The following is a 57,671-nucleotide window of genomic DNA, read 5'->3' on the forward strand; positions in this document are numbered from 1 at the left end:
GCGGGAGGGCGGCCGGGATGTTTTCCGGGGATTGCTGAGCGCGATGAATATTGCGCTCAGCAATCCCCGGGAACCGGGAAGCGTCCCCTCCGGGGAGGAAGGGGCTGCCCGGGTGGCAGCGGCCCGGGGCGGAGGCCTCACAGCCGTCCGTTGCGTTCCCGGACCGATAGGTACCGGACGTGGCGGGATCGAGAGGGCTTCACGCGCCGCGGTCCCGTCCCCTGAGGAGGGGACGGGACCGCGGCGGGGCCCGGAGCGCAGGGCGGATTCAGGGGTTCAGGGAGTGATGAACAGCGCGTCGCCGACGGTCCGCTCCCGGCCGTCGGAGGGGCGGTTGATGACCTTGTGGCCGACGACCATCGCGCTCGAACCGCCGCCGTCGAAGTTGATGGCCTGCTTGGCCCCGAGCCAGCGCATGATCTGCGCGGCCTCCACCATGGAGGCGCCGACGCTGACCCCCGGGTTGCGTCCGTCGACCGTCACCAGGATCAGCCCGCCGGACTTGCTGACGCCGACCATCGTGCGGGGGTGGCGGCGGAGCATCATGTTGACGGAGGCGTGCCCGTCGGCCGCCGCGGTGATCCGCACCCGGCCGTTCCTGACCAGCCCGACGCCTCCTCCCATCACGTACGTCTCCGGGGTCAGCGGTACGGCCTTGCGGGTCCGCAGGTCGATGACCTTGGTGTCGAGCTTCATGGTCCAGGTCGCCCAGGCGTGCTCGTGCAGCCAGTCGGCCATGGTGCCGGTGGCGTGGAGTACGTAGTGGCCGCGGGGGACGGCGCCGCCCGCGGCACGGGCCTTGACGATCTTCCCCTGGGCGTCGACCACGACCTCGGCCCCGCCGTCCGCGGCGGTCTTGGCACCGAACTCCTCGGTGTAGAGCACGATCTCCTCGGCTCCCGCAGCCCGGTTGACGCCATTGACCTCGATCTTCGCGCCGTCCGAGGAGATCGCGGTGACCGTGGTCTTCAACTCGGTGATCCGGGCCTTCCGGCCGGTGATGACGAGCCCGCTCCGACCGGGGACCGCCTCGCTGAGCAGTTTCCCGCCCACCACCGAGATGCCCACAGGGTCGCCCTGCAGGGCCCTGGCGGTGTGGATGTTGAAGAACCCGCCGTTGACGCCGGCGATGGCGTTGACCCGCTTGGACATGGAACCGGTGGTCTCGCGCTTGGCCACGCTGGATCCGACGCTGGTCTTGTAGGAGCCGCGGAAGACCTTCGGATCCACCATCACCACGCGCATGTCCCACGGACCGGTGGTCTGGTCGCCGTCGTCACCGAGGTAGTCGGTCTTGGCCCGGATGTCGAACTCCTTGAGCTCCTTGACCACCTTGTCCGCCTTGGCGCGCTGCTTGAACGTCCACAGCCCCACCCGGACCATGTAGCGCTCGACGGCGGGGGCGTCCGCCGCGGCGGGCTGCACGATCTTCAACACGCTGGGGGTGAAGCCCGCCGCCTCGACCGCCTCGGCCTTCGCCTGGGCGGTGGCCAGAGTGCCGCTGTCGTGGCCGTTGGGCATCAGCACCGAGACGGTCCAGCCCTGGGTGGACTTGCCGTGCATCACGCTGAAAAGGTCGACGCCCGGGGCGACCGTACGCTGGTTCTTGGTCGGAGCCACACGCTCGCCGAGCGGGAACGCAGACCCCGGAAAGGGCAGGCTCGCCCGCTGGGCCTCCGCTGGAATCGCCGTGACCGTGAGCGCCACGGCCGAAAGCCCGACGATGAGACGTCGTGACATGTCTATCTCTCCCCGTTGGTGACCAAACTTTCGGTGCACCATCGTCCCGGGATTCACCGGCGAATGTGGCGGAATAAGCTAAATGGCGACGAAAGTGGTATTTCCCATAGTGGGGAGGGCCGGGGCGCCGGCGGGGATCCCGTCAGCCCCGGGGGACGTCCCGCCGGAACGACTCCAGCGCCAGCAGGGCGACGTGCAGGGAGAGGCAGGACTCGACATCGTCGAGGTCGGTGTCGAGGATGCGTTCCAGTCTGCGGAGGCGGTCGTAGAACGCGGGCCTGGACAGGTGGGCCTTCTGCGCGGCCACGGCCTTGTTCCGCCCGGCGTCCAGGTAGACGCGGAGGATCCGGGTCAGGTCGCCGCCGCGCTGGGCGTCGTGGGCCAGCAGCGGGCCGAGCTCCCGCTCGGCGAAGGTCTGCAGCCGGGCATCGTCGCGCAGCAGGTGGAGCAGACCGCGCAGGCGCAGGTCGGGCAGGCGGTAGAAGGCCCGGCCGTCGGGCTGCCGGACGGCGACGTCGGCCACCTGCTCGGCCTCCAGGAAGCTGCGCCGTACGTCGCGCAGCGACTCGACCACGGAACCGGTGGCCAGCACGAACGGAGCGGGGAACAGGGCGCGCAGGCGCTCTGAGAGGGCCGAGAGCGCGGGCTCGGCGAAGACGCGCGGGGGCAGCGGGAGCAGCACGCCGACGCGGTTCTGGTCCAGTGCGCCGACCAGGGCGGGCAGGCGGGCCTCCCGGCAGGCGGCGGCGGTGGCGTCGGCCAGCTCGCCGAGCCTGGCGAGCTGCTCCTGGCCGTCCGGCTCGACCGGTTCGGCCAGGCGCAGCACCGCGCTGATCAGTTTGCGTCCCGTGAGCGGCACGCCGACCGCGCGGGCACGGGCGGCGGCCTCGTCGGGGTCGGCGTAGGCGTGGGTGAGGATGCCGGTGATGATCGTGCCGTGGGCCTGCCGCTCCAGCGATTCCTGGTGCCGCTCCAGCAGGCGGCCGAGGGCCAGCGTGGTCGCGGCCCGCTCGGCGAGCACGATGTCGCGGGGACCGGGCTCGCCGTCGCACAGCAGGATCAGCCGGCCCCAGTCCTGGCCGCGGGCGCCGACCATGGTGACCAGCCAGCCCGCGGAGGCGTCGTAGGCGGTGCGCTGCTGGGGCGCCACCGCACGGGAACGGGTCTCCCAGCTGGCGAGCAGGGTGCCGGTGTCCCGCCCGGCGGTCTCACAGGCGAGCACCTGGTGGGCCAGGTTCTCCAGCAGCACGGGGTGGCCGGACAGGCGTGCGACCTGGCTGAGCACCTCCGCCGGGGAGGCGCCCTCGACCGAGAGCTCGGTGAAGACCTCGTGGAGCTGCTCCGAGGCGCGCAGCTCCTCAAGCTGGCGGTCGATGATCCGGGCGTGCACGGACTCGGTGATCTGTACGAACGGGGTCTCGCGGGCGAGTGTGATCAGTGGCAGGCCGTGCTCCTCGGCGGCGCTGACCACGCACCGGGGGAGCTCCCTGACGAACTTGCGCCCCAGCTCCACGATGAGCCCGGAAGCGCCGACGGAGGCCAGCTCGGCGACGTAGCCGGCGAGCTTGTCGGGGTCGTCGGGAAGGGCGATGCCGGTGGTCAGCACCAGCTCGCCGCCGCGGAGCAGGTGGGCGATGTCGGTGACCTCTCCCACATGGACCCAGCGCACCCGGCTGTCCAGCCGGTCGGAGCCCGCGACGACGCGCGGATTTCCCCGGCGGACGGTGTCCAGGGCGAGAACGTCGGCGATGGTGGGCAACACTCACCGAGAATAGCCGAGGATAGTCATGCAGAGTGTAAACAAGGCTGCGTGCTGCCTTACATCATGTTTTTGGCTGATTCGTCATTCTCTGCCGTGGACGGCGGAGCCGTGAAGCGCCGGTTGTCGTCCTGGCCCGCCGCCAGCCGTGTCCGCAGTCCGTCGAGGATGCAGGTCAGACCGAAGTCGAAGGCGAGCGCCTGGACGATCTCGGGGTCCTGAACCGGGTGCTCGTCGTAGCGCTTGACGACCTCGGGGTAGTCGCGGGCGGCCCGGTGCACCGTCTCCCGCATGGCCGCGTCCATTTCCTCGCCGGTCAGTCCCGAGCGTTCACGGGTCGCCCGCCAGGCGATCTCCGGCCCTGTCCAGCCGAGGACGAAGGCCAGCACGACGGAGAGCGTGTAGTCCAGCATCGGGCCCGCGAAACCCGCCCGCTCGAAGGCCTTCTGCATCCGGTAGGACAGGTCCATCGCCCGGGGGCCGAGGGACGGCCTGGTCCCGATGAGGGGGATCACCCACGGGTGCTCGGAGAGCGTCGTGCGCAGGCCGTACGCGAGGATCGAGACCATGTCCTCCCAGCCGGTCACCTCGGGATCGGGCAGCGGGACCTTGCCGTAGACCTCGTCCATGACGAGCTCCATCAGCTCGTCCTTGTGCGCGATGTGCCAGTAGATGCTGGTGGCGCCGGAACCCAGCTTCGCGCCCAGACGGCGCATGCTCAGCGCGTCCACGCCCTCGGCGTCCAGGATCTCCATGGCTGCGCGCACGATCTGGTCGCGGCTCAGGCCGGGGCTCTTGGCGGGCCGGCTCTCACGGGTCCACACCGAGGTGAAGGGCTTTTCCACGCTCCCAGCATAAATCCCCTCGCACACTGTTCGATTACTGTCGTACGCTGTGCGAGTGAAATCGAACGATGTACGACCTGAATCGAACGATGTGCGAGACGAGCCGAACCCCAGGCGCTGGTGGATCCTCGGAGTCCTCTGCTTGAGCCTCCTCGTCCTGGTCGTGGACAACACCGTCCTGAACCTGGCCATCCCGTCCCTGATGACCGACCTCGGCGCCGGCCCGGCGGACATCCAGTGGATCCTCGACGCCTACATCCTGGTCTTCGCCGGTCTGCTGCTCACCGCGGGCAGCCTCTCCGACCGGTACGGCCGCCGCCGCTTCCTGATCATCGGCCTGGTGCTGTTCGGCGGGGCCTCCGTGCTGGCCCTGGTGGTCACCGAGCCCTGGCACCTGATCGCGGTGCGCGCGCTGATGGGCGTGGGCGGCTCGATCCTCATGCCGAGCACCCTGTCCATCCTGATCAACGTCTTCGACGAGAGCGAGCGCCGCAAGGCCATCGCGGCCTGGAGCGCCGTGGCCATGGTCGGTGTGATCGCCGGTCCCACGGTCGGCGGTTTCCTGCTGGAGCACTACTGGTGGGGATCGGTCTTCCTGCTCAACGTGCCGGTGGCCGTCGTGGCGATCGCGGCCGCGGTCCTGCTGATGCCCGAGTCGCGCGGCCCGGCCCGGCGGATCGACCCGCTCGGCGTGGTGCTGTCCGTCACCGGCATGAGCGCCCTGGTCTTCGTGGTCATCTCCGTCCCCGCCGCGGGCTGGACCTCGGCCCGGGTCCTGACGGCCGCGGTGCTGGCGGTGCTCGCCCTGGGCCTGTTCGTGCTCTGGGAGCGCCGCTCCGACCACCCGATGCTCCCGCTGGAGCTCTTCCGCGACCGCAACTTCAGCGGGGCGAGCTTCTCGATCGTGCTGATGTCGTTCGGCACCGGCGCGCTGCTGCTGATGCTCACCCAGTACCTGCAGTTCGTCCTCGGCTACAGCCCGATCGAGGCCGGGCTGGCGCTGCTGCCGTACGCGGTGGCCGCCGCGCTGTTCAACGCGGTCGGCGCCGGTCTGGGCCAGAAGGCGAGCAACCGCACGCTGATCGCGGTGGGACTGGCCGTCATGGCCCTCGGGTTCGGCCTGCTGGCCTTCGTCACGGCCGACAGCGGGTACGGCGCGCTGATCGCCAGCCTCCTGGTCATGGGCGTCGGCGGCGGCCTCGCGGGGCCCGCGGTCTACACGACGCTGATGGGCGCGGTGCCGCCCGCGCACGCCGGTGTCGGCTCGGCGCTGAACGACACCGTCCAGCAGGTGGGCATGGCGCTGAGCGTCGCCGTGCTCGGCAGCGTCCTCGCCGGGGTCTACACCTCGTCGATGCCCGCCGGCGCGCCCGCCGCCGCCCGCGACTCGATCGGCGGAGCGTGGCGGCTCAAGGACCCGGCGGTGATGGAGAGCGCCGGAGAGGCCTTCGTCTCGGCGATGTCGTTCGGCTCATGGGTGGGCGCCGCCTTCTGCCTCGGCGCCGCCGCCCTGGCCCTGGCGGTGATCCGCCCCACGCCGAAGGCCCCCGCCGGCTCTCCGGACGCGGAGCTGGTCGGCGCCGAGGGCTGAGCAGGCCGGCGCGGCCCGCGCCACCCGCCGCGGGGGCGCGGGCCGCGCGCGGCCCAGGGCCGGACACGATTGACACTATGACGGCTTCGGAGGCAATCTCCCGACAGGTTGGCGGTAGGAGTGTCGGCTCCGAACCGACATACTCAATGCATGTCGGACCTTCTTGCGCGCCACCGGGCGGTCATGCCCAACTGGGTGGCCCTGTACTACAACGAGCCCATCGAGATCGTCGGCGGCAAGGGCAACCGGGTCGTCGACGCCTCGGGCAAGAGCTACCTCGACTTCTTCGCGGGCATCCTGACCAACATGATCGGGTACGACGTGCCCGAGGTGCGCGAGGCCGTCGAGCGCCAGCTGGCCACCGGTGTCGTGCACACCTCAACCGTCTACCTCCTGCGCGGGCAGATCGAGCTCGCCGAGAAGATCGCCAAGCTCTCCGGAATCAAGGACGCCAAGGTCTTCTTCACCAACTCCGGCACCGAGGCCAACGAGACGGCCCTGCTGCTGGCGACCTACGCGCGCAAGTCCGACCAGGTGCTGGCGATGCGGCAGAGCTACCACGGCCGCAGCTTCGGCGCGATCAGCGTGACCAGCAACCGCGCCTGGAAGAACAACTCGCTCTCGCCGCTGAACGTGCACTTCCTGCACGGCGCCGACCGGCACCTCACCCAGTTCCGCGGCCTCTCGGACGCCGACTACATCAAGGCCTGCGTCGACGACCTGCGCCACGTGCTCGCCACCTCCGTCGGGGGCGACGTCGCCGCGCTGATCGCCGAGCCGATCCAGGGCGTGGGCGGGTTCACCATGGCCCCCGACGGCCTGTTCGCCGCCTACAAGGAGGTCCTCGACGAGCAGGGGATCCTGTTCGTCTCGGACGAGGTGCAGACCGGCTGGGGCCGTACCGGCTCGGCCTTCTTCGGCATCCAGAACCACGGCGTCACGCCGGACATGATGACCTTCGCCAAGGGACTCGGAAACGGCTTCGCGGTCGGCGGCGTCGTGGCCCGCGGCGACCTGATGGACGGGCTGCACGCCACCGGCCTGGCCACCTTCGGCGGCAACCCGATCTCCATGGCCGCCGCCAACGCCACCCTCGACTACGTGCTCGATCACGACCTGCAGGCGAACGCGGCCCGGACCGGCACGCTGATCACCGACGGGCTCCGCGAGGCGGCCGGGCGCCTGCCGGTCGTCGGTGACGTGCGCGGCAAGGGCCTCATGTTCGCCGTCGAACTGGTCGACCCCGCCACCGGCGCGCCCTCCCCGGCGCTCGCCGCCCGGTTCATGGAGGAGACGAAGAAGGCCGGCCTGCTGGCGGGCAAGGGCGGCCTGCACGGCAACGTGCTGCGCATGGCCCCGCCGCTCACGCTGACGGCGGAGGAGGCCGCCGAGGGCCTCGGCATCATCGTCAACGCGCTCGAAGTCATCAACGCAGAGGCCGCCGCGCAGTAGGCGCGCCGGACACCTCCTAGGAGCACAGAACCGTGAAGAACGTCACCCACTGGATCAACGGGGCCCCCACCGAGGGCGCGGGCCGAACCTCCGAGATCTTCGACCCGGCGACGGGCGGGGTCGCCGGGAGGGTCCACCTGGCCTCGGCCGCCGAGGTGGACGCGGCCGTGGCCGCCGCCGCGGCCGCCTGGCCCGCCTGGCGGGACGCCTCGCTGGTCAAGCGGGCGCAGGTGCTGTTCCGCTTCCGCGAGCTGATGTACGCCCACCGCGACGAGCTCGCCGCGCTGATCAGCTCCGAGCACGGCAAGGTCCACTCCGACGCGCTCGGCGAGGTCGCCCGCGGCCTGGAGGTGGTGGAGTTCGCCTGCGGCATCCCGCACCTGCTCAAGGGCGGCTTCTCCGAGGGCGTCTCCACCCGGGTGGACTCCTACTCGATCCGCCAGCCGCTGGGCGTGGTCGCCGGGATCACCCCGTTCAACTTCCCGGCCATGGTGCCGATGTGGATGTACCCGGTCGCGATCGCCTGCGGCAACGCCTTCGTGCTCAAGCCGTCCGAGCGGGACCCGTCGGCCTCGCTGCTGATGGCCCGGCTCTGGAAGGAGGCGGGGCTCCCCGACGGGATCTTCAGCGTCGTCCAGGGCGACAAGGAGGCCGTGGACCGGCTGCTGGAGCACCCGGACGTCAAGGCGGTCTCGTTCGTCGGCTCCACTCCGATCGCCAGGTACGTCTACGAGACCGGGAGCTCCCACGGCAAGCGGGTCCAGGCGCTCGGCGGCGCCAAGAACCACATGCTGGTGCTGCCCGACGCCGACCTCGACCTGGTCGCCGACTCCGCCGTCTCGGCGGGCTTCGGCTCGGCGGGGGAGCGCTGCATGGCGATCTCCGTCGTGCTGGCGGTGGACCCGGTCGGCGACGAGCTCGTCGAGAAGATCGTCTCCCGGGTGGAGAACCTGGTCGTCGGCCCCGGCGACGACCCCAAGTCCGAGATGGGCCCGCTGGTCACCGGGGCCCATCGGGACAAGGTCGTCTCCTACCTCGACCTGGGCGTCGCCGAGGGGGCGGAGCTCGTGGTGGACGGCCGCCGGACGCAGGTCCTCGGCGGCGGCACCGCGGCCGAGACCCCCGGGTTCTGGCTCGGCCCCACCGTGCTGGACCACGTCCGGCCGGGCTCCCGGGTGCACACCGAGGAGATCTTCGGCCCGGTCCTGTCGATCGTGCGCGTCTCCTCCTACGAGGAGGGCCTGGCGCTGATCAACGGCGGCGAGTTCGGCAACGGCACCGCGATCTTCACCAACGACGGCGGCGCCGCCCGGCGCTTCCAGAACGAGGTGGAGGTCGGCATGGTCGGCATCAACGTGCCGATCCCGGTGCCGATGGCGTTCTACAGCTTCGGCGGCTGGAAGGCGTCCCTCTTCGGGGACACCCACGTCCACGGGACCGAGGGCGTGCACTTCTACACCCGGGGCAAGGTCGTCACCTCCCGCTGGCTCGACCCCAGCCACGGCGGGGTCAACCTCGGGTTCCCGACGAACGGGTAGCCTCGCGCCCGGCCGCCGGGTCATGGAACGGTCATCCGGCGGCCATCCGCGGGCCGCGCGGGCCGGTAGGCTCCGGGGAGCGGATCGGCACCGACGTCGGGAGGGGCTCGTGGGCAGGGACAGGCTCCGCGGCACGCGGCTGGGGGCGATGGCGGGAGCGGGCCTCCTGGCGCTCTCGGTCTGCACCGCGGCCGGGGCCGCGAACGCGAGCCCCGGCCCGGCCGCGGGTCCGGGCGCGAGCCCGCGCCCGGCCGCGGGTCCGGGCGCGAGCCCGCGCCCGGCGTCGAGCGCCACCGCGACCCCTGCCGCGACCTCTTCCGCGACTCCCACGGCGACCCCTACGGCGAGTCCCGCCGCCCCGGCCTCCATCGGCGCCTCCGAGGGCACGCTGCGGGTGCTCACGTTCCAGGGCCACGTCGAGTACGGCGGGACGTTCCCCGGAGCCAACTGGGTCACACCGTTCGAGAAGGCGACCGGGTGCCGGGTCGCGGTGCTCGACCGGGTCCGCTCGGCCGAGGAGATGGCGGCCAAGCTCGACGGCGGCGCCTACGACGTCGTCTCGCCCCCGCCGGAGCTGGCCGGGCTGCTGATGGCGGAGGGCGCCGTGGCCCCGGTCGACACCTCCCTCGTCGAGTCCTACGAGGACATCCCCGAGCGGCTCCGGGAACTGCCCGCCCTGCGCCGGGGGGAGACGGTCTACGGCATCCCCTACCTGTGGGGGGTCAACCGGGTCCTGTACCGCGAGGGCCGCCCCGACGGCCCCGGGGCGCTCTACGCGACCGGCCCCGCGGCGATCAGGAACACCCCGCTGAGCATCGCCGACGCGGCGCTCGTGCTCAAGGGGACCGAGCCCGGCCTGGGCGTCGAGGACCCGTTCCAGCTCACCCCGGCCCAGCTCGACGCCGCGGAGAGACTGCTCGCCGAGGGCGACGGAGCCGAGCGGGTCTACTGGGACGACTCGCTCGAGGTGATCCGGGCACTCGCGAGCGGGTCGGTGCGCCTGGCCCAGGCGTGGCCGTACCACGCCGACCTGTTCGAACGCGCGGGCAGGCCGGTGCGGGCGCTCGGCGGGGCGCCGGTGACCGGGTGGGCCGACTCCTGGATGCTCACGGCGGAACCGGCCAGCCCCAACTGCGCGTACCGGTGGCTCGACTGGGTCACCTCGGCCGACGTCCAGCGCTCGGCCGCGGCCTGGACCGGACTGGCGCCCGCCAACACCGAGGCCTGCACCGGGCAGGCCCGGCCCGTCTGCGACCTGTACCGCGCGCAGGACGGCGAGGGTCTCCGGGAGGTCTTCTTCGCCGCCCGGCCGGCGCGGGATTGCGGCGGCGGGGACGGGGAATGCACTGACTACGCCGACTGGGTGAACCGCTGGAAGAAGCTGGTGGGCTAGCCGGAGGCCTCCCGGGCTCCCGGCCGGCTCCGGCCCTCGACCGAGGCTGCGGGCGCGTCCGTTCCCCGCTGGACGCGGCCTGCCAGGGGCGCTCCGGGGCTCCCCCGACCCCGGGGCGCCCCGCCTTTTCTCCGGGATGTGCCCGGATCACGATGGTTTCCGGGGCATAGTTCCCTCACCACGATGGATTCCGTGGAAAATCATGCTCCCGCTATTGGCTGGTCAGTCAGTCAGTGGATAGAGTCCCGCCATGAGAATCCTTCTTGTGGGAGCCGGCGGCGTCGGCTCCGCCGTCGTTCCGATCGCCGCCCGCCGAGATTTCTTCGAACACATCGTGGTGGCGGACTCTAGACAGAGCCGCGCCGCCGAGGTGGTGGCCACGATCGGAGACCCGCGCTTCAGCGCCATCGCGCTGGACGCCTCCGACCAGGGGGCGGTCGAGGCCGCCCTCACCGAGCACCGCTGCGACGTGCTCTTCAACGCGGTCGATCCGCGCTTCACCATGCCGCTGTTCCGGGCCGCCCTGAACACCGGCGCGCACTACCTGGACATGGCGATGTCCCTGTCGCGGCCCCATCCCCGCAGGCCGTACGAGCTGACCGGGGTCAAGCTGGGCGACGAGCAGTTCGCCATGGACGGCGCGTGGCGCGACTCCGGCCGGCTGGCGCTGGTGGGCATGGGCGTGGAGCCCGGCCTGGCCGACGTGTTCGCCCGCTACGCCGCCGACCACCTCTTCTCCGGGATCGAGGAGGTCGGCATCCGCGACGGCTCGAACCTGGTGGTGGACGGCTACGACTTCGCGCCGACCTTCTCCATCTGGACGACCATCGAGGAGTGCCTCAACCCCCCGGTGGTCTGGGAGGACGGGGCCTGGCACACCACCGAGCCGTTCAGCGAGCCGGAGGTGTTCGACTTCCCCGAGGGCATCGGCCCGGTCGAGTGCGTCAACGTCGAGCACGAGGAGGTCCTGCTCGTGCCGCGCTGGATCGACGCCAAGCGGGTGACGTTCAAGTACGGCCTCGGCGAGGAGTTCATCGGCGTCCTGAAGACCCTGCGCAAGCTCGGCCTGGACAGCGCGGACAAGATCCGGGTCGGCGGCGTCGAGGCCTCGCCGCGTGACGTGGTCGCGGCCCGGCTGCCCGACCCGGCCACGCTCGGCGACCGGATGCGCGGCAAGACCTGCGCCGGTACCTGGGTGAAGGGCACCGGCAAGGACGGTGAGCCGCGCGAGGTCTACCTCTACCACGTGGTCGACAACGAGTGGTCCATGCGCGAGTACGGCTGCCAGGCCGTGGTCTGGCAGACCGCGGTGCACCCGGTCGTCGCGCTGGAACTGCTGGCCACCGGCGTCTGGTCGGGCACCGGCGTGCTGGGTCCCGAGGCGTTCGACGCGGTGCCGTTCCTCGACCTGCTGAACGCCTACGGCTCGCCGTGGGGCATGCGCGAGGAGACCCCGGCGGAGGCGCACGAGGAGATCCTCCTGTCCGCCTGACCCCGCCGGCCCCTTCCCGGCGGGTGGCCCGGCTCCGTCAGGAGAAGGCCACCCGGCGGGGGAAGGGGTAGACGTTCTCCACCGCGGGCTCGGGGACCAGCGCGTCCGCGCACTCCGGGCAGGCGAACAGCACGGCCTCGTTGGGCAGGCGGCCGATCCTGATCCTGGGCCGGGGCCACTTCTTGTGGCAGGCCACGCAGGCGTCGCCGTCGCACTGGGCGCGGGTAAGGCCTTCGGGGTCGAACGTCATCATGGTCCGTACCGTTCTGGTCGGCCTCCAGTTCACCACGCCTCCGGTCCTGATCACTCCGACACCTGTCGGAACCGTTATAACGCCACTACCCCCGGTGATCGCTTTGCTGGATGCCAAGTGCGGGTTAAATCGGTTCCAGGGCGTGACCCGCCTAACGACAAAAGGGGCACTCGACATCAAGCCGGGTGCCCCTTGCCGTGCTATCCAAACCGTCAGATCTCGGTGATGATCTTCTCGAGAATCGCCAGGCCCTCTTCCAGGAGGTGGTCGGGCATGACCAGCGGCGGCAGGAACCTCAGGACGTTGCCGTAGGTGCCCGCGGTCAGCACCAGCAGACCCTCGGTGTGGCACTTCTTCGCGATCTCGCCCGCGGCCGTGGGGTGCGGCTCCTTGGTCCCGGGGACGACCAGCTCGATGGCGATCATCGCGCCCCGGCCGCGCACGTCGCCGACGACCGGCGACCTCTCCGCGATGGCGCGCAGCCGCGGCAGCATGACCTCGCCGATACGGCGGGCCCTGCCGACCAGGTCGTCGGCCTCGATGGTCTCCAGCACGCCGAGCGCGGCCTCGCAGGCGAGCGGGTTGCCGCCGTAGGTGCCGCCCAGACCGCCGACGTGGACCCTGTCGAGGATCTCGGCGCGGCCGGTGACGGCCGCCAGCGGCAGGCCGCCCGCGATGCCCTTGGCGGTGACGATGATGTCGGGGACGACGCCCTCGTCCTCGCAGGCGAACAGGTGGCCGGTCCGGGCGAAGCCGGTCTGCACCTCGTCGGCGATGAAGACGATCCCGTTGGCCCTGCAGAACTCGGCGATCCTCGGCAGGAAGCCCTTGGCCGGCTCGATGAAGCCGCCCTCGCCGGCGATCGGCTCGATCAGCACCGCCGCCACGTTCTCGGCGCCGATCTGCTTGTTGATCTGGTCGATCGCCTGGGCCGCGGCCTCCTCGGCGCAGTTCTCCGCGCCCGTCGGCCAGCGGAACGGGTAGGCCAGCGGCACCCGGTAGACCTCGGGGGCGAACGGGCCGAAGCGGTGCTTGTACGGCATGTTCTTGGCCGTCAGCGACATCGTCAGCAGGGTCCGGCCGTGGTAGCCGTGGTCGAACACGACCACCGCCTGGCGGCCGGTGGCGTGCCGGGCGACCTTGACCGCGTTCTCCACGGCCTCGGCGCCGCTGTTGAGCAGGAAGGTGCGCTTCTCGTGGTCGCCGGGCGTGATCTCGTTGAGCTTCTCGGCGACCTGCACGTACGACTCGTACGGCGTCACCATGAAGCAGGTGTGCGTGAAGTTCGCGACCTGCCGCTGGACCCGGTCGACCACGCGCGGCGCGGAGTTGCCCGCGTTGGTCACCGCGATGCCCGAGCCGAAGTCGATCAGGGAGTTGCCGTCGGCGTCGACGACGACACCGCCGCCGGCGTGCGTCACGAAGACCGGCAGGGTGGTGCCGATGCCCGGCGGGACGGCGGCCTGCTTGCGCGCGAACATCTCGCGGGACTTCGGTCCGGGGATCTCGGTGACGACGCGGCGCTCCTGCGGGAGGGACGGGCCGCCCTGGGTGACGGTGCTCATGCTGCGACGGTATGCCGGGTGTGCCGGGATGCCGATGATGCACTATGGCAAAATCGCAGGGAGCTCTCTTGCCGTAACGTACAAACCGGGGGTGGTGGTGGCGCCGACACTCCGCACGATCGTGCGGCGGCTGCCGCTCGGGCTCACCGTGCTCGCCGGGGACGACGCGCTCGACCGGCCGGTGCGCTGGGTCGCGGTCAGCGAGCTGGAGGACCCCACCCCGTTCCTGGAGGGCGGCGAGCTCGTCCTCACCACGGGCATGCGCCTGGACGCCGCGGGCGCGGAGCCGTACGTGCGGCGCCTGGTCGCCCGCGGGGTCGCCGGACTCGGGTTCGGCGTCGGCCTGGGACACGGGGCGATCCCCGCCGAGCTGCTGGCGGCCGCGGCGGGCGCCGGGCTGCCGCTGGTCGAGGTGCCCCGCGAGACCCCGTTCGTCGCGATCGGCAAGGCGGTCAGCGACCTGCTCGCCGCCGAGCAGTACGAGGAGATCGCCCGGGCCTTCGCCACCCAGGGCCGCCTCACCCGCGCCGCCCTCCGTCCCGAGGGCCCGCGAGCGGTGATCGACCGCCTGGCCGGGGAACTCGGCGGCTGGGCGGTCCTGCTCGACGAGGCGGGAGCCGTACGGCATGCGGCGGGGAAGGGGGCGGCCGGCGTCGACGCGGTCGCCGGCGAGCTCGGCCGGCTGCGCGGCCGCTCCCGGGAGGGCGGCACCCCGGCCAGCCTCGCCTTCTCCACCCCCGGCGAGCACGTCGTCGTCCAGCCGCTGGGCGCCCGCCGGATCAGGGGTTTCTTCGCGGTCGGCCTCGGCAGGCCGTTCACGCCGGTCGAGCACACCGTGGTCAACGCCGCCGGATCCCTGCTCACCCTGGCCCTGGAGCACGGCCGCGAGCACCAGGCCGCCGAGCGCAGGGTGCGCTCGGCGGTGCTCCGGCTGCTGCTGGCGGGCGAGGCGGAGGCGGCGCGGGAGGTGCTGGACCGGTTGGGGGACCGGCTGGAGGACGGGCCGCTGGTGGTGCTGGCCGCCGGGGACGGCCGGGAGGCGGCGCTGGAGGCCGCGGGCGAGGAGTTCGCGGTGGCCGACGGCGACCGGGTGGTCGTCGTCGTGCCGGCCGCCCGCGCGGAGGAGACCGCCGGAGTCCTGCAGGAGCACGGCCCGGTCGGCGTCGGAGCCCCGGTGGGCCCGGAGGAGCTGCGCACGGGTCTCGACCAGGCCGACCGGGCGCTCGCCGCGGCCCGCCGCGGAGGCGGGCCGGTCATGCGCTTCGCCGACCTCGCGGGCCAGGGACTGCTCTCCCTGCTGGACGCCGGCGCCGCCGCGGCGTTCTCCGCGGCGCTGCTCGCCCCCTTGAGGGAGTACGGCTCCCGCGCGGACCTGCTGGAGTCGCTCCGGGCCTATCTGGCCTGCAACGGCCACTGGGACGCGGCGGCCCAGCGCCTCGGCGTGCACCGGCACACCCTCCGCTACCGCATGCGCCGGGTCGCCGAGCTGCTCGGCCGGGACCTCGACGACCCGGCCGCCCGCGCCGAACTCTGGGTGGCGCTGAACGTGGGGGGCGAGACCGCGTAGGGCGCGGGGGCCCGCCGGCCCGCCTGCCGCCCCGGAGCGGGGCCGTCAGACCCGGGTGGCCGACTCCAGGCTCTTGTCCGTCAGGTAGCGGTAGATGACGGCACGGGTCACGCCCTCGTAGGTGTGGCCGTCGCGCAGGTGCCCGGCACGTTCCAGGCTGATCGCGCCCTGGGCGGCGGCCCAGAGCGCGTCGGCGATCTTCCTGGGCTGGGTCGGGATGAGGTACCCCGCCGAGATGCAGTCGGCGATCACCCGGTCGAAGATGTTGAGCGCCGCCCGGGCCAGGGTCCTGGCGCGCTCGCTGGGGACGAAGCCGGGGATCGTCTTCTCGAACATCAGGCTGTAGTAGCCGGGCTCGGCCAGCGCGGCCTCCCGGTAGGCGGGGCCGAGGGCGGTGAGGTGGTCGAGGGCGTTCCTGCGCCGGGGCACGGCGTCCAGCCGCCGCCGGAACCGCTCGAAGCCTTCCAGGTAGAGCGCCTCGGCGAGACCTTCCTTGCTGCCGAACATGGTGTAGATGACGGTCGTCGAGCACCCGGCCTCGCTCGCGATGCGCCGCATCGACAGGCTCTCCGGGCCGACGGCGACCAGGAGCCGGCTGGCCACGTCGAGCAGCCTGCCGCGGAGCTCGTCCTGGCCGGCGCGTTCCCCGATCAGGTAGGCGCCCTGCAGACCGAGCGGCGCCGAGGAGGTCATGGGGGACACGCCTTTCCGATCGGGGGATCCGCATCCGAGACTTAGCCAGGGCGAAGATCATCCAAACCGCTGTACCTAGAAATATCCTTAAATCATCCTGTATTCGTTACAAGGCCAGGCTGTAAGCGTTTTTATGCGGAACGGCGAGGCGGGACACGGGTCTTGTGCGGAGTGGAGCAGGACCGGGCTCGGGTGGGTGGCATACCGTCGGAGGCATGGACGTGCGCCCCTTCTGGCTCGCCGGCCGCCCCGCGACCGGGGACGACGAGCTCACCGTGACCAACTCGCATGACGGCCGGATCGCCGGCGTCTGCTCCGTGCCGACCGCCGCCCAGGTCGAGGAGGCCGTCGCCGCGGCGGACGCCGTGCGCAAGGAGGCCGCCGCGCTCCCGATCCACGTGCGGGCCGAGGCCCTCGCCCACGTCTCGCGCCGCCTGGCCGAGCGCGCCGACGAGCTCGCTCACCTGATCATGGAGGAGAACGGCAAGCCCCTCTTCTGGGCGCGCGGCGAGGTCAACCGCGCGGTCTCCACCTTCAGGTTCGCCGCCGAGGAGACCCGCCGGCTCAGCGGCGAGGCGCTCCGCCTGGACACCGAGCCCGCCGCGGCCGGCCGTCTCGCCTACGTCTCGCGCGTCCCGCACGGCCCGATCCTGGCGATCACGCCGTTCAACTTCCCGCTCAACCTGGTCGCCCACAAGGTCGCCCCGGCGATCGCCGTCGGCGCCCCGGTCATCGTCAAGCCCGCTCCGGCGACCCCGCTCTCGGCGCTGGTGCTCGGCGAGATCCTCGCCGAGACCGACCTGCCCGCCGGCATGTTCTCCGTGCTCCCGGTCCCCAACGACCGCGCCGCCACGCTGGTCGCCGACCCCCGCCTGCCGGTCGTCTCCTTCACCGGGTCCGGCCCGGTCGGCTACGCCATCATGGACCAGGTCCCGCGCAAGCACGTCACCCTGGAACTCGGCGGCAACGCCGCCGCGGTCGTCCTGGCCGACGCCGACCTCGACTGGGCCGCCTCCCGGGTGGCGCTGTTCTCCAACTACCAGGCGGGTCAGAGCTGCATCGCCGTCCAGCGGGTCATCGTCGAGGAGTCCGTGCGCGAGGAGTTCACGGCCAAGCTCGTCCCCGCCGTGGAAGCCCTGGTGACCGGTGACCCGGCCGACGAGAAGACCCAGGTCGGCCCGCTGGTCTCGGCCGAGGCCGCCGAGCGCGTCGAGCGGTGGATCGCCGAGGCCGTCGCGGCCGGCGGCCGCGTCCTGACCGGCGGCACCCGCGAGGGCGCCACCGTCGCCCCGACCGTCCTGGCCGACGTGCCCGCCGACAGCAAGGTCTCCTGCGAGGAGGTCTTCGGCCCGGTGATGGTCCTCCAGACCGTCTCCGGCCCCGACGAGGCCTTCGCCGCGGTCAACGCGTCCGCGTACGGCCTGCAGGCCGGGGTGTTCACCCGCAGCCTCGATCTGGCCTTCCGCGCCAACCGCGAGCTGGAGGTCGGCGGCGTGATCATCGGCGACGTCCCGTCCTACCGCGCCGACCAGATGCCCTACGGCGGCGTCAAGGACTCCGGCGTCGGCCGCGAGGGCATCCGCTCCGCCATCGCCGACTACACCTACGAGAAGGTCATGGTCCTCACCGGCCTGACGCTGTAGCCGCGGCGTCCGCGCCTCCCCCGGGGCCGGCGACCGAGGCGGTCCCGGGCGAGGGCGCGGCCGGAGTGCGGCCGGAGTGCGGCCGGGGCGAGGCCCGCCCGCCCGCTCACGAGCGTTCGGCGGTGGCGTAGACGTCCTTGGCGGTGTCGCCGAAGTAGGGGCCGTACATCGTGTTGCTGTCGTCGCTGTACTTGAAGCTGTTGACCGAGGTGACGGTGCCCCGGCCGGTGCGGGGGTCGAAGTTGTTGAACCAGGGGCCGCCGCTGGAGCCGGCGGTCATGGTGCAGCCCAGGCCCTGGTTGCGGGTCTGGTCGTGGGGGTCGGCGCGGACCGGTCCCGAGCAGTAGATCAGGTGCTCGCCGTTGTAGGGGGGATCGACCGGGAATCCGAAGCCGTACGTGTGGCGGCCGCGGGGCGCGCCGAAGGCGATCTCCTGGAAGCCGACGACGTCCGCCAGGTGCTTGTCGCCCCGCGTGTTGAGCGCGACCATGCCGATGTCGTGGTTGTCGTCCGCGCTGCGCGACCACGGGCCGGCGACGAACATGCGGCGGGCGGTGAACTGCCCGTACGGCTGCCGGCCCCGGTCGTAGCCGGGGACGAAGGTCCAGTTGTCCGCCCACGCGCCGGAGCCGTCCTTGACGCAGTGGCCGGCGGTGGCCACGAGGTCCCTGTTGGCGCTGCGCACCGAGCTCGCCGAGCAGACGAAGTCGACCCCGCCCAGGGTGAGGAAGACGCGCCCGGTGGTCCTGCTCACCAGCCCGCCGGTGGTCCAGCGGGACCCGGTGCTGGGCGCCCCGGGCAGGGCGGCCTGGCGGCCGGCCGGGACGCGCGGCTCCGTGAGCATCCCGGTCAGCTCGTCGAGCAGGCCGATCGGTACGGCCGCCGCCATCCGGCGCGGGGTCCAGTAGCCGAGCACGCGGCGCTGATCCGCCGTGCTCTCGGCGGCCGTGTGCTCGACGACGTCGGTCCGGCCGGGGCCGGTGCCCGCCGCCCGGGCGGCGGGTCCGAGAGGCCTGATCGCCTGGACGGCCGCGACGACCCACGCCGGATGCTCGGAGGTCGTCGTACCGGCCGGGAGGGTGCCCGTCAGCCCGGTGACGAGCGAGGCTGCCGCAAGCAGGGCGAGGCTCGGAGTCATAGGAGCAGAGTTTGCACTACCCGATGTGTCGTCGCGGCTACTTTGGGCAATCTCGGCGTGTGCCGTGCAGTCAGGGCGTTCCGGTGGTCTGCGCGGCCTGGTAGACGGCACGCGCCTCGGGTCCGAAGTAGGGGCCGAACATCCAGTTCGCGGCGAAGTTGTACTTGAAGCTGTTGACCGAGTTCTGCGTGCCCAGGCCGGTGCTCTCGTTGAAGGACAGGAACCACGGCCCGCCGCTCGACCCGCCGGTCATGTTGCAGCTCAGCCCGAGGTCGCGGGTCATCAGGAAGTCGTCGAAGGCCCGGCCGCTGCAGTAGATCAGCTTGGAGCCGTCGTACGGGGCGGCGGCCGGGTAGCCGAAGGAGTGCATCTGCTGGCGCCGGGCCTGGTTGAAGGCGACGCCCTGGCCGCCGACCACGTCGGTCAGGCGCCTGCCGTTCAGCGGGGCCACCACCGCGGCGGCCATGTCGTGGTTGATGTCCTCGGAGTTGTTCCACTGCGGGGTGGTGTAGAGCGTGGTCGCCACCCAGGTGCCGTGCGGGCGGCTGCCGCTGTCGTAGCCGGGGACGAAGACCCAGTTGCTGTGGAAGGCGCCGCCCATCTTGACGCAGTGCCCCGCGGTGATCACGGTGCTCCTGTTCTCGCTGGTCACCGCGTTTCCGGAGCAGGACGCGTTGCGGCCCTGGTAGGTGAAGAACACCCGGCCGGCGGTCGAGGTGACCGCCCCGCCGCGCGTCCAGGGGGAGCCGCTGGAGGCGCGGGCCGCGGCGTCGGCGCGCAGGGGCGCCGCGGTGTCGCCGTCCGCGGCGGTCGGGGGGATCGAGACGGGGGCGCCGGCGGGCTGGGAGGCGCTCGTCCCCCCGGTCAGGCGCATGCCGTTCTTCTTGGGGGAGAGGGCGTCGAGCGGCTGGGCGGCCTCCATCTTCGCCTCGGTCCAGTAGCGCTGGACGACGCGCTGCTCGCTCCTGGTGTCGGCGGCCTCCTCCTCGACGGGTTGCGGGGTTGAGGGTGCCGCGGCGGTGCCGGCTGCGGTGCCGGTGGGCGCGACGGCGCTGTGGGCGGCCGCCGCGGGGAGCAGGGTGCTTCCCGCGACGAGGGTGAGGATGGGGACCAGGTGTGCCGTACGGCGCATGTGTACCTCCCGAGACCTGATGCTGACTCGGGAAGCTAGTGCGCCTGATATCCGCATTTCTCAAGATTTGCGACTATTGATATAGTAAGAATCGGACTTGAATACCGCATTTCATCGTGCGTTTCCGAGGTCACAGGGTTCCATGCCGGTTCGACATGGGGACACGGGCCGGGAGAATGGGACGGTGCAGCCAAACACCACGCCCGGCACCGCGCCCGGCACCGTGATCCAGGGCGCGCCCGGCGCCGTGATCCAGGGCGCGCCCGACGGCGCGCGCTCCGTCGTCCTGCTCGGCTCGACCGGCTCCGTCGGGACCCAGTCCCTCGACGTCATCGCCCGCAACCCCGGGAGCTTCCGGGTCGCGGCGCTCGCCGCCGGAGGCGGCCGGATCGACCTGCTGGCCCGGCAGGCGGCCGAGTTCCGGCCCGAGGCCGTGGCGGTGGCCGATCCGGCGGCGGTGCCGGAGCTCAAGGAGGCCCTGTCCGCCCGCGGCGTGGCCGCGAAGGTCCTCGCGGGTCCCGAAGGGGTCGCGGAGGCGGCGGCCTGGCCGTGCGACACCGTGCTCAACGGCATCACCGGCGCGCTCGGACTGACCTCGACGCTGGCCGCGCTGGAGGCGGGCCGCACGCTCGCCCTCGCCAACAAGGAGTCCCTGATCGTCGGCGGGCCGCTGGTCAAGCGCCTGGCCAAGCCCGGCCAGCTGCTCCCGGTGGACTCCGAGCACTCCGCGCTCGCCCAGTGCCTGTGGGCCGCCGGACCGTCCGGGCCGGACGCGTCGGCCGTACGGAAACTGGTCGTCACGGCGAGCGGCGGCCCGTTCCGCGGCCGGTCCCGCGCGGAACTGGAGAACGTGACGCCCGAGCAGGCCCTGACCCACCCGACCTGGTCGATGGGCCCGGTCATCACGGTGAATTCCGCCACACTCGTCAACAAGGGCCTGGAGGTCATCGAGGCCCATCTGCTCTTCGACATCGGCTTCGACCGGATCGAGGTCGTGGTCCACCCGCAGTCGATCATCCACTCGATGGTGGAGTTCACCGACGGCTCGACCATCGCCCAGGCCAGCCCGCCCGACATGCGGCTGCCGATCGCGCTCGCCCTCGGCTGGCCCGGCCGGGTCCCCGGCGCCGCCCCCGCCGTCGACTGGACCACGGCCCACACCTGGACGTTCGAGCCGCTCGACGACGAGGCGTTCCCCTCCGTCGCGCTCGCCCGCCACGTCGGTTCCGCCGGCGGCACGGCCCCGGCCGTCTACAACGCCGCCAACGAGGTGTGCGTGGAGGCGTTCCTGGCCGGGCGGCTGCCGTTCCCCGCCATCGTGGACACCGTGGCCGCGGTCGTCGCCGAGCACGACGTCACCGGCGCCGGCTCGGTCGAGGAGGTCCTGGCGGCCGACGCCTGGGCGCGGGTACGGGCACGCGAGCTCACCGCCAGTACCTAGACTGGAACGCGTCGTCGACTCTTATAAAGGGCTGAAAATGACTTCTGTTGCTCTCGGGATCCCCTCGGTCAGGACCAAGCCGATCGCCGAGCGACGCCGTTCCCGCCAGATCATGGTCGGCTCCGTCCCGGTGGGCGGTGACGCGCCGGTCTCGGTGCAGTCCATGACCACCACGGTCACCGCCGACGTCAACGCCACGCTCCAGCAGATCGCCGCGCTGACCGCGTCCGGCTGCCAGATCGTCCGGGTGGCCGTGCCGTCCCAGGACGACGCCGAGGCCCTGCCGATCATCGCGAAGAAGTCGCAGATCCCGGTGATCGCCGACATCCACTTCCAGCCGAAGTACGTCTTCGCCGCGATCGAGGCGGGCTGCGCGGCCGTCCGGGTCAACCCGGGCAACATCAAGAAGTTCGACGACAAGGTCGGCGAGATCGCGCGCGCCGCCGCCGACCACGGGGTGCCGATCCGGATCGGCGTCAACGCCGGCTCGCTCGACCCGCGCCTGCTCCAGAAGTACGGCAAGGCGACCCCCGAGGCGCTGGTGGATTCGGCGCTGTGGGAGTGCTCGCTGTTCGAGGAGCACGGCTTCCGGGACATCAAGATCTCGGTCAAGCACAACGACCCGGTCGTGATGGTCCAGGCCTACCGCCTGCTCGCGCAGAAGTGCGACTACCCGCTCCACCTCGGCGTCACCGAGGCCGGTCCGGCCTTCCAGGGCACGATCAAGTCGGCGGTGGCGTTCGGCGCGCTGCTGGCCGAGGGCATCGGCGACACCATCCGCGTCTCGCTGTCGGCACCGCCGGTGGAGGAGATCAAGGTCGGCATCGGCATCCTGGAGTCGCTGGGCCTGCGCGAGCGCGGCCTGGAGATCGTCTCCTGCCCCTCGTGCGGCCGGGCCCAGGTCGACGTCTACACGCTGGCCGAGCAGGTCCAGGCGGGCCTGGAGGGGCTGAAGGTCCCGCTCCGGGTGGCGGTCATGGGCTGCGTCGTCAACGGCCCCGGCGAGGCCCGCGAGGCCGACCTCGGCGTCGCCTCCGGCAACGGCAAGGGCCAGATCTTCGTCAAGGGCGAGGTCATCAAGACCGTCCCCGAGTCGCAGATCGTGGAGACCCTGATCGAGGAGGCCCTGCGCCTGGCCGAGGAGATGGGCGTCGAGGTCGACCTCGACGAGGCCGCCCCCGGCCCCGAGGTCGTCGTGGGGTAGCTGTTCAGCGCTGTCCAGTGAGGAGCCCCGGGCGTTCACGCCCGGGAGGAATCGCTTCCTCACTCAGATGCGCATAGCCGCCGCAGCCGTCGCGCACGATGATGCCGGTGCATCCGGGCAGTACCCTGCCGCCGTCGATGGCGTCGGCACTACGGCCACCGATGTGCATCAAGGTCAGGTACCGGGTGCAGGCCACGTGCACGTAGCCCAGGGCGCCGCCGGCGCGGGCCGGGCCAGGGCGCCGCCGGCGCGGGCCGGACTCTCATCGCTCGGGCAAGGAGCGGTCTTGGGCGCGGGCCTTGGTCTTCTTGGTGTAGATCGGATCAGGGCTCGGCGGCTTCCCCGAATTCCCCGAGTCACGGCCCTGCTGGCGTTCCAGCTCCTCGACCCGGGCCGCGAGCGTGACGAGTTGCTCGGCCTGGATCTGATTCGTCGCCCGAAGCGACGCGATCCATATGTCCCTGGCCGCCGACTCGGCATCCTTCGCCTCGATGATCTCGCGAAGGCCCCGGATCATCCCCCGAGCCTCCGCCGGACCCGCCCGTACCTCCGCCGGTTCAACGGCGAAAGACGGCGACTCGGACACGAGACATCATGTTCACGGGAACCTCTGCAGCGATCAACTCGGGCACTCGGGCCCGAGTCGGGCGCCCACCTCCGACTCGGGCTGAACGGCTACGTCGTGGGCCGACCTCCGGAGACGGAGACCCCGACCGATCGGTTGATTACAAATGGTAATCAACTAGCTACACACTGGTAAGCATCTGGTCGGGTGGCCGGTGGCCTTGGTGTCGTCCGGGAGACCATCTCTTCTGCCGCATCGGGAGAGGGAGTCCCAGCCAACGACCCCGCCTGAAGGCCGGGGCGTGAGGTGCAGCAGCCGCTGACACCCCACGCCCGCATTGACCAGCCTGAGCCATCAGCGAATGGAGGTGCCCTTGATGGCCACGTCCGATACACGACAGCGGACCCACCGGCGGGTGCTTCCTCGGCCCGCCGCTCCGGAACGCACGGGAGCAGACACCCCGGGTCGGGACGGAACGGCCCGTGCAGACGCGACCAGCACTGGTCGCGTACCGGGTATCGGACACGGGCGAGGGGAGACCCGGCTGTGGCGGGAGCTGAGCGCCACCGGCCTGCCGGTGCACACCGGCAGGGTCGCGGTCCGCGCCATCGGTTACTTCAACATCCGCACCCGCCAGGGTGCGGTGCAGGGCATCGGCCACCGGCATGCGCGGCTGCTGCAGAGAGCCGACGGCTACGGCTACACCATGATCGAAGAGGGGGCCGTCGTGGCGGGCCGTTCCGTGTTTCCTCCCCGGCCTGAAGGCCGGGGCCTCCACACTGGAGATGATCAGTGAAGCGGGTCGTCGGGGTCGTCATGGGTGCGGTGCTGCTCACCGCCACCGCCGCAGCGCCGCAGGAGGCGGAGGCACAGGCCCAACGGGGCACGGCGGCGCAGGCCCACCGCGGCGCGGCCGCGGCGCAGGTCCACCGGGGCCTGGAGTGGGGGCCCTGCGAGGAGGAGGCCGGGGCCGGCGCGTCCGCCGGCGACACCACGGTCCTCCCGCGGGAGCCCGATCCCGGGGAGCCCGCCGTGGAGTGCGCCACGCTCCGGGTGCCGCTCGACTACCGCGAGCCGTACCAGACCATCTCCATCGCCCTGAACCGGGTCAGGGCGCAGGTCTCCCGGGACCACAACCACCTCGGCGCCCTGCTGGTCAACCCCGGCGGCCCCGGGGCGTCCGGGCGGAGCCTGGCCCGGTACATCGCGGCGGCGCTCCCCGAGGACCTGGCCGGCCGGTTCGACGTGATCGGCTTCGATCCGCGGGGGGTGGGCCGGAGCGAGCCCGCGCTGCACTGCATGGACCCGGCCAAGCACTACGCGGCGCCGCGCCCGGACGCCGTGCCGCGCGACGCCGCGGAGGAGTCCGCGCTGCTCGACCGGGCCCGCCAGTACGCCGAGGCGTGCGAGATGCGGTGGAGCTGGCTGCTGCCCCATCTGACCACCGAGAACTCCGCCAGGGACATGGACGAGATCCGGCGGGCGCTGGGCGAGGAGCGGATCAGCTACCTGGGCTACTCCTACGGGACCTACCTCGGCGCCGTCTACGCGACGCTCTTCCCCCACCGGGTCAAGCGGCTCGCCCTGGACAGCGTGGTCGACCCCCGGTACGTCTGGTACGACTCCAACCTCAGGCAGAACATCGCCTTCGACCGGCGGCACCGGGCGTTCCTGAAGTGGACGGCCCGCCACAACGACGTCTACAGGCTGGGCAGAACCGGCAAGGCCGTCTCCTTCGCGTGGTACTCCACGCGCGAGCGGCTGCGCGCCCGTCCGGCGGGCGGGCTGGTCGGCCCGAGCGAGTTCGACGACGTCTACACCATCGGCGGCTACTCCGACGCCGTCTGGCCGCAGCTCGCCCAGGCGCTCTCCGCCTACGTGAAGCGGGGCGAGACCGAGCCGCTGCTGGCCGCCTACCGCCGGTACGCGGCCGGCGACGCCGAGAGCGAGAACGGCTACGCGGTCTACCTCGGGACGCAGTGCCGCGACGCGGCCTGGCCCCGCGACTGGGCCCGGTGGCGGGCCGACACCTCGGCGATCCACACGCGCAGGCCGTTCATGGCCTGGTCGAACGCCTGGTTCAACGCGCCGTGCGCGTTCTGGCCGGAGCGGGGCGTCAAGCCGGCGCAGGTCCGGGACCACAAGCTGCTCCCGCCCGTCCTGCTCCTGCAGTCGCGCCACGACGCCGCCACCCCCTACGCGGGGGCGCTGCAACTGCGCAGGACCTTCCCCCGGTCCCGGCTGGTGGTCGAGCCCGGCGGCAACCACGGCGTCTCGCTCGTCGGCAACGCGTGCGCCGACCGGTATCTGACCTCCTACCTCACGGACGGCACCCTGCCCCCCGCCGCGAGCGGAGCGGCGGGGCCGGACGCCCGCTGCGCCGCGAGCCCGGAACCCCAGCCGTCCCAGCCGTCACGGCAGGCCGTGCGCGTGCCGCTGATGGCCGGGTGGGGCAGGTAGCGCCCGAGCCGGTTCCTGCCAAAACCGAGGGGGTCGCGTAGGCTGGGCGCGTGATGCTGCGCACAACGGCGTCGCGCGTGCTCGACGACGGTGACCGTGACGAGGTCATGGCGATCCTCGACGCCGACCCCGTCACCAATGTCTTCGTCGCCTCCCGGGTCCGTTCCGTCGGGCTCAATCCGGCCAGGCTCGGCGGTCAGATGTGGGGGTTCGGGCCGCGGGGCGGCCTGATCTCCCTCTGCTACGCCGGGGCCAACCTGGTCCCGGTGAACGCCGGCCCCGAGGCCGTGCACGCCTTCGCCGACCGGGCCCGCAGGCAGGGCCGCCGCTGCTCCTCGATCGTCGGCCCGGCCGACGCGGTCGAGCTGTTCTGGGAGCGGATGGAGCCCTCCTGGGGTCCGGCCCGGGCGATCCGCTGGGCGCAGCCGGTGATGGCCACCACCGCGCCCTCGCCGATCCCCGCCGACCCGCTGGTGCGGCGGGTGCGGCCCGAGGAGTTCGAGACGGTGCTCCCGGCCTGCGTGGCGATGTTCACCGAGGAGGTGGGGGTCTCCCCGGACGCCGGGGGCGGCGGCGCGCTCTACCGGTCGCGGGTCGCCGAGCTGATCCGGATCGGCCGCGCGTACGCCAGGATCGACGACGGGAAGGTCGTCTTCAAGGCCGAGATCGGAGCCGTCACCCCGCAGGCCTGCCAGATCCAGGGCGTCTGGGTCCACCCCGACCTGCGCGGGCAGGGCCACGCGGCGGCCGGGATGGCCGCGGTGGTCAAGCACGCGCTCGACTGCTTCGCCCCGGTGGTCTCGCTGTACGTCAACGACTACAACGCCCCGGCCAGGGCCGCCTACCGCAAGGCGGGGTTCAAAGAGGTCGACACCTTCATGTCGGTGCTGTTCTAGGGAGCCCGGACGGGCCGTCCCTAGAGCGCCCGGACCAGCCGGGCCATGAGGCGCTCCAGCTCGGCCTCGGGGGAGTCGGTCAGGCCCGCGTGGACCGGGCCGGTCTGCACGATCGTGCTGCGCGGGGCGGTCAGCCAGCGGAACCGGCTGCCGAGCGGCTCCTGCGCCAGCGGGCCCGCCTCCTCGGTGCAGGAGAGCCGGTAGGCGCCGAGCGCGTGCCGCACCCCGTCGACGTCGGCGCGGGCGTCCAGGGCGCGCAGCCGCGCCTCGTCCAGCTCCACCCGGGCGCACAGGTAGTCGCGCGGCTGGCAGTAGAGCAGGATGCCCGCGTTGATCAGCTCACCGCGCTCGACGCGGGGGACGACCCGGATGACGGCGTACTCGTAGACGTCTCTCATCGGGTGCCCCTCCAGAACGCGCCGACCGAGCCGGACCTCTTCTCCTCCCGCGGGGCGGGCGCGCCGGTGCCGGGCTCCGGGAGCCAGGCGCGGGGTCCCCGGGCGCGGGCGAGCAGGTGCTCGGCGTAGGCCCGCCGTACGGCCTGCGCGCCGTCGAACCCCGGCTCGTCCGCCAGCCACTCCCCGGGCACCTCGGCCAGCACCTCGTCGAGGAGCCCCGGGGTGATCCGCTCGCCCAGTTCGGCGTCGGCCTCGCCCATCGCGGTGGCGAAGGGGGCCAGGACGTGGTCGCCGGCGTCGAAGCCGCGCTGCGGGTCGGCGGTGCGCCAGTTGTGGTGGAACCAGAGGGCGGCGCCATGGTCGATCAGCCAGACGTCGCCGTGCCAGAGCAGCAGGTTGGGGTTGCGCCAGCTCCGGTCGACGTTGTGGACCAGGGCGTCGAACCAGAGCAGGCGGGAGGCGAAGGCGGGGTCGGGCGGCCAGGCGAGCGGCTCGAAGCCGAGCGCGCCGGGCAGGAAGTCGACGGCGAGGTTGCGTCCGGCGCTGGCCTTGAGCAGGTCCTGGATCTCCTCGTCGGGCTCGCGGGCGCCGAGCTGCGGATCGACCTCGACCACCTTCAGCTCCGGGGTGCGGAACCCGAGCCGCCTGGCCAGCTCGGCGCAGACGACCTCCGCGACGAGCACCCGGCGGCCCTGCCCTGCGCCCCGGAACTTCACGGCGTAGGTGCCGAGGTCGTCGGCCTCCATCACGCCCGGGAGCGACCCGCCCTCGCGCAGCGGCGTGACGTAGCGGGTCGCCGTGATCTCTTCCAGCACCCGGTCAGGCTACCGGCTCGCCCGGGCGCGGCCCGTCAGCCGGTGCCGATGCGGCCCGCCTCCCGCTCCAGGTTGTCCAGGAGCCGCTCCAGCACGGCGTCGTGCTGCCAGCGGATGAGCACCGGCCACAGCAGCCGGAACAGCCCCGTGGTGCGGCCCTTGATCTCGTGCCGGACGAGGGTGCCGCCCTCGGCGGGGTGGAGCGTGAAGCCGTGCCCGCCGGTCATCTCCCTGGTGTCGAACCAGAGCCGGCGGCAGGGCTCGACGGCGCCGACGCGGTAGCGCATCGGGTCGTGCTCGACGGGGGCGCCGGGCCGGACGCCCTCGGGGAGGCGGAAACGGCCCTTCTCCTGAGGCCAGAGCGGGTCTCCCGGGCCGCCGATGTTCATGAGCAGCTCCCAGACCCGCTCGGGAGACGCGGGGACGACGCGTTCGTGCACGTTGTAGACCACGGGCCACCTCCATACGGTTGCGTATGGTTTTACTGTACGCCTGCGTATGGAAGGGTGGCTGAGGGGGGTCCGGCCGGGCGCCCGCCGCCGGAGACGCGGAAGGCGGACCGGGCGCGTGCGGTCCTGCCGTACGCCCGCGTATGGAAAACTGGCCCGGTGGGACGGTTGAGCGCGGAGGACTGGGCGAGGGCGGCGCTGGAGGCGCTGGCCGAGGGAGGCCTGGCGGCGGTGGCGGTGGAGCCGGTGGCGGTACGGCTCGGCACCACGAAGGGCAGTTTCTACTGGCACTTCGCCAACCGCAGGTCGCTGATCGAGGCCGCGCTCGCGCTCTGGGAGGCCGGCACCGAGGAGATCATCGCCGGGCTGCTGGAGGTCCCCGACCCGGTCCTGCGCATGCGGACGCTGCTGGAGTTCGCCTTCGGCGACCCGGTGGACGCCAAGGTCGCCTTCCAGCTGATCAGCGCGGCCGACGACCCGCTCGCCGCGGAGACGGCCCGCCGGGTGAGCGCGCGGCGGTTGGAGTTCATGGGGGCGACGCTGGAGGAGGCCGGGCAGCCGCCCGGCCTCGCCCGGGGGCGGGCCGTCGTGGGCTACGGCGTCTACCTCGGGATGGCGGCCCTGCACCGGGTCGGCGCCGTCGACGAGTCGATCGGCGACTTCATGGACCTGGCCCTGTCGGAGATGGGCCTGGCCGACTAGCCGCAGGTCATCGCGGCGGAGCGGGTAGCCTACCGGCGGACCCGGCAGCGCAGGCCGGAGCCGGGCCCGCCGGCCGGGAGGCCGGCGTCTCGCGTGCCGCGGTCGCGGGGTTCGCCCCGGGCCAGGCGGCTCATCCATGGACAGGGGCGTGAACGGTGGACGGGTCGACGGCGGGCGGCGGATGCGGGACCGGCCCGGAGGACGGGGCCGTCCCGCCCGCCCGGACCCCCGGGGCAGGCGGGCGGGGAGGGGCGCAGGAGCCGGGCGTCGCCTTCGACCAGCTGCTCGCCGCGGCCCTCAACGGGCTCACCGGCTTCAGAACGCAGTGGGGCGGGCCGGTCTTCGGCGTCGCGGAGCAGTTGCAGGCGATCGGCCGGGAGCTGCGGTCCCCCTCCGGGACGGGGGGTCCCGGCGCGGGGCCCCGGCTCCATCTCGACGGGCCGCGGCTCTCCCGCGGCCTGCTGGACTGGGAACCGCTGCTCGACCGGTGCGCCGCGGTGGCCTACCGGGCGGCGTCGCCGGCCTTCGACCCGGACTACGCCGCCGCGCTGCACCGGCTGCTCCGCGAGCTCGACGCCCTCGGGCTCGCCACCGCCGACCCCGCCGCATGGCTCCGCCTGTCGCTGCACCTCGGCGAGGCCCGGCTCGGGGCCGCCGGGGGAGCGCCGGGGGACGGCTCCTGGCTCGGGCTGCTCCCGCTGGACGGCGGCGCCTTCGTCGCCGTCGTGGACACCCGGCCGGACGCGACCGGCCGCCGGTTCACCGCGCTCTTCCACGACCCGGCCGGCCGCTTCGACGTCCCCCACCCCTACACGGAGCTCTCCCGCGGCCCCGTCGGCGAGGGCCGGGAGACCGGCTGGCTCGCGGAGTTCCTGGCCGAGCACGCGGAACGCGGCCCGGCGCCCTGGCGGCCGGAGGCGGCCGAGGAGTTCGCCCGCCTCACCGGCGTGACCCCGACGGCCGCCCGGCTGGTCGTGGCGGGCATGCCGCACGTGGACAGCCACGGGCGCGGCTTCCTGCCGGGCGAGGCGCAGGCCGCGTTCGGGATCAAGGCCGCGCACGCCGCGCACGCGGCCGTCGCCCGCGACGAGCTGCGCAAGCTGGACCACGGGGTCCGCAGGGAGATCGTCGCGGCGCTGCTGCCCGGGCGGCCGGCGGCGCTGTGGACGGACGGGCCGGACGCCGCGGCCGCCGCGCGCGTCTGGAACGCCAGGGTGGGGCGGCGGCCCGCCGTTCCCGAAGGGCTCGTCTCGGAGGCGGTCCGCGCGGTGCGGACCGCCTGGGAACCGGCACGGGCGCTGCCGGCGCTGCTCGACCCGGCCGGGGCCCCGGAGCTGAGCGCGGACCTGCGCTGGAAGGCGGTCGGCGGCCACGTCGTCCCGGCCGACGAGCACGCCGCCGGGTTCACCCGGCACACGCTGGTCGGGGCCGTCGCCCTGACGGCCTGGCTCGCCCACCGCCTGCCCGCCGGCGACCCGGTGCGGGCGGCGCTGCCCGCGGCGCTGGCCGCGGTCCGGGAGCGGCTGGCCGCCCCCGGCGCCGCGCTCTCCCTGGGCTGCCACTTCAACCGGACGGCGTTCCGCGACGCCGCCGGGGCTCCGGCGGAGACGGGCGACGGCTGGGAGCGCCACGGCGCTCTGGTCATGCCCACCCAGGGCGGCGACTGGGTGGTCCCGGCCATCCGGGTGGACCTGCTGGACGCCCTCGGCGCGTCGCACCTGAGCGTCCTGCGGACGATGGGCGGGGGCTCCTGGGAGCTGCTGCCGGAGGCGATGGCGCTGCGCCTGGCCCGTGACCCGCGCTTGGAGGCTCTCCTCGCCGAGCCCGGGGACCCCGCGGCGGGGGAGCGGGCGGCCGACGGCACCTGGTGGCCGCAGGACCCCGCCCGCTCCGTGCCGGAGCTGGTCGCGGAGGCGGCGGAGGAGAACGGCCTCGGCCGGGACGCGGCCGCGCTCTACCTGGCGCTGCTGGCGATGCCCGACCCCACCGACCGGAACGTCGCCCGGTGGACCGGCTGGAAACCCGCCCGGTTCAAGGCCGCACGGGCCGAGCTGGCCGGCACCGGCCTGGTGGTCGAGGAGCGCCGCGTCCGCGCGGGCCGCTCGCTCTTCCTGCCCGGCGACTGGGCCGACCCCGGCGCCCCGCAGCACCCGAAGGCGCACCTGCCGCTGGAGGAGTGGAAGCTCCCCCTGCTCGACCTGGTCCGCAACCGGACGGCGCAGCTCAGCGTGATCGTCCCCGCGGAGCCGGCCGCCGCCCTCTACGCCAGGGCGTGGCGGCGGGTCCGCGACGGCGACCGCCCCCGGTGAGGGCTCACATCTTCGCGATGACCTCCTCGGCGAAGCGCTCGATGGTGGCGATCTTCAGTTCGAGGGTGTCGCCGTGCTCCGCCTTCTCCTCGGGGGTGGCCAGCCACCAGGGCGCGGCCATCGTCCCGGTGACGCCCTTGTCCGCGAAGCGGCGGTAGGCGTCCGCGTCGGGCATGACGGCGAGCGGGGCGATGATCTGCAGGGCGTCGCCCGGCCTGCCGTACTCCTTCAGGTAGCGCCGGAGGTCGGCGAGCACCGCGTCCAGTCGCTCCTCGGTGTAGATGCGGTTGCCGATCCAGCCGTCGCCGAGCCGGGCCGCGCGGCGCAGCGCCGCCTCGCTGTCACCGCCGACGAAGAACGGCACGGGCTCGGCGGGGACGGGGGAGATCGAGAGCGGGCCGTGGTCGAAGTGCACGCCGTGGTGCTCGACGGTCCCGCCCGCCCACAGCGCGCGCAGCGCCGGGATCATCTCGTCCAGCCGCCGGCCCCGGGTGTGGAAGTCCTGGCCGGTCTGGACGAACTCCTCCTTGCACCAGCCGACCCCGACGCCGAACGTGACCCGGTCCCCGGACAGCACCGCGGCCGTGGAGACCTGCTTGGCGACGGTGAACAGGTCCCGGGCGGGGGCGACGTAGACGTTGGGCGCGAAGCGCAGCGTCGAGGTGACCGCGGCCATCGCGCCGATCGTCACCCACACGTCGGGCCAGTGGGTCTCCGCGTTCCAGCGGGGGGCGCCGGTCTTCGAGTAGGGGTAGGGGGAGTCGAAGTCGGCGTAGAAGATGTGGTCCGAGAGCGTGAGGGTGTGGATGCCGCACCGCTCGGAGGTCTTCGCCAGCTCCGTGAACTGGTCGGTCGGGACGAACGACGCCCCCAGCCAGAACTGCACAGGTCCTCCGGGGTGTCAGTCGGCGAACTCGGGGATGACCTTGGTGGCGAACAGCTCCAGGTTGCGCTTGACCGTGTCGAGCGGGAGCACGCCCTGCTGGCCCTGCATGAACAGGCCGAACCACTCCAGGTCGGGCATGCGGTCGAGCATGCGCTGGATGCCGCGCTTGACGTCGTCGGGACCGCCCAGCAGGGCCATCTCGACCTCGTTCATGCGCTTGTAGTCGCCCTTCTCCGGGCTGATCGGCTTGTGCTTGTCGTCCTCCTGCTTGCGCAGGACCTCCAGGTAGCCGAAGGGCCCGAAGAAGGAGGCGAAGTCCTTCTGCATGCCCTTGCCGTAGGTGGCGATGGCCTCCTCGCGGGTGTCGGCCATACCGACGATCTTGAGGATGCCGGTGTGCTCGCCCAGCTTGTAGTCCCGGCCGCACTTGGCCGACTCCTCCTGGTAGAGCCTGGCCTTGGCGGCGTGCTCGTCCGGGTTCGGGGTGAACATCCACGGCAGGATGTCCTCCTGGGCGGCCCGGATCACCGAGCGGTCGGAGATGGTGAACGGCTGCCACAGCTCCGGGTACGGGTTCTGGTACGGCTTGGGCCCGACCGAGACGGCGTGGATGCGGCCCTGGTCGTCCACCTCGCCGGGGGCGCCGAACTTCTTCGTCCACTCCAGCGCCGGCCAGCCCTCGATCCCCTCGTACGGCGAGGGCACCTCGTAGTCCAGTACGTCGGACCTGTAGCGCAGCGTCTCCTGGGTCCACGCCATCTTCATGATCTTCAGCACCTCGCCGAAGACGTCGAAGTTGCGGGTGTCGGATGTCGAGCCGTCGGAGCGGGCGGCGGCGGCGTGCCAGCGCTGGCCGAGCACGTTCATCCACCGGTTCTGGTAGCCGCGGGCCACGCCCAGCCGGAGCCGGCCCTTGCTGAAGTGGTCCAGCAGCGCCACGTCCTCCGCCGCGCGGATGGGGTCCCAGGCGGGCAGCACGATGCCCAGCGGGGCCAGCAGGATGCGCTCGGTCCTGGCGGCCAGGTCGGTCAGGAACATCAGCGGGTTGACGGAGAACTCGAAGCCCTCGGAGTGGAAGTGGTGCTCGGTCATCATCAGCGCGTCGAAGCCGATCTGGTCGGCGTGCACCGCGATCTCCCGGACCTCGTGCAGCAGCGCCTGGTAGGACTCGACGTCACGTCCGATCGGCCGCTTGGCGACGGCGTTCTCCTCCTGGGAGTATCCCGATCCGGGAATCTGCGGGTTGAGGAATATCGAGAACTTCACGACGACAGACTCCTTAGCCAGTTGGTGACGACGAGCAGGAACTCCGCGGGGCGTTCCTCGTGCAGCCGGTGGCTGCTGCCCTCCCAGACGACGACCTTCGAGCGCGGGTCCTTGAGCAGGCCCGCCTCCCAGGCCGCCTGGGCCGGGTCGAACCAGAAGGTCAGCACCGGGCACTCCCGGCGCGACAGGTAGGCGTCGGAGTTGTGCCGGACCCCGAGCGCGTCCGGGCCGCCGAACATCGCCTCGAACGCCTGGAGCAGCACGTGCGGGGGCGTGCCGAGCACCCGCCGCCGGTGCCACTCGCGCAGCCACTCGGGGGTCGCCCGGTTCGAGGTCCACCGGTCGTTGGCCAGGGACACGGCCAGCGGGTCCTCGCGCATGCGCTCGATCATCGAGGGGAAGGCGTCGGCCACCGGGCCCGCGAAGCCGTACCCCGGATCGACCGCGACCAGCGCGTCGACCAGCGAGGGGTGCTCCACGGCCAGGTGGGAGACGATCTGGGCGCCCATCGAGTGGCCGACCGCGACGCACGACCCGATCCCCAGCTCCGCGCAGAGGCGGGCCAGGTCGCCGGCCATCGCGCGGGGGGTGTTGCCGGTCTCCGGCGCGGAGGAGTAGCCGTGCCCGCGCATGTCGGCGGCGATCACGCGGTGGTGCCGTGCCAGGGCCGGGATGTGCTGGACCCACTCGTGGGAGTCCGACCCCAGGCCGTGGACGAGCAGCAGCGCCGTCTCCCCCGGGCCGCCGTCTCCCGGATGGCCGTCTCCCGGGCCGCCGTCTCCCGGGCCGTCGTCGGTGTGGAACAGCCGCACGTCGCCTAAGTCCGTGAACGCCATGAGCGCCCTTCCGTGAGGATCGCCGTGCCCGTCGGGGCGACCCGGCTCCCGGCTCACGTCGCGGACGCCTCGTCCGTCGTCCTCGTCGTCCGCGACGTGAGCACGCTACCCTAGGAATGATAACCGAGCAATCGCTTGGTTTACCAAACGGGTCCGCGCGGACCGCCTGAGAACCGGAGGTCGCCATGCGGCTGGGTGTCACCATGTTCGCCACCGACACGGCGATGCCCGTCGCCGCGCTGGCCCGGGCCGCCGAGGAGCGCGGGTTCGCCTCCCTCTACCTCCCCGAGCACACCCACATCCCCGTCTCGCGCCGCACGCCTCCGGCCGCCGGGCAGGACACGCTGCCCGAGGAGTACAAGCGCACGCTCGACCCGCTCGTCGCCCTCGCCCACGCCGCCGCCGTGACGGAACGGCTCGCGCTGGGTACCGGCATCCTGCTCGCCGCCCAGCGCGAGCCCATCGTGACCGCCAAGGCCGTCGCCACCCTCGACCACCTCTGCGGTGGCCGGGTGGTGCTGGGCGTCGGGTTCGGCTGGAACGTCGAGGAGATCCAGGACCACGGCGTGCCGTACGGCTCCCGCCGCGACGTCGCCCGCGAGCACCTGCTCGCGATGAAGGAGCTGTGGAGCAGGGAGGAGGCGGGCTTCGACGGGCGGCACGTGCGTTTCGAGCCCTCCTGGTCCTGGCCCAAGCCGGTCTCGGGGCCGCCCGTCTACGTCGGGGGCGCTGCGGGCCCGAAGCTCTTCGCCCACGTCGCCGAGTACGCCGACGGCTGGATGCCGATCGGCGGCAGGGGGGTGAAGGCCGCGCTCCCGGCCCTGCGCGAGGCGTGCGAGAAGGCCGGGCGGCCGATGGCGAAGGTGATCCCGTTCGGCACGCTGCCGAGCCGGGAGAAGCTCGACTACTACGCGGAGACGGGCGTCGAGGAGGTCGTGCTGAGCCTGCCCAGCGCCCCCGCCGGGCGGGTGCTCCCCGTGCTCGACGACTACGCCCGGTTCGTCGGGACCTGAGCCGGGCCCGTCCCGCGCCGGGGGAGGCCTCAGGGTCTCACCGCGCGGGATACAAGCGCCTCACTCTTGTTGACGTGCGGGGGCGCCTCTTCTTGAGTGGGAGCGATGGGGGCGAGGTGAGGCCCGCGTGCCGTACGCGCAGCCGCTGAAGGCGGGGGATCCGGACAGGCTCGGCGACTACGAACTGGTCGGCCGCCTGGGCGAGGGCGGCCAGGGCGTGGTCTACCTCGGCATGCATCCGGCCACCGGCCCCGACCCGTACGCGGTCAAGCTCCTGCACGGCCCGGTCGGCCAGGAGCGCGAGGCGTTCCTGCGCGAGGTGGAACTGGCCAAGCAGGTGGCCCGGTTCTGCACCGCCCAGGTGGTCGGCGCGGGGCTGGCCGACGACCGCCCCTACATCGTCAGCGAGTACGTCGACGGCCCCTCGCTCCACCGGGAGGTCGCCGTCGGCGGGCCCAGGACGGGCGGGGCGCTGGAACGGCTGGCCATCGGCACGGCCACCGCGCTCGCCGCGATCCACCGGGCCGGGATCGTCCACCGCGACCTCAAGCCGCAGAACGTCCTGCTCGGCCCCGACGGCCCCCGCGTCATCGACTTCGGGCTGGCCAGGGCGCTGGACGCGGCGGCCACCCAGACCGGGCGGGGCGCGGGCACGCCCGCCTACATGGCGCCCGAGCAGGTGGAGGGGGCCGCGATCGACCCGGCCGCCGACGTCTTCTCCTGGGGCGCGACCATGTGTTTCGCGGCCAACGGAGAGGCCCCCTTCGGGCAGGATTCGATCGCGGCCGTGCTGCGCCGCATCCTCACCGCCCCTCCGGAGCTGGGCCGCCTCGACGGGTGGCTCGGCGAGCTGGTCACCGAGTGCATGAGCAAGCGCCCCGCCGACCGGCCCACGAGCCGGGAACTGCTGCTCGCGCTGCTCGGCGGCGGCAGGGACGGCGACAGGGAAGACGGCGGTGTACGGCCCGCGGCGCGGGAGGTGGCCGCCGGAGCGCGGGCCCTGCTCCCGGAGGCTCCCAGAGCACCGGCCTCGCCGGCCTCCATCCGGTCGGCCTCCGGCCCGCCCGGCTCCGGCCCGCCGGGAGCGGCCGGCCCGGCCGATCCCGGCGAGCCCGCGGGGATCCGGACCCACCCGGGGCGTGCGGCCACCAGGGCCTCGGTCGCGATGTCCGGGTCGCTGCTGGTCAGCGCGGCCGTACTGGTGGCCGTGCTGGTCCCGGCACTGAGCGGGAACGGCGGCCGGACCGGGGACGGGCCGCGGACAGGGCCGCCCGCGGGGACGTCGCAGGAGGCGGACCCCGGGAAGGCGGACGGCGGCACCTCGGCCGCGCCCCGGGCGGGCCGGGGTACCCGGAAGGCCGGGCCCGCGGCGAGCGCGGGGACGCCGGGGAACGGGAGCACCACCGCCCCGCCCGCGACCACTCCGCCCGCCACCGCCGGGGTCGCGGTGCCGGCGCTGGCGGGGATGGAGCGTTCCCGGGCGCTGGAGGCGATCAGGCGGGCCGGGCTGACCGCCGGGACGGTCACCCGGGCCGACTCCCGGGAGCCTGTCGACAGGGTGCTGCGGACCTGGCCGGCGGCGGGGAGCACGGCGGCGAAGGGGAGCAGGGTCGACCTGGAGGTCTCGGCGGGCGTGGCGGTGCCCGAGCTGGCCGGGCTCCGCAGGAAGGCGGCCGAGGCGCTGCTCGTCCAGGCGGGACTGGTCCCGGGCGGGGCGCGGACCGTCTGCTCGGACCGGCCCGGCGGCCAGGTGCTCTCCAGCGACCCCGGGGCGGGGGAGCGGGTCTCCGCGGGCGGCGCGGTCACGCTGACCGTCGCCCGGAAGGGGGCGCAGACGCCGCAGGTCACGGGTCTGAGCGAGGCGCAGGCGCGCGCGACGCTGACCGCGGCGGGTCTCGCCGCGCGGGTGCGCCCGCGGCTGGTCGCCGACCGGTCGCAGGCTGGGGTGGTGCTGGCGCAGAACCCGGCGCCCGGCTCGTGCGCCCGCCCGGGCGCCGGGGTCGCGATCACGGTCGGCGTCGAGGCGCAGACCGGGCCCGGTCCAGGGGAGGAACCTCCCGACCAGGGCGGTCCGGGGAGCGGAGCGCAGACGCCGGAGCCCACGGCGAGCCCGTGACCGGATCGCGGGCGGGGAGCGCGAGGAGGGTCAGGCCGGGTAGCCGGCGGCGGCCAGCGCGGTGGCCAGCAGGGTCCCCCGGACGGTCTCCTCGGGCAGGTCGATCGTCTTGACCACGGCGTACTGGAGCGAGCCCAGCACGGCCCAGGCGCGTACCCGGCCCGCCGGGTCGGGGTCGGGGCCGGCGAGCCGGGCGTAGATGCAGTCGCGGAAGGCGCGGATGGCCTCGCCGGGGGAGCCGGGAGGGGCGTCGTCGGCGCCGCCGATGTCCTCCATGATCAGGCGGATGACGGTCCGGTGCCGGACGGCGAAGGCGACCAGCGTCTCGAGGAACGCGCGCTCGTCGCCGAAGCCGGACTCGAGCAGGTCGACGATGTCCTCGGCCACGGGCGCGAGCAGCTCGGTGGCGAGCCGGTCCTTCGGATGGAAGTGGTAGGCCACGGCCGTCTTCGTGACCCCCACCGCGGAGGCGATGTCGGCCAGGGAGGTGGCGGCGTAGCCGCGCTCGGCGAAGAGCCGGCGGGCGGCGTCGAGGATGCGCCGGCGCGTGTCGTAGCCGGGGTCGACTGTGGTCATCGTCTCATTTCTCCGGGTGCGGGATTAATCCGGAACAACGCGGCTAGTCTTTTAACGTCGTTACTGTACGCACGTACAGGACGCTGTTACAGGGGTATGTCACCGAGTTTAATAGGGCGGTCCCGATGTCTGGCCTGCTGGGGCGATTGGGTGGTTGGTGCGCACGGCACGGTGTGATCGTGCTGGCGGTCTGGATTCTCCTCGCGGCGGGGCTGACCGCGGGCTCGCTGCTGTTCCCCGGGCCGGTCAGCAACAACCTCGCGATCCCCGGCACGGACGCGCAGCGCGCCCACGACCTGATGCGCGACGGCTTCGGCCCCGGCTACGACCCGGGCGGCACCGTCCAGATCGTCGTGCACGCCGAGGACGGCCCGCTCACCTCCCAGCGCCGGGTGCGCGCCGTGCACCGGGCGATGGACCGGATCCGCCAGGTCCCGCACGTGGTGGAGGTGCTGACGCCGTACCGGCTGGGAGGCATGGCCCCCAGCCGGCAGATCGGCCTCATCACGGTCAGGCTCCAGGGCCACGACAACACCAAGCTGGCCGAGACCACCAGGACGCTCTCCGCGGCCGCCGAGCCCATCCGCGCGCTGGGCATGGAGGCGGTGCCCGCCGACTCCGGGACCCCGGCCGACAAGGAGATCAAGACCGGCGCCAGCGAGGTCATCGGCGTTCTCTGCGCCCTGCTGGTGCTGCTGTTCGCCTTCGGCACGCTGGTCGCCGCGATGATCCCGGTCTTCGCCGCCCTGATCAGCATCGCGACGGGACTGGGCGTGATCAGCCTGCTCGGCCATGTCGTGGACGTGCCCAAGCAGGCCTCGATCATGGCGACGATGATCGGTCTCGGCGTGGGCATCGACTACGCGCTCTTCCTGCTCAGCAGGCACCGCAAACTGCTGGCCGACGGGGTGCCCGTGCGCGAGGCGGTCCGCCGGGTGGCGGCGAGCTCGGGCGGGGCCGTGGTGTTCGCCGGCGGTACGGTGATCATTGCGCTCAGCGCGCTGATGCTCGGCGGCTTCCCGATGCTGCAGACGCTCGGCTGGATCACCGGCATCTCGGTCGTCTGCGCGGTGCTCACCTCCGTCACCCTGGTCCCGGCCCTGTTCGGACTGCTCGGGCACCGGGTCAACGCGCTGCGCCTGCCGTTCGTGGGCCGCAGGAAGGCGGCGGACGGCTCCTCCGGCTGGGCCGGGCTGGGCTCGTGGGTCGCCCGGCGGCCCTGGGGCGTGCTCGCGCTCAGCGTCGCGGTCCTCGCCGCGCTGGCCGCGCCCGCCCTCGCCCTCAAGCTGGGCCCGCTCGACGACGGCTACGGCGACCGGGGCACCGACGCCCGCCGTTCCTACGAGCTCCTGCAGGCCGGGTTCGGGCCGGGCATGAACGGCCCGCTGATCGTGGTCGCCGAGCTGGAGGAGAAGGCCGCCGACCGCGAGCCCGCCCCCGCCGTGCTCCAGGTGCTCCAGGAGCGGGTCGAGGCCGTCCCGGGCATGGCCCACGTCGCCGAGCCGGTGCTCAACTCCGCCGGGACCGCCGCGCTGGTGCAGGCCGTCCCCGAGTACGCGCCCAGCGACCCGCGGGCCCTCGACGTGGTCGAGTCCGTGCGCGGGATCCGGATCGAGGGGGCGAGCGTTCACGTGGGCGGCGAGGTGGCGGGCATGGCCGACGCCAGCGCCACGATCTCCGAGCGCACCCCGGCGGTCGTCGGCGTCGTGGTGCTGCTCAGCGCCCTGCTGCTGCTCCTGGCGTTCCGCTCGCCGGTGGTGGCGCTCAAGGCCGCGCTGATGAACCTGGTCTCGCTCGGCGCCGCCTTCGGCGCGCTCTCCCTGGTCTTCTCGCTCGGCCTGGGCACCGGCCTGGTCGGCATGGACCCGCCGGTCGGGGCGGACGACTCCTACCTGACCACGCTGTTCTTCTCGGTGCCGATCGACAGCTACATGCCGCTGATGCTGTTCGCGGTGCTGTTCGGCCTCTCGATGGACTACGAGGTGTTCCTGCTCACCGCCGTACGGCAGGCGTACCTCAGGCACGGCGACAACACCAGGGCGGTGGCCGAGGGACTGGGCACGACCGGGCGGGTCATCACCTCCGCGGCGCTGATCATGGTCGCCGTCTTCGTCGCCTTCATCGCCTACCCGGACCCCATGGTCAAGATCTTCGGGGTCGGCCTGGCCGTGGCCATCGCGGTGGACGCCACGATCATCCGGGGCTTCCTGGTCCCGGCCACCATGGTCCTGCTCGGCCGCTACAACTGGTGGTGCCCCCGCTGGCTGGACCGGATCCTGCCCGACCTGTCCATCGAGGGCCACGACGAGGAGTCCATGGCGGAGGAGCCCCGCCGGGAGCTGGTCGGCGCGGGCCGTACCTGAGCGGGGGGATCCGGACCGCATGCCGCCGGTGTCCTGGGCGCCGCCCGGCCGGTCTCAGTCGAAGACGACGACGCTGCGGGCCACCGCGCCCTCGCGGACGTGGCGGACGGCCTCGTTGATCTCCTCGAGCGGGACGCGCTCGCTGACCAGGCGGTCCAGGTCGAGGCGGCCGCGCAGGTACTGCTCGGCGAGCATGGGCAGGTCCCGGACCGGGGCGGCGTCCCCGCCCTGGGTGCCCACCAGGCGGCGGGAGGCGAACAGCAGGCCGGGCTCGACGGAGATCGGCTGCCCCTGGGGCGGGCTGCCGACCATCACGGTCGTGCCGCCGGGCTGGGTCGAGGCGAAGGCGGCGGCCAGCACGCCGGGCACACCGGTGACGTCGAAGGCGTAGTCCACGCCGCCCCGGACGATCCCGCCGACCTGCTCCGGCAGGTCGGCGGAGAGGAGCGTGTGGGTGGCGCCGAACTCCCGGGCCAGCTTGAGCTTGGGCTCGGCCACGTCGGCGGCGATGATCGTGGTCGCCCCGGCCAGCACGGCGCCCTGGACGACGTTCAGCCCGACGCCGCCGCAGCCGGCCACCAGGACGCTGGAGCCCGGCGTCACCCGCGCCACGTTCAGCACCGCCCCGACCCCCGTGATCACGCCGCAGGCCAGCAGGCACATGGTGTCGAACGGCGCGTCCTTGGCGATCTTCACGCACATCGGCTCGTTGACGACGGCGTACTCGGCGAAGGAGCCGATGCCGATCATCGTCCGGGCGGCGGCGCCGTCCACCGTGATCCGGGTGGAGCCGTCGCGCATGGTGCCCATGATGGTGGCCGTCCGCGCCCGGCCCGAGCACAGGTGGAAGCGGCCCGCCCCGCAGTTGCGGCACCGGCCGCAGGGGCCGTTCATCGCGATGATCACATGGTCGCCCGGGCGCACGCTCGTCACGCCCGCGCCGACGCTCTCCACGACCCCGGCGCTCTCGTGGCCGAGGACGTAGGGGAGCTCCCGCACGACCGGGCTCTTGCCGCCGAGCGCCTTGATGTCGGAGCCGCACACCCCCGAGGCCCTGATCCGCACGCGGACCTCGCCGGGGCCGGGGTCGGCGATCTCTACTTCGCGGACCTGGAGCGGCCTGTCGAATCCGGTGAGTACGGCCGCACGCATCAACATCAGTCCGCTCCCGTCACGTGAAAGGACCCGTCCCGGGCCTGCCCGGAGCCCCGGCACGCGGGCCCGCCCCGTTTTCCGCACGCTAGCCCGGCCGACTGGTTAAAGCAAGCAATTGCTTGGTATCCGGGCCGGGCGCAACGCTCCGGTAACGCTCCATTGACACTCCGGATCGGCCAAATCTACGCTGACGAAAACCAAGCGAGCGCTAGGCCAAATACCCGGGCGGGCGTGGCCGTACGGACGCGGCAGGGAGTGACCTATGAGACGGCGGGCAGTACGACTCATCGGCCTGGTGGCCGCGGCGGCGCTCGCCGCCGCGGGCTGCGCGGCCGAGCAGAGGGCCGCGGGCGGGGGCGACTCCGGCGGGACGGCCGGGGTGACCGACACCGCGATCAGGGTGGGCGGCGTGCTCACCAAGACCAGTGCGAGCGGCTACTCCACCAAGGACGCCGAGATCGGGGCCAAGGCCCGGTTCCAGCGGGCCAACGACGCCGGCGGCGTGCACGGCCGGAAGATCGAGTTCGTCGGGGCGGAGGACGACGGCCAGGACGCCGCCAAGGGCGACGCGGCGGCCAAGAAACTGGTCCAGAAGGACAAGGTCTTCGCACTGGTCCCGGTGCACGGGCCCAACTTCGGCGGGGCGGTCTTCCTGGAGCAGCAGGGCGTGCCCTGGTTCGGCTGGGCGACCGGCCCGCAGTGGTGCGGGACGAAGACGGGCTTCGGCTACAACGGCTGCCTGGCCCCCAAGCCGGGCGCGGGCTCGCAGACCTGGTGGGGCAACCAGATGGCCGAACTGGTCGGCGGCTCCGAGGGCAAGACGGTCTACGTCCAGACCACCGACTCCAGCGGGAGCAAGTACGGAGGCAAGACCATCTCGCAGTCCTTCGAGGCCGCGGGCTTCGAGATCGTGGGGATCAACTCCGGCCTGCCCGCCGCGGCCCCGCCGCCCGACTGGCTGCCCTACGTCAACAAGATCATGGCCGCGGACGGCGGGAAGGCCCCGGACGTGGTGGTCTCGATCATCGCCGGGACCAAGTTCAACGTCGGCCTCTACTCGGCGCTGAAGAAGGCCGGGTACAAGGGCCTGCTCACCGACGCGACCAGCTACGACGCGGCCATCCTGAAGGACCCGGCCACCGCACAGGCGCTGGAGGGCGTGATCGCGGCCCCGATGTTCGAGCCGTTCGAGTCCGGCGCGCCGGAGATAGCCCAGCTCAAGGCCGACGTGGAGAAGGTCGCCCCGGGCACCGTGCTCACCCAGCACCTGGCCATCGGCTACTGGTCGGCGGACATTTTCCTGAAGGTCCTGGAGCAGACCGGCAAGGAGCTGACCAGGGAGAGGTTCCTGGCCACCGCCAACGGCTCGTTCTCCTACGAGAACGCCGGGTTCGGCAGGATCCGGTACCCCAGGGACCACGACGAGCCCAACGGCTGCGGGGCCCTGGTCACGCTGGAGGGCGGCGCCTTCAAGGTCGCCAAGAACATGAAGTGCTTCGAGAACGTGCCGCTGAAGTAGCGGCCCGAGGACGTGCCGCTCACGAGCTGGCGGGCCACGTGAGCGGCATGACGCGGGCGGCCGGGGTCGTCGGAGGACGGCCCCGGCCCCCGCCGCACGGACCGGGATCCGGCGGGGATCCGGCCGGCGTACCAGGCGCGAACGTTCGGAGTGAGGACCCTTGCCGGAGCTTGTCGGGTACATCGTCAGCGGCCTCGTCACCGGGGCCGTCTTCGCGGTCATGGCCTCGGGGCTGACCCTCTCCTACGCGGCGACGGGCGTGTTCAACTTCGCCCACGGGGCGGTCGGCTTCCTGGCCGCGCTGCTGTTCTTCGAGCTCAACGTCGGGCTCGGCCTGCCCGCCTGGCTGTCCGGGGCGGCCGCGGTGCTGGTGTTCTCACCGCTGCTCGGATACGTGCTGCACCGGTCCATGTTCCGTGGGCTGGCCCGTGCGGGGGAGACCGCGCAGATCGTCGGGACCATCGGCCTGACGATCGCGCTGCCCGCGCTCGGGCTCTGGATCGTGGACCTGGTCGCCGAGCCGTTCGGGCTGCCGCGCGCCGACGCGACCGCGCTCCCGCACGGGCTGGGACCGTACCCGCCGGTCAACGTCGACGTCGGCGGCATCCGCCTCGACTCCGACCAGATCATCACCTTCGTCTTCGCGGCGCTGGCCGCCGCCGGGCTCTGGGCCTTCATGCGGCACACCCCGTACGGCCTGCGGATGCGCGCCTCGGTCGACCGCCGGAGGCTGGCGACCCTGCGGGGCATCGACGCCGACGCCTCCTCGGCGCTGGCCTGGATGCTCGGCTCCACGCTCGCCGGGCTGGCCGGGGTGCTCGCGGTCTCGACCCTGGGGCTGGACTCCACGGCGTTCACCGTGATGCTGTTCGTCTCGGCGACCGCCGCGGTGTTCGGGCGGCTGCGCTCCATCCCGGTGACGTTCGCGGCCGGGCTCGGGCTCGGCGTGGTGCAGAACCTGGTCGCCGGGTACGCCGACTTCGCCGAGGACGTCACCGGCCTGCGCACGGCGGTCCCGGTGATCCTGCTGTTCGCCGGCCTGATCCTGCTCAACCGGTCCAGGGACCGGGTCGCCGGCTCCGCCGCCGAGGACGCGCCGCCCCCCGACCACCTGGCCGACCTGCCCGCCTGGCGGCGGCGGCTGCCCTGGGCCGCGGCCCTGGCGGTCCTGCTCGGCTGGACCCTGACCCGCTCCGCCGACGACTTCTACGTGGGCGTGGTGGCCCAGGGCCTGGTCCTGGCGCTGATCTTCTGCTCGTTCGTGGTGGTCACCGGCATCGGCGGCATGGTCAACCTCGCTCAGGCCTCCTTCGCGGCGATGGCCGCGCTCACCTGCGGGTGGGCGTTCTCCTCCGGGCTGCCCTTCCCGGTGGCGATCGGCCTCGGCGTGCTGGGCGCCACCGCGGTGGGCGTACTCGTCGCGCTGCCCGCGCTCCGGCTGGGCGGGCGGATCCTGACCCTGGCCACGCTCGCCCTGGCGCTCCTCGCCGACCAGGTGCTCTTCCAGATCGACGCGTTCAGCAACGGCACCATCGGCTGGCCGCTGCCCGCGCTCGGCCTCGGCTTCGCCGACACCACCGACCCGCGCGTCCGGGTCGTGCTCCTGCTCGCCCTGATCGGACTGGTCGGCCTGCTGGTGCGGAACCTGGAGCGCTCGGCCTCGGGCCGGGCCGTCCTGGCCGTGCGCTCGGCCCCCGCCGCCGCGACGACCTCGGGAATCTCCGCCCCCCGCACCAAGATCATGCTGTTCGCGCTGGCGTCGGGGATCGCGGGACTGGGCGGCGTGCTGTTCGCCACCTTCAAGGGCTCGGTGACCGCCACGGACCTGCCCGCCTTCGCGGGGTTCGTCTGGCTGGCCGTCGTGGTCCTGCAGGGTGTCCGCCGGATCGGCGGGGCCGTGCTCGGCGGCCTCATCGCGGCGATCTTCCCGGAGCTGCTGGCCACCTGGCACGTCTCCGCGCACGTCGGCGCGATCCTGTTCGGGACCGGCGGCATGATCCTGGCCAAGCATCCCGACGGCGTGCTCGCCCAGCTGGCCGAGGGCCGCTACCGGCGCCGGCAGCGCCGGCTCGCGCGCGACCGGGCGGCCGCCATCCAGGCCGAGGCCGTCCGGGCCGGGGAAGCGCCCGCCGGGACGGCCGGGCCCGGGGGTCCGCTGCTCGGGGATGCAGTGCCCGGGGATGCGGTGCCCGGGGATGCGGTGCCCGGGGATGCGCTGACCGGGGGGCCGCCGGTCGGGGAGAGGCGCAACGGAACGGCCCGCACCGGAGCGGTCCCGGCCGGTCCGGGCGGGAAGGGGGCGGAGGCCGCGCCGGACGTGCTCTTCCAGATGGAGAAGGTGGTCGCCGGATACGGCGACGTGACCGTGCTGCGCGGGGTGGACCTGACGGTACGGCCCGGCGAGGTGGTGGCGCTGCTCGGGGCCAACGGCGCCGGCAAGTCCACGACCTGCGCGGTGGCGGCCGGAGACCTGCCGGTGGCGGCCGGGCGGGTGCTCCTGGACGGGGTGGACGTCACCGCCTGGCCCGCGCACCGCCGTGCCCGGCAGGGCGTGCTGCTCGCCCCCGAGGGGCGCGGCGTCTTCCCCGGCCTGACGGTCGAGGAGAACCTGCGGACCTGGCTGGCCGACCCCGATCCCGTCTACGAGCGCATGCCCCAGCTCGCCCGGCGCCGGGGGATCGCCGCGGGCGCCCTGTCCGGCGGGGAGCAGCAACTGCTCACCCTCGCCCCGGCGCTGGTCAGACCGCCCCGGGTGCTGATCGCCGACGAGCCCTCGCTCGGCCTGGCCCCGCTGGTCGTGGAGCAGGTCTTCGCGGTCTTCGCCGAGCTGCGGGAGCGCGGGGTCGCGCTGCTGCTGGTGGAGGAGAAGGCCACCGCCGCGCTGGAGCTGGCCGACCGGGTCGCCTTCATGCGTCTGGGCCGGGTCACCTGGACCGGCCCGCGCGCCGAGGTGGACGACACCCGGCTCACCGCCGCCTACCTGGGGGTCTCCTGACATGGGCGGCCGGACGGGTACGGGTGCGGACGGCACCGGGAGGGTGAACGGCCGGATCGGCGACACGGACGGTTCGGGAGCGGGTGCGGGAGGCGTGAACGGCGGCGCGGGGACGGGAGCGGGTGTGGGAGCCGGAGTGGTCACGGATGCGAACGGTGAGCCGGGCGCGGCCCTGGCGGTCGAGGCGGTCTCGGTGTCCTTCGGCGGCGTCCGCGCGCTCAGCGACGTCTCGTTCGAGGTGCCCGAGGGGCAGATCTGCGGGGTGATCGGGCCCAACGGCGCGGGCAAGACCACGCTGTTCGACGTCGTCTCCGGGCTGCGCAGGCCGGACTCGGGCTCCGTCTCGGTCGCGGGCCGGGACGTCACGGCCGTCCCGGCGCTGCGGCGGGCGCGCGCCGGGCTGCGCCGTACCTTCCAGCGGACCCAGGTTTTCGGCCGCCTCACCGTGGCCGACAACGTGCTGGCGGCGATGGAGTGGCGCGGGGGCGGCGGGGGCCTGCTCGCGGACCTGGTCGGCTGGCCGGCCCGGCGGGGGCTGGAGCGCGAGCGCAGACGGCGGGTGGAGGAGGTGCTCGCCCTGTGCGGACTCGCCGAACTGCGCGACGCCTACGCGGCCTCACTCCCCGTCGGACGGCGCCGCCTGGTCGAGCTGGCCCGCGCCCTGGCCGACGGCCCCTCGCTGCTCCTGCTCGACGAACCGACCTCCGGCCTCGACGCCGACCAGACCGTCCGCCTGGGGGAGGTCGTCCGCTCCCTGCACACCACGACGCTGCTGGTCGAGCACGACATGGGCTTCGTCATGGACGTCTGCGACCGTCTCGTCGTCCTGGACCTCGGCAAGGTCATCGCCGTCGGCACCCCGGCCGAGATCCGCGACGATCCCGCCGTCCGCGCCGCCTACCTCGGCTGAGGGGCCGCATCGGTCGCGGCGACCGCCGCCCGGACGAGCCGGAGCAGGGATTCACCGCCGGGCGATGGAGGTCCCCCGGCCGTCAGCGGATGATCGAGAACCGGCGTCTCCTGCCGGGCAGGTCGTCAGCGGACGCAGACCCAGGGCTGCCGCGTGACGAGCCGGCGGCACTGAACGCCGCCTGATGCGGGCGCCGGCGCGCGTGCGTGACATCACGGCAGAGGGCGGCGGAAGGGCGCTGGAGGAGGGGACTTCTTTCCCGGGGATTGCTGAGAGCAGTATTCATTGCTCTCAGCAATCCCCGGGAAACGGGACGTCTCTCCTCGGTGGGCCTGGACTCCGAGGGCCGTCGCCGGTTATCCACAGAATCCGGTTCGCGGGTGAAGAGAAGGGCCGCGCCGGCCCACGATGGGACCGTGCTCAACGACCTTGATGACGACTCCGGCGACGCCCCTGGCGAGACCCTCGGCACCCTGCTGCGAGGGCTCCGTGAGTCGGCCGCTCTCTCCCAGCAGGAGCTGGCCGGGAAGGCGCGGATCGCCCAGGGCACCTTGTCGGCGTACGAACGAGGGTCGAGAGAGCCGTCGTGGAGGATGTTCCGGCGTATCACGGCGGCGGCGGGCGTTCAGCCGAGGGTGGAGTTCGAGGCCCTGTGGAGCGATGTCGACGCCGAGATCGAGCGGATGAGGGCGCTCGACGTCGCAGGACGGATCCGCACATGGGAGAAGATCGATGCGGACATGCTCTTCTCCGCTCTGCGTCATGTCCGCTACCAGGTGGAAGGCCTCGCGGCCGCGTCACTCCAGGGAGTCCCGGTCCCGGTCACGGTCGTCGATCTGGGTGTTCTGGACGAACCGGCCAATCTCGACCGCCTGTCGGACGCGATCGAAGGGCTCTACGGGCAGCGGTGGAGTTCGGCCTACGGCTATTACGGATTCGTGGACCCGGATCCCCGGGTCGAAGGGGAGATGGAGTGGCGGGGGATCTCAGGACGGTTCCGCGTGCGGCTGGTGAGCGGACTTCGGAGCTCGGTCCGGATCCGGGTCGAAGGGCGGCACGTCGCGGTCATGCCGGTGTGCGAAGTGGAGTCGGGTGACCACCGCGTGCGCCGGGTTCTGGAGCGCGTCCGAATGCGACTCCGCGAACCCGCGGGAGGGCGGAAAACGGAGGGCGGGGCGGGTAGGTGCGGGACGTGTGGGCGGGGCGGGTAGGTGCGGGACACTCCAGCGGGGCGGTCCGGAGGGCCGCAGGTCCGCGGCGGGTGTTCAGGTGAAGAGCTGGCCGGCGTTGACGTCGAGGGTGGCGCCGGTGATGGAGCGGGACCGGTCGGAGGCGAGGAAGACGACCGCGCGGGCGACGTCCTCCTCGGTGGCGATCCGGCGCAGGGCCATCGCGCTCAGGTCGCGGGCCAGGATGTCCTCGTAGGCGACGCCCTCGGCGGCGGCGCGGGAGCGCATCCAGTCGTCGAGGACCTCGCTGGCGATCCAGCCGGGGGCCACGCAGTTGACCCGCACGCCGTACGGGCCGAGCTCGTCGGCCAGGCAGTGGGAGAGCAGGTGGGCGGCGGCCTTGCCGGCCGCGAAGTCGCTGCGGCCCGCGTAGCCCTTGCGGGAGGACATGGAGGTCACGTTCACGATCGAGCCCTCGCCCCGCTCGACCATCAGGGGGGCCAGGAAGCGGCAGGCGAGCAGCGTGCCGTACGCGCCGATGTCGACCGCCGCGCGCCAGGAGGCCAGGTCGGCGGGGGACATGTCCAGGACGTTCCTGCGGTGGGTGCCCGGGAAGGCGGCGTTGACCAGGACGTCCAGGCGGCCGAAGCGCTCGGTGACCGCGGCGGCGAGGGCCCGGACGTCCGCGGGGCTGGTGACGTCGGCGGGGAAGGCGAGCGTGCCGGGGAGCTCGGCGGCGATCTTCTCGACGGTGGCGGCGGTCCGGGCGGCGGCCACGACGGTGGCGCCCTCGGCGGTCATCAGCCGGGTCAGCGTCCGGCCGAGGCCGGGCCCCGCCCCGGTGATGACGGCGATCTTCCCCTGCAGCATCCGGTCCGCCTCCCGTGGGTCCGCTGTCCTGTACGAGGATACCAAGCGTGCGCTAGGTTGGTTAAGTGGGAAACCGGAGGTGCACATGAAGTTCGGGGTGCCGCTCGGGCTGATCCATCCCGACGCGTGGAAGGACGTCGCGGTCGCGGCGGACGAGCTGGGGTTCGAGTCGGTCTGGCTCCCCGAGCACCTGGTCTTCGCCACCGACCTCTCGCTGGCCGTCTATCCCGGGACCGACGAACCCGGCATCTCACCGGGAACCCCTCTGTTCGACGCCCCCGCCTACCTGTGCTGGCTCGCCGGCCTGACCTCGCGCGTACGGCTCGGCACCGCCGTCCACCTCTACGCCCTGCGGCACCCGTTCGTCTCGGCGCGGGCCTTCGCGACCCTCGACCGGGTCTCCGGCGGCCGGGCGGTCTGCGGGGTCGGCGCCGGATGGTACGAGGGGGAGTGGCGGGCGGCCGGGGTGGACTTCACCACCCGGGGACCGCGGCTGGACGAGGCGATCGAGGTGACCCGGCGGCTCTGGTCGGAGCCGGTCGTCGCGCACGCGGGCCGCTTCTACGACTTCCCCGAGGTGGCCTTCGAGCCCAAGCCGGTCCAGGAGCGGCTGCCGATCCTCGCCGGGGGCGAGTCGGGCGCCGCGCTGCGCCGCGCGGCGCGGCTCTGCGACGGCTGGATCAGCATGCCGCACTCCCTGGCCTCGGTCCGTCCCCAGCTCGACCGGCTCGCGGCGCTCCGCGACGGGACCCGCCCGGAGGGAGGGGCCGGCTCCGGGGACGCCGGAGGCCGTCCGTTCTCGGTCACCGTCCACGCCTACGAGCTCGCCGGCCCGGCCGAGGTACCGGAGTGGGAGAGGCTCGGCGTCGACCGGATGATCGTCCGGCCCTGGCGCCGCAGCCGCGACGCCGTCACCGCCCTCGAGGCCTTCGCCGCCGACCACCTTCCCTGACCGGGGACGCCACGCCTCACCGTTGAGGTGCATCCCGGGAGCGGTCGTCGCGGACAAGACGTTGCGCCCGGACCGCCCGCGTGTGCCGGGGGACGGCGAGCCGGTCACCCGACCCGGGCGGGCACCGCCTGCTTGTGGCGGCGGCCCCGGTACCCACCGGGAACCGGGGTGCCGCCGGGGGCCGGGACGTCTCCGGGCGCCGCAGGGCGGGGGGCGGCGGGGCGGGGCACGACGGGAAGGGGCGAGGAGGGGACGGTCGTGCTGACGGCGGGTTCGGGATCGCGGTGGCGGCGGCCCCGCGGGGGAGTGTCCTGGGCGAAGGTGGAGGACTCGGTCCGGCGGTGGCGGCGGCCGCGGAGCGGTGCGTCCTGGGCGAAGGTGGAGGACTCGGTCCGGCGGTGGCGGCGGCCCCGCAGGGGAGTGTCCTGGGCGAAGGTGGAGGACTCCACGACCGGACGCTCCCGGAGGCGGCGCCTGCCCTGGTAGGGGGGCTGGGATCGTTCGGCGGGGAACTCCCGGGCGGCGGGGGACGCCTGCGGGGCGGAGAGCTCTGCGGCCGCAGGAGCCTCCTGCGGGGCGGGCCCGCGGGCCGTGGGGGTCTCCCGGACGGGGAGAAGGCCGTGGACGGGGAGAAGACCGCGGACGGCGGGGGCCTCTCGGGTGGGGAGCTCCCGGGCGGCGGTGCCCTCCCGGTCGAGGGAGAAGTCCTGCGTGGCGAAGGACTCCCGGGTGAGGACGGCGCTCTGGGCGGTGAAGGCCTCGCGGGCGGCGGGGGTGCCGCGGGTGACGCGGCGGCGGCCGGGGGCGCGGCGGCGGCCCGGGGCGGAGCGGTGCGAGCCGGCGCGGCGGGACGGGCGCCCGGCGGCCTCGGTGTCTTCGGGGTCCCGCCTGCCTCCCGCCAGGGCCAGCCGCAGACCGGATTGCTTGACCTTGGCGTGGGCGATGATCGCGAGGGCGGCGAGCAGGACCGGTGCGAGCACGGCCGGGGAGCCGAGTTCGGGAACGCTGGTGGCCAGGTCGCGGGCGGCCGCCGCGGGGACGGCGGCGAAGGAGTCCGTGTCGGCGGTCGCGGGCTTGGCGTGCTTGCCCGGCGTGGCGCGTCCGGCGGAGGCCTGGGGCCGGGCGGCGGCCGAGGGGGCGGCCTCGGGGGTCCCGGTGCCTGAGGTCGCGGTGCCGGGGGTCGCGGTGCCGGGGCTTTCGGCGGTCGCGGTGGTCTTCCCGGACGCGGGCTTGGATGCGGCCTTCCCGGTGGTGGACTTCCGGGCGGGCGCGGCCGCCGTCTCCGAGGGGGCGGCCTTCTCGGTCTTGCCGGTCTCCGGCTCCGCGGGGACGAGGGCGGGGATCATGGAGAGCAGATCGGGCTGGGGGGACAGTGAGACGAAGTTCTCCGGCGGCGCGGTGGCGGAGGTGACGATGGAGTTGATGATCACCTGCTTCTCGGCCGCCTCCTTGTCCAGCCGGGCCTTGATCTTCTCGGGGTAGCCGTAGCCGACGACCTTGCCCGTGTCGCGCTCCTTGCGCTTGGCGACGCCGCCGTCGATGTTGCCCTCGATGGTGTGGATGGTCCGGCCCTCCACCTTGGTGACGATCCCGACGTGGTCGATGCCGCCGATCGCGTCCGAGCCGCCCCAGTCGAAGAACACGATGGCTCCGGGCTTGGGCGTGGTGCCCCAGGCGCCCTGCTCCCGGAACCACTCGGCGTGGTACACCGTGTAGGCGAACTGGCCGATCCAGTCCTCGTAGCCGAGCTTCTTGGCCGCCCACGACAGGTACATGTCGCACCACGGCGCCGCGGAGTAGTCCGCGTCGAACTCGACGCTGCTGCCGTACCAGTCGCCGAACTTGGTGTAGCCGTTGCTCTTCTCGGCGTATCCGAGCTGGCTCTCCAGCAGCTCGATGAACTTCTGCATCTCAGGGATCATGGGAAGTGGGGACCTCCGGCAGCCGTGGAGCATGGTCGCGCCGCCCCGCGACCGGGCTGTCGGAGATCGGGTCGAACGATGGCGCGTTCACGCGGGCCGGCCGGGACGGCAGGGACGCATGCGGCGGCGCCATTGGACAGGTGTCTTCCGTGGGCAGGGAGGCTACCTGGGCCCAAAAGCGGGTCAAGACAGGCCAAAGCCCTCATGAAGGTGCTGCAGAGGCGGAGAAGAGGGATAAAAACCCACGTCAGTGGCCTTTAGGGGATTTTTATCCTTAAACCCCTCAGGCCTAAAAGATCTACCGACCCTCGCCGCCCCGGCCCTCGCCAGAACGGCGTTCTGTAGAACGTAGTTCTAATATAGGTCCATGACGATCGAACTCGCCCCCGCAGAGGACGAAGAGGACGCCGAAGCAAAGCTCGCCGCGCTGTCCGCGCTCAGCGGGCAGGTCCGGGACCTGGTCGACGCGGTCGTGCTCACGGACGTCGCGGAAAGCGAGATCACCGCCGTCACCGCAGAGCTGGCCGCCCTGACCGATCGCCTGCACGCGCTCCGGCGTGCCACACCGCGGTCGTTCGAGCTCGGCCCCGACGGCGTCCCCCGTCACGCGGGCAACGCGGTGACCGGCTCGGCCAACCCGCACGCGCTCCCGCTGGTCATCGAGACCACCCCGGAGCGGACGGTCCGCGCCGAGCTGAGCTTCCGGCCGACCCACGAGGGCCCGCCCGGCACGGTCCACGGCGGCGTCAGCGCGATGATCCTCGACCACCTGCTGGGCCAGGCCGTGGCGGTGGCCGGTTTCCCCGGGATGACCGGGACCCTCACCATCCGCTACCGCGGGCGGGTGCCGTACGGCGAGCCGCTGCTGGCCACCGCCGAGCACACCCGGTCGGAGGGGCGCAAGAACTGGGTCGACGGGCGCATCGCGCTGCCCGGCGGGACCGTGCTCGTCGAGGCGACCGGCCTGTTCATCACCCCGTCCGCCTGGATCGAGCAGCAGCGCCCGGTGTGACGGGCGGGCGCGCCGATCCTTCCCGCGCGGGAGGCCGCCGTCCGGGGGACGTCCGGCGTGACGGGAGACCGCATGCCACGAGGAGGTCCGGCGGAGGCCCGGAGCACGGGCCCTCCGCCGGGTCTCGGGGGCTCACGGGTCCCGGGGTCTCAGACGGGGATCCGCGCGGTGAAGGGCCGGCCGCCGAAACTGCCGGAGACGGGGACGGGGTCCAGCGGGCGGAACGCGGGCCAGGACAGGACGGTCTCGGCGCCGCCGGCGGTCAGCCGGGCGGTGGCCGTACCGTCCGGGTTCAGGACGACCTGGCCGCTCACCGTCAGATCGTTCACGAAGCGCACCTCCTCGAGGCGGATCGTCGCGGCCTTGTCGTCGAAGACCAGCCTCCCGCCGCGCAGGCCGGGCTCCTCCGTCAGCCGCCGGTACGACCCCGATCCCGGGTCGCGCCGGACCAGCGCGTCGGCGGCGGTGGCGAACGCGGCGACGACGCGCCGGTCGAGGTCCCCGGCGTCCGGAAGATCCTCCGCCGTCCGGGGGAACGACCTGAGCGCACGGTAGCTCGACACGTCGCAGGAGCGGGGGAGCGCGCCGGTCCGGGCGAGGAACGACCGCAGCGCCCGGCGGGCGCAGTCCGTGCCGAGCGTCGTGCTGTGGCCGCCGCCGGCGACACGGATCAGGTCGCCGTGCGGGAAGTACCGGGCGACCTCGTCGGGACGGTGGGTGTCGTAGTCCCCGGCGACGGTCGCGGTCGGCACGTCGGGGTGATCGGCGCGGGGCGGGACCGGCGGGTTGTCGCGGGGCGTGGGCCAGTGGACGCACCAGTCGGCCCACCCGGTCGATCCGCCCAGTTCGGCGACGGTGAACGGCCTCATGGGCCGCTTCTTCGCGTAGAAACGCTCCAGTTGGCGCTCGCGCTCGGCGGCCGGGGCGTCCCGGTCGAACGGGAACCTCGCGTCACCGCACTTGTAGGAGAGCAGGCCGGCGAAGCCGGGCCCGCGCAGCGGCGGGACCGGGGCCGCGGCGGCGGCCTCGGCCAGGCGGCGCAGCGGCAGCGGGTCGCCGCGCAGGTAGGCCGCGGCGGCCGCGTTGAGCTCGCGGCCGAACACCGGCTCGTAGAGGCGGGGCAGCATGCCCTGCAACGTCGGCATGGAGATCGCCGGGTCCGGCCGGTCACGCAGCCGCCGGACGAGCGCCGACCAGGTCGCCGCGCAGTCGCGGGACGAGCGGCAGGTCAGCTCCAGCAGGTCGGTCCGGGCCCGGACGGGCTCGATCGCGTAGCCGTCCCTGCCCACCGGGACGACGCTGTCGAGGAACACCCCGGCGGTGCTGCCGGGAAAGCGGGCGGCGTAGGCCTGGGCGAACAGGGTGCCGTAGGAGATGCCGTAGAACGTCACCTCGGACAGGCCCAGGGCCCTCCTGACCGCGTCCATGTCGGCGACGGCCTGGTCGGTGGTGAAGAACCGGCTGCGCGGGCCCAGACGGGCGGCGCACGCGGTGATGGTCTCCGGACGGCCGAGGTCCAGTCCGGGGCAGTCGAGCGGGCTGGACGCGCCCAGCCCGCGCGGCTCGACGACCAGCAGGTTCTGCCGGTCGACCGTGCGTTCCAGCGTGGGGAGCATCGGCAGGGCCGGCAGCGGGCCCCCGGGGTTGGCGAGGACGGTGGAGGTGGCGCCCTTCCTGGGCACCCAGGCGAAGGCGACCTCGATCCGCTCCGATCCGGGGTCGCTCCAGTCGAGCGGAACCTGGATCCGGCCCTCGCACCGCTGCGCGGCGGCGGCACACGGATGGGCGGGAGGCGCCGGGGGAGGCGGCGGGGATTCGGGAGGTACGGCGAGCAGCCCGGTGAACAGAGCTACGGCCGTGACAGTCGTCCGTAACATCCACCGCGCCTTCCCCGGGCGCGCGGGGGTAAACGCCTGCCCGCCGCGGAGTCTCCGGCGGTGTCAGTAGCCGGCGCCGGTGAGCATGCCCCCGTCGACCGTGAACTCGCTCCCGGTGCAGTAGCTCGACCGGTCCGAGGCCAGGAACGCCACCACGTGCGAGACCTCGACTGGCTGGGCGAAGCGCTTGATGACCATGGACTTGATGAAGGCCTCGGCGTCCACCTCGGCCGTGATCTCCGGGTCCGCGACCATCGAGGTGTTGATGGCGCCCGGGTGCACGGAGTTCACCCGGATCTTGAAGCGGGCGAGCTCGCGGGCGGCCGCCTTGGTCACGCCGCGCACGCCGAACTTGGAGGCGGCGTAGGCGGACATGCCCTCGGCGCCGATGAAGCCCTCGACCGAGGAGATGTTCACGATCGAGCCGCGGCCGGCCGCCTTCATCGGCTCGATCACGGACTTGATCCCGAGCCAGGTGCCCTTGAGGTTCACGTCCAGGATCCGGTCGTACTCCTCCAGCGTCATGTCCGCGATACGACGGAATTTCAGGATTCCGGCGTTGTTGACCAGGACGTCGAGCCTGCCGTACGCCTCGACCGCGGCGCCCACCGCCCGCTCCCACTCCCCGGGGTCCGTCACGTCGTGGTGGACGAAGAGCGCCCCCGTCTCCTCGGCGAGCGCCTTGCCCTCCTCGTCCAGCACGTCGCCGAAGGCGACCCGCGCGCCCTCGGCGAGGAACAACCGGACATGCGCCGCGCCCATGCCCCGCGCGCCCCCGGTGACCAGCGCGACCTTGCCGTCCAGCAGACCCATCTCGAAGCTCCTCGTGTGCCGTGGTGATTCAGGTGGCCGACATGAAACGCCGGGCGGCGGCGACGGCCACCGCCGCGGCCTCCATCGACCGGTAGACGGGGATCCCGGCCCCGGCCGCGATCTCCCGGACCTCGTCCTCGACCCCGTACGGCGCGCACTCGCCGTTCCGGGTGACCAGGGTGATCCTGACCCCGGGCAGTTCCTCCTGCGCCCGGGCCAGGGCGCGCGCGTAGGCGTACAGGGGGTCGGCCGAGGTCCCGTAGGTGAAGAAGCTCTGCACGTTGACGTGGGCCACGACGTCCGGGTAGGGCCGCCGCGCCACGATCGCCGCGACGGCCTCCCGCACGAGGTCCGGCCGTCCCCGCGGGCCGACCGGGATCTCCAGCGGGTTGGCGAGCGAGCTGCCCACCCCGATCCCGAGGGCCCCCAGCCCCTCCAGCGCCTCCTGCGGCAGCGCGTCCAGCGAGAGCCCGGCGCCGTCGAACACGTCCGCGGCCAGCACGCTGGCCCCTCCGCTCGGCCCGATCACCAGCACCCCGGCGCCGCCTCCGGGGGCGGACAGGCGGGCGGCGTGGGCCTGGAAGAAGGACAGGGCGCCGATCAGGTCGTCCTGACCGGTGACGAGGGCGGCGCGGGCCTGGTCGGCGAGGGAGCGCCAGATCCGGGCGTCGCCCACCATGCCTCCGGTGTGGGAGGCGGCGGCGCGGCGGCCCTGGCCGCTCCGCCCGCCGACCAGCAGCACTACCGGCAGGCGGCCGCGCACCGACATCAGCGCCTCGAACAGGGCCCGCCCGCCCCTGGGGTCCTCCAGGTACATGCCGACGGCCGAGGTGTGCTCGTCGGCGGCCAGCCAGCGCAGCAGCTCGGCGGGGGTCACGTCGGCGGCGTTGCCCACCGTCGCCACCCGGCTGAACGCCAGCCCGCGCCGCTCGCCGACCTTGACGACCTCCCCGGCCAGCCCGCCGCTCTGCGAGACCAGCGCGATGCGGCCCGCGGGCCCCTGCTCGCCGCCGACGAACGTCTGACCGCCGCGCGGGCTGTAGACGCCCATGCAGTTCGGCCCGAGCAGCCGGGACCCGGCCTCCCCGGCGGCCCGCACGAGCTCGGCCTCCAGCTCCGGATGCCCGGCCTCGCCGAACCCGCCGCTCATCACCTGGACGAACGGGATGCCGCGGGCCTGCCGTACGACCTCGGCGCACCGCCCGGCGGGTACGGCGACCAGCGCGTAGTCGGCGTCGGCCTCGGCCAGCGACGGCACCGCGGGCACCCCGCCGATCTCGCCGGCCTCCGGGTGCACCGCCACCAGCGGCACCCCGGTGGCCTTGTAGAACTCCAGGAACATGTTGCCGAAGTTCGGCCTGCTCGTGGACGCGCCCACCACGGCCACCGCCCGGGGTTCGAACAACGCCGTGAAGTCCGTCCCCGGCCCGCCGCCCGTCCGGCCGCCGCGGGGGTCCTGGGCGGAGCCGGGGGGACCTGCATGGCGGCGGGGCCGGACGGCGGCCGGTCCGCCGTCCGGTGGACCGGCGGGCAGGTAGCGGGCGTCGACCGCGATGACGCCCTTCTCGGTGGCGATCACCGGGTTGAGCTCGAACTCGCCGAGCTCCAGGCGCTCCCAGAGACCGCCCGCCCCGCCGACCGTGAGCAGCAGCTCCACCAGGGCGTCCACGTCCGCGGCCGGGCGGCCCCGGTAACCGTGCAGCAGGGACGAGCCGCGCAGCGAGGCCAGCATCTCCCGGGCGTCGCCCTCCGACACCGGGCACAGGCGCAGGGCCGTGTCGCGCACGGCCTCGGTCCAGACGCCGCCGAGTCCGGCCAGCAGCACCGGCCCGAACCCGGGGTCGTCCACGACGCCGACGATCAGCTCGACCCCGGGCGCGGCCTGCTCCTCGACGAGGAACCCGCCGGGCGTGATGCCCTGGGCGAGGAGCGACTCCAGCATCCCGGCCGCCGCGGTGCCGGCCTCGGCCGCGCCGCCGAGTGCCAGCCGTACCGCGCCGGCGTCCGACTTGTGCACCAGACCGGGCCCGTAGGCCTTGAGGACGAGCGGGGGGACCAGCTCCCGGGCCGCCCCGGCGACCGCGGCGGCCACGGCCTCGCCCCGCGCACCGGTCCCGCCCCCGGCGCCGGCCGCCGCCCCGGCGTTCCGCGGTGCGGCGAGGGCCTCACGGGGGACGGCCACCGCGGCGCCGCGCGGCACCGCCACCCCGGCCTCGCGCAGCAGCGCCTTGACCTCGTGCTCGGGGATCATACGGTCCTCTCTCCCGGCGGATCGGGGCCCGGCCGGGCCGTTGCGGGACGGTCAGCCGATCAGGTGCCGGTACTTCTCGCGGATCTCGCGGCGGAGCAGCTTCCCCGGCCCGCCCGAGGCGTCCTGGAAG

General features: G+C 73.3%; 46 protein-coding genes (1 of these 46 running past the window's edge). 23 read left to right on the forward strand and 23 right to left on the reverse strand.

Annotation, left to right across the window (positions count from 1 at the left end):
- Positions 1-276: 276 nt before the first annotated feature.
- From FHS22_RS23995 to FHS22_RS24005, 3 genes are all read right to left on the reverse strand, one after another.
- The gene (locus tag FHS22_RS23995; protein WP_184945084.1) at positions 277-1,740 is read right to left on the reverse strand and encodes a phosphodiester glycosidase family protein; all 1,464 of its coding nucleotides are present in this window, start codon (positions 1,738-1,740) and stop codon (positions 277-279) included.
- 142 nt (positions 1,741-1,882) lie between these two features.
- On the reverse strand, positions 1,883-3,502 hold the full coding sequence (locus FHS22_RS24000) for a PucR family transcriptional regulator (protein ID WP_184945086.1): 1,620 nt from the start codon (positions 3,500-3,502) through the stop codon (positions 1,883-1,885).
- Positions 3,503-3,558: 56 nt separating this feature from the next.
- The gene (locus FHS22_RS24005) at positions 3,559-4,344 is read right to left on the reverse strand and encodes a TetR/AcrR family transcriptional regulator C-terminal domain-containing protein (RefSeq protein WP_338047907.1); all 786 of its coding nucleotides are present in this window, start codon (positions 4,342-4,344) and stop codon (positions 3,559-3,561) included.
- Positions 4,345-4,435: 91 nt separating this feature from the next.
- Here FHS22_RS24005 and FHS22_RS24010 point away from each other — a divergent pair, with 91 nt between their 5' ends.
- The 5 genes from FHS22_RS24010 to FHS22_RS24030 all read left to right on the forward strand — a co-directional run bounded on the left by FHS22_RS24010 (position 4,436) and on the right by FHS22_RS24030 (position 11,810).
- Positions 4,436-5,935: an MFS transporter gene (locus FHS22_RS24010; protein ID WP_338047908.1), complete on the forward strand. Its 1,500-nt coding sequence runs from the start codon at positions 4,436-4,438 to the stop codon at positions 5,933-5,935.
- 150 nt (positions 5,936-6,085) lie between these two features.
- The gene (locus FHS22_RS24015) at positions 6,086-7,387 is read left to right on the forward strand and encodes an aspartate aminotransferase family protein (RefSeq protein ID WP_184945092.1); all 1,302 of its coding nucleotides are present in this window, start codon (positions 6,086-6,088) and stop codon (positions 7,385-7,387) included.
- 32 nt (positions 7,388-7,419) lie between these two features.
- Complete coding sequence (locus FHS22_RS24020; protein WP_184945094.1) at positions 7,420-8,925, forward strand: CoA-acylating methylmalonate-semialdehyde dehydrogenase; 1,506 nt, start codon at positions 7,420-7,422, stop codon at positions 8,923-8,925.
- 109 nt (positions 8,926-9,034) lie between these two features.
- The gene (locus FHS22_RS24025) at positions 9,035-10,318 is read left to right on the forward strand and encodes an extracellular solute-binding protein (protein WP_184945096.1); all 1,284 of its coding nucleotides are present in this window, start codon (positions 9,035-9,037) and stop codon (positions 10,316-10,318) included.
- Between the two features lie 250 nt (positions 10,319-10,568).
- Positions 10,569-11,810: a saccharopine dehydrogenase family protein gene (locus tag FHS22_RS24030; protein ID WP_184945098.1), complete on the forward strand. Its 1,242-nt coding sequence runs from the start codon at positions 10,569-10,571 to the stop codon at positions 11,808-11,810.
- A 37-nt stretch (positions 11,811-11,847) separates the two neighbouring features.
- Here FHS22_RS24030 and FHS22_RS24035 read toward each other — a convergent pair whose 3' ends face one another.
- The gene (locus FHS22_RS24035; RefSeq protein WP_184945312.1) at positions 11,848-12,063 is read right to left on the reverse strand and encodes a hypothetical protein; all 216 of its coding nucleotides are present in this window, start codon (positions 12,061-12,063) and stop codon (positions 11,848-11,850) included.
- A gap of 212 nt (positions 12,064-12,275) precedes the next feature.
- The gene (gabT, locus tag FHS22_RS24040) at positions 12,276-13,628 is read right to left on the reverse strand and encodes a 4-aminobutyrate--2-oxoglutarate transaminase (protein ID WP_184945100.1); all 1,353 of its coding nucleotides are present in this window, start codon (positions 13,626-13,628) and stop codon (positions 12,276-12,278) included.
- A gap of 91 nt (positions 13,629-13,719) precedes the next feature.
- On the opposite strand from gabT, the gene FHS22_RS24045 reads away from it, so the two are divergent.
- Complete coding sequence (locus FHS22_RS24045; RefSeq protein WP_377295760.1) at positions 13,720-15,195, forward strand: PucR family transcriptional regulator; 1,476 nt, start codon at positions 13,720-13,722, stop codon at positions 15,193-15,195.
- 45 nt (positions 15,196-15,240) lie between these two features.
- On the opposite strand, the gene FHS22_RS24050 is transcribed toward FHS22_RS24045, so the two are convergent.
- Complete coding sequence (locus FHS22_RS24050; RefSeq protein ID WP_184945102.1) at positions 15,241-15,888, reverse strand: TetR/AcrR family transcriptional regulator; 648 nt, start codon at positions 15,886-15,888, stop codon at positions 15,241-15,243.
- Between the two features lie 215 nt (positions 15,889-16,103).
- On the opposite strand from FHS22_RS24050, the gene FHS22_RS24055 reads away from it, so the two are divergent.
- Complete coding sequence (locus FHS22_RS24055; RefSeq protein ID WP_184945103.1) at positions 16,104-17,531, forward strand: aldehyde dehydrogenase family protein; 1,428 nt, start codon at positions 16,104-16,106, stop codon at positions 17,529-17,531.
- 106 nt (positions 17,532-17,637) lie between these two features.
- Here FHS22_RS24055 and FHS22_RS24060 read toward each other — a convergent pair whose 3' ends face one another.
- Positions 17,638-18,669, reverse strand: a complete 1,032-nt coding sequence (locus FHS22_RS24060; RefSeq protein WP_184945105.1) for a trypsin-like serine peptidase — start codon at positions 18,667-18,669, stop codon at positions 17,638-17,640.
- Between the two features lie 70 nt (positions 18,670-18,739).
- Positions 18,740-19,801: a trypsin-like serine peptidase gene (locus FHS22_RS24065; protein WP_184945107.1), complete on the reverse strand. Its 1,062-nt coding sequence runs from the start codon at positions 19,799-19,801 to the stop codon at positions 18,740-18,742.
- A 250-nt stretch (positions 19,802-20,051) separates the two neighbouring features.
- Here FHS22_RS24065 and dxr point away from each other — a divergent pair, with 250 nt between their 5' ends.
- Together dxr and ispG are read left to right on the forward strand one after the other, a co-directional pair.
- Entirely contained in the window at positions 20,052-21,242 is a 1,191-nt protein-coding gene (dxr, locus tag FHS22_RS24070) for a 1-deoxy-D-xylulose-5-phosphate reductoisomerase (protein ID WP_338047923.1), read from the forward strand.
- 37 nt (positions 21,243-21,279) lie between these two features.
- Entirely contained in the window at positions 21,280-22,446 is a 1,167-nt protein-coding gene (ispG, locus tag FHS22_RS24075; RefSeq protein WP_184945111.1) for a flavodoxin-dependent (E)-4-hydroxy-3-methylbut-2-enyl-diphosphate synthase, read from the forward strand.
- A 262-nt stretch (positions 22,447-22,708) separates the two neighbouring features.
- Here the strand turns inward: ispG and FHS22_RS24080 are convergent, their stop codons facing one another.
- Positions 22,709-22,963, reverse strand: a complete 255-nt coding sequence (locus tag FHS22_RS24080) for a DUF6444 domain-containing protein (protein WP_184945112.1) — start codon at positions 22,961-22,963, stop codon at positions 22,709-22,711.
- Positions 22,964-23,588: 625 nt separating this feature from the next.
- On the opposite strand from FHS22_RS24080, the gene FHS22_RS38325 reads away from it, so the two are divergent.
- From FHS22_RS38325 to FHS22_RS24095, 3 genes are read left to right on the forward strand one after another with little or no spacing between them, the layout of a single operon-like run.
- Positions 23,589-23,807 (forward strand): hypothetical protein, encoded by a 219-nt coding sequence (locus tag FHS22_RS38325; RefSeq protein WP_184945367.1) that lies wholly within the window; start codon positions 23,589-23,591, stop codon positions 23,805-23,807.
- The gene (locus tag FHS22_RS24090; RefSeq protein ID WP_338047909.1) at positions 23,804-25,471 is read left to right on the forward strand and encodes an alpha/beta hydrolase; all 1,668 of its coding nucleotides are present in this window, start codon (positions 23,804-23,806) and stop codon (positions 25,469-25,471) included. The genes FHS22_RS38325 and FHS22_RS24090 overlap by 4 nt, the downstream gene beginning before the upstream one ends.
- A gap of 53 nt (positions 25,472-25,524) precedes the next feature.
- A complete protein-coding gene (locus FHS22_RS24095; RefSeq protein WP_184945318.1) occupies positions 25,525-26,367 on the forward strand; it encodes a GNAT family N-acetyltransferase in 843 nt (280 codons plus the stop codon).
- A gap of 20 nt (positions 26,368-26,387) precedes the next feature.
- On the opposite strand, the gene FHS22_RS24100 is transcribed toward FHS22_RS24095, so the two are convergent.
- Genes FHS22_RS24100 through FHS22_RS24110 form a run of 3 tightly spaced genes read right to left on the reverse strand, consistent with a single transcriptional unit; the run spans position 26,388 to position 28,032 of the window.
- Positions 26,388-26,765, reverse strand: coding sequence for a DUF3037 domain-containing protein (locus tag FHS22_RS24100; RefSeq protein ID WP_184945114.1), 378 nt, complete (start codon positions 26,763-26,765; stop codon positions 26,388-26,390).
- Positions 26,762-27,580, reverse strand: coding sequence for a HipA family kinase (locus tag FHS22_RS24105; protein ID WP_184945116.1), 819 nt, complete (start codon positions 27,578-27,580; stop codon positions 26,762-26,764). Before FHS22_RS24105 ends, FHS22_RS24100 begins: the two co-directional genes overlap by 4 nt.
- 35 nt (positions 27,581-27,615) lie before the next feature.
- Positions 27,616-28,032 carry an SRPBCC family protein gene (locus FHS22_RS24110; protein WP_184945118.1) on the reverse strand — a complete coding sequence of 139 codons (417 nt, stop codon included), beginning with the start codon at positions 28,030-28,032 and terminating at the stop codon, positions 27,616-27,618.
- A gap of 156 nt (positions 28,033-28,188) precedes the next feature.
- On the opposite strand from FHS22_RS24110, the gene FHS22_RS24115 reads away from it, so the two are divergent.
- Together FHS22_RS24115 and FHS22_RS24120 are read left to right on the forward strand one after the other, a co-directional pair.
- Positions 28,189-28,731 (forward strand): TetR/AcrR family transcriptional regulator, encoded by a 543-nt coding sequence (locus tag FHS22_RS24115; RefSeq protein ID WP_184945120.1) that lies wholly within the window; start codon positions 28,189-28,191, stop codon positions 28,729-28,731.
- A gap of 155 nt (positions 28,732-28,886) precedes the next feature.
- The gene (locus FHS22_RS24120; protein WP_184945122.1) at positions 28,887-31,040 is read left to right on the forward strand and encodes a hypothetical protein; all 2,154 of its coding nucleotides are present in this window, start codon (positions 28,887-28,889) and stop codon (positions 31,038-31,040) included.
- A gap of 4 nt (positions 31,041-31,044) precedes the next feature.
- On the opposite strand, the gene FHS22_RS24125 is transcribed toward FHS22_RS24120, so the two are convergent.
- The 3 genes from FHS22_RS24125 to FHS22_RS24135 are packed head-to-tail and all read right to left on the reverse strand — an operon-like array spanning position 31,045 to position 34,028.
- On the reverse strand, positions 31,045-31,926 hold the full coding sequence (locus FHS22_RS24125; RefSeq protein ID WP_184945124.1) for a TIGR03619 family F420-dependent LLM class oxidoreductase: 882 nt from the start codon (positions 31,924-31,926) through the stop codon (positions 31,045-31,047).
- A 15-nt stretch (positions 31,927-31,941) separates the two neighbouring features.
- A complete protein-coding gene (locus FHS22_RS24130; protein ID WP_184945125.1) occupies positions 31,942-33,192 on the reverse strand; it encodes an LLM class flavin-dependent oxidoreductase in 1,251 nt (416 codons plus the stop codon).
- A complete protein-coding gene (locus FHS22_RS24135) occupies positions 33,189-34,028 on the reverse strand; it encodes an alpha/beta fold hydrolase (protein WP_184945127.1) in 840 nt (279 codons plus the stop codon). The genes FHS22_RS24130 and FHS22_RS24135 overlap by 4 nt, the downstream gene beginning before the upstream one ends.
- Positions 34,029-34,213: 185 nt before the next feature.
- Between FHS22_RS24135 and FHS22_RS24140 the strand changes: the two genes are divergently transcribed.
- Positions 34,214-35,041 (forward strand): TIGR03619 family F420-dependent LLM class oxidoreductase, encoded by an 828-nt coding sequence (locus FHS22_RS24140; protein ID WP_184945129.1) that lies wholly within the window; start codon positions 34,214-34,216, stop codon positions 35,039-35,041.
- A 127-nt stretch (positions 35,042-35,168) separates the two neighbouring features.
- Positions 35,169-37,157, forward strand: a complete 1,989-nt coding sequence (locus tag FHS22_RS24145) for a serine/threonine-protein kinase (RefSeq protein WP_184945131.1) — start codon at positions 35,169-35,171, stop codon at positions 37,155-37,157.
- Between the two features lie 30 nt (positions 37,158-37,187).
- On the opposite strand, the gene FHS22_RS24150 is transcribed toward FHS22_RS24145, so the two are convergent.
- Positions 37,188-37,733, reverse strand: a complete 546-nt coding sequence (locus FHS22_RS24150) for a TetR/AcrR family transcriptional regulator (RefSeq protein WP_184945133.1) — start codon at positions 37,731-37,733, stop codon at positions 37,188-37,190.
- Between the two features lie 179 nt (positions 37,734-37,912).
- Here FHS22_RS24150 and FHS22_RS24155 point away from each other — a divergent pair, with 179 nt between their 5' ends.
- On the forward strand, positions 37,913-40,096 hold the full coding sequence (locus FHS22_RS24155) for an MMPL family transporter (RefSeq protein ID WP_338047910.1): 2,184 nt from the start codon (positions 37,913-37,915) through the stop codon (positions 40,094-40,096).
- A gap of 54 nt (positions 40,097-40,150) precedes the next feature.
- Here the strand turns inward: FHS22_RS24155 and FHS22_RS24160 are convergent, their stop codons facing one another.
- On the reverse strand, positions 40,151-41,254 hold the full coding sequence (locus FHS22_RS24160; protein ID WP_184945138.1) for an alcohol dehydrogenase catalytic domain-containing protein: 1,104 nt from the start codon (positions 41,252-41,254) through the stop codon (positions 40,151-40,153).
- Positions 41,255-41,513: 259 nt separating this feature from the next.
- Between FHS22_RS24160 and FHS22_RS24165 the strand changes: the two genes are divergently transcribed.
- The 4 genes from FHS22_RS24165 to FHS22_RS24180 all read left to right on the forward strand — a co-directional run bounded on the left by FHS22_RS24165 (position 41,514) and on the right by FHS22_RS24180 (position 47,886).
- On the forward strand, positions 41,514-42,770 hold the full coding sequence (locus FHS22_RS24165; RefSeq protein ID WP_184945140.1) for an ABC transporter substrate-binding protein: 1,257 nt from the start codon (positions 41,514-41,516) through the stop codon (positions 42,768-42,770).
- A gap of 160 nt (positions 42,771-42,930) precedes the next feature.
- Positions 42,931-45,765: an ABC transporter permease subunit gene (locus FHS22_RS24170; RefSeq protein ID WP_184945142.1), complete on the forward strand. Its 2,835-nt coding sequence runs from the start codon at positions 42,931-42,933 to the stop codon at positions 45,763-45,765.
- Between the two features lie 136 nt (positions 45,766-45,901).
- Positions 45,902-46,675 (forward strand): ABC transporter ATP-binding protein, encoded by a 774-nt coding sequence (locus tag FHS22_RS24175; protein ID WP_338047911.1) that lies wholly within the window; start codon positions 45,902-45,904, stop codon positions 46,673-46,675.
- 416 nt (positions 46,676-47,091) lie between these two features.
- A complete protein-coding gene (locus FHS22_RS24180) occupies positions 47,092-47,886 on the forward strand; it encodes a helix-turn-helix domain-containing protein (RefSeq protein WP_184945145.1) in 795 nt (264 codons plus the stop codon).
- 54 nt (positions 47,887-47,940) lie between these two features.
- On the opposite strand, the gene FHS22_RS24185 is transcribed toward FHS22_RS24180, so the two are convergent.
- Positions 47,941-48,714, reverse strand: a complete 774-nt coding sequence (locus FHS22_RS24185) for an SDR family oxidoreductase (protein WP_184945147.1) — start codon at positions 48,712-48,714, stop codon at positions 47,941-47,943.
- Between the two features lie 85 nt (positions 48,715-48,799).
- Between FHS22_RS24185 and FHS22_RS24190 the strand changes: the two genes are divergently transcribed.
- Entirely contained in the window at positions 48,800-49,666 is an 867-nt protein-coding gene (locus FHS22_RS24190; protein ID WP_184945149.1) for a TIGR03619 family F420-dependent LLM class oxidoreductase, read from the forward strand.
- Positions 49,667-49,770: 104 nt separating this feature from the next.
- Here the strand turns inward: FHS22_RS24190 and FHS22_RS24195 are convergent, their stop codons facing one another.
- Positions 49,771-51,576, reverse strand: a complete 1,806-nt coding sequence (locus tag FHS22_RS24195) for a CHAP domain-containing protein (RefSeq protein ID WP_184945151.1) — start codon at positions 51,574-51,576, stop codon at positions 49,771-49,773.
- Positions 51,577-51,955: 379 nt separating this feature from the next.
- Between FHS22_RS24195 and FHS22_RS24200 the strand changes: the two genes are divergently transcribed.
- Positions 51,956-52,600: a PaaI family thioesterase gene (locus tag FHS22_RS24200; protein WP_184945153.1), complete on the forward strand. Its 645-nt coding sequence runs from the start codon at positions 51,956-51,958 to the stop codon at positions 52,598-52,600.
- A gap of 149 nt (positions 52,601-52,749) precedes the next feature.
- On the opposite strand, the gene FHS22_RS24205 is transcribed toward FHS22_RS24200, so the two are convergent.
- The 4 genes from FHS22_RS24205 to FHS22_RS24220 form a co-directional block, all read right to left on the reverse strand.
- Positions 52,750-54,477, reverse strand: a complete 1,728-nt coding sequence (locus FHS22_RS24205; RefSeq protein WP_184945154.1) for an alpha/beta hydrolase — start codon at positions 54,475-54,477, stop codon at positions 52,750-52,752.
- Positions 54,478-54,540: 63 nt separating this feature from the next.
- On the reverse strand, positions 54,541-55,290 hold the full coding sequence (locus FHS22_RS24210; RefSeq protein ID WP_184945156.1) for a glucose 1-dehydrogenase: 750 nt from the start codon (positions 55,288-55,290) through the stop codon (positions 54,541-54,543).
- 28 nt (positions 55,291-55,318) lie between these two features.
- Positions 55,319-57,541: an acetate--CoA ligase family protein gene (locus FHS22_RS24215; protein ID WP_184945158.1), complete on the reverse strand. Its 2,223-nt coding sequence runs from the start codon at positions 57,539-57,541 to the stop codon at positions 55,319-55,321.
- A 51-nt stretch (positions 57,542-57,592) separates the two neighbouring features.
- Positions 57,593-57,671, reverse strand: the final stretch of a protein-coding gene (locus tag FHS22_RS24220; protein WP_184945159.1) for a class I adenylate-forming enzyme family protein. The gene runs 1,490 nt beyond the window's last position; the window shows 79 of its 1,569 coding nt (coding positions 1,491-1,569); the start codon falls outside the window, past its right edge; the stop codon is at positions 57,593-57,595.

The sequence above is a fragment of the Thiemannella venezuelensis genome, assembly GCF_014203605.1.
GTDB lineage: Bacteria > Actinomycetota > Actinomycetes > Streptosporangiales > Streptosporangiaceae > Planomonospora_A > Planomonospora_A venezuelensis.

Bases quoted from the DNA above. Each gene is read 5' to 3' on its own strand.
- FHS22_RS24210 (WP_184945156.1), bottom strand. From the start codon at position 55,290: ATGGGTCTGCTGGACGGCAAGGTCGCGCTGGTCACCGGGGGCGCGCGG.
- FHS22_RS24055 (WP_184945103.1), top strand. From the start codon at position 16,104: ATGGACGTGCGCCCCTTCTGGCTCGCCGGCCGCCCCGCGACCGGGGAC.
- FHS22_RS24200 (WP_184945153.1), top strand. From the start codon at position 51,956: ATGACGATCGAACTCGCCCCCGCAGAGGACGAAGAGGACGCCGAAGCA.
- FHS22_RS24140 (WP_184945129.1), top strand. From the start codon at position 34,214: ATGCGGCTGGGTGTCACCATGTTCGCCACCGACACGGCGATGCCCGTC.
- FHS22_RS24150 (WP_184945133.1), bottom strand. From the start codon at position 37,733: ATGACCACAGTCGACCCCGGCTACGACACGCGCCGGCGCATCCTCGAC.
- FHS22_RS24050 (WP_184945102.1), bottom strand. From the start codon at position 15,888: ATGACCTCCTCGGCGCCGCTCGGTCTGCAGGGCGCCTACCTGATCGGG.
- FHS22_RS24160 (WP_184945138.1), bottom strand. From the start codon at position 41,254: ATGTTGATGCGTGCGGCCGTACTCACCGGATTCGACAGGCCGCTCCAG.
- FHS22_RS24015 (WP_184945092.1), top strand. From the start codon at position 6,086: ATGTCGGACCTTCTTGCGCGCCACCGGGCGGTCATGCCCAACTGGGTG.
- FHS22_RS24035 (WP_184945312.1), bottom strand. From the start codon at position 12,063: ATGATGACGTTCGACCCCGAAGGCCTTACCCGCGCCCAGTGCGACGGC.
- FHS22_RS24100 (WP_184945114.1), bottom strand. From the start codon at position 26,765: ATGAGAGACGTCTACGAGTACGCCGTCATCCGGGTCGTCCCCCGCGTC.
- FHS22_RS24190 (WP_184945149.1), top strand. From the start codon at position 48,800: ATGAAGTTCGGGGTGCCGCTCGGGCTGATCCATCCCGACGCGTGGAAG.
- FHS22_RS24095 (WP_184945318.1), top strand. From the start codon at position 25,525: ATGCTGCGCACAACGGCGTCGCGCGTGCTCGACGACGGTGACCGTGAC.
- gabT (WP_184945100.1), bottom strand. From the start codon at position 13,628: ATGAGCACCGTCACCCAGGGCGGCCCGTCCCTCCCGCAGGAGCGCCGC.
- FHS22_RS24215 (WP_184945158.1), bottom strand. From the start codon at position 57,541: ATGATCCCCGAGCACGAGGTCAAGGCGCTGCTGCGCGAGGCCGGGGTG.
- FHS22_RS24135 (WP_184945127.1), bottom strand. From the start codon at position 34,028: ATGGCGTTCACGGACTTAGGCGACGTGCGGCTGTTCCACACCGACGAC.
- FHS22_RS24205 (WP_184945154.1), bottom strand. From the start codon at position 54,477: ATGTTACGGACGACTGTCACGGCCGTAGCTCTGTTCACCGGGCTGCTC.
- FHS22_RS24080 (WP_184945112.1), bottom strand. From the start codon at position 22,963: ATGATCCGGGGCCTTCGCGAGATCATCGAGGCGAAGGATGCCGAGTCG.
- ispG (WP_184945111.1), top strand. From the start codon at position 21,280: ATGACTTCTGTTGCTCTCGGGATCCCCTCGGTCAGGACCAAGCCGATC.
- FHS22_RS24165 (WP_184945140.1), top strand. From the start codon at position 41,514: ATGAGACGGCGGGCAGTACGACTCATCGGCCTGGTGGCCGCGGCGGCG.
- FHS22_RS24065 (WP_184945107.1), bottom strand. From the start codon at position 19,801: ATGCGCCGTACGGCACACCTGGTCCCCATCCTCACCCTCGTCGCGGGA.
- FHS22_RS24185 (WP_184945147.1), bottom strand. From the start codon at position 48,714: ATGCTGCAGGGGAAGATCGCCGTCATCACCGGGGCGGGGCCCGGCCTC.
- FHS22_RS24060 (WP_184945105.1), bottom strand. From the start codon at position 18,669: ATGACTCCGAGCCTCGCCCTGCTTGCGGCAGCCTCGCTCGTCACCGGG.
- FHS22_RS23995 (WP_184945084.1), bottom strand. From the start codon at position 1,740: ATGTCACGACGTCTCATCGTCGGGCTTTCGGCCGTGGCGCTCACGGTC.
- FHS22_RS24195 (WP_184945151.1), bottom strand. From the start codon at position 51,576: ATGCAGAAGTTCATCGAGCTGCTGGAGAGCCAGCTCGGATACGCCGAG.
- FHS22_RS24030 (WP_184945098.1), top strand. From the start codon at position 10,569: ATGAGAATCCTTCTTGTGGGAGCCGGCGGCGTCGGCTCCGCCGTCGTT.